The sequence below is a fragment of the Maribacter dokdonensis DSW-8 genome (assembly GCF_001447995.1).
GTDB lineage: Bacteria > Bacteroidota > Bacteroidia > Flavobacteriales > Flavobacteriaceae > Maribacter > Maribacter dokdonensis.
In genome coordinates, this window is record NZ_LDPE01000001.1 from 1672473 (window position 1) to 1730143 (window position 57671).

64 protein-coding genes (2 of these 64 cut by a window edge) are annotated in these 57671 nt (G+C 35.7%); 14 read left to right on the forward strand and 50 right to left on the reverse strand.

The window, feature by feature from the left end; translation table 11 throughout:
- On the reverse strand, window positions 1-945 hold the 5' portion of the coding sequence (locus tag I600_RS07295; protein WP_245188858.1) for a hypothetical protein. Its footprint begins 828 nt before the window's first position; only the first 945 of its 1773 coding nucleotides appear in the window; it begins with the start codon at window positions 943-945; its stop codon lies beyond the left edge, outside the window.
- A 105-nt stretch (window positions 946-1050) separates the two neighbouring features.
- Between I600_RS07295 and I600_RS07300 the strand changes: the two genes are divergently transcribed.
- From I600_RS07300 to I600_RS07310, 3 genes are all read left to right on the forward strand, one after another.
- Entirely contained in the window at window positions 1051-1563 is a 513-nt protein-coding gene (locus I600_RS07300) for an RNA polymerase sigma factor (RefSeq protein WP_058104315.1), read from the forward strand.
- Between the two features lie 181 nt (window positions 1564-1744).
- Window positions 1745-2656: a FecR family protein gene (locus tag I600_RS07305; protein ID WP_058103797.1), complete on the forward strand. Its 912-nt coding sequence runs from the start codon at window positions 1745-1747 to the stop codon at window positions 2654-2656.
- On the forward strand, window positions 2637-5156 hold the full coding sequence (locus I600_RS07310; protein WP_058103798.1) for a TonB-dependent receptor: 2520 nt from the start codon (window positions 2637-2639) through the stop codon (window positions 5154-5156). The genes I600_RS07305 and I600_RS07310 overlap by 20 nt, the downstream gene beginning before the upstream one ends.
- A 2-nt stretch (window positions 5157-5158) precedes the next feature.
- On the opposite strand, the gene argS is transcribed toward I600_RS07310, so the two are convergent.
- Window positions 5159-6940, reverse strand: a complete 1782-nt coding sequence (gene argS, locus I600_RS07315) for an arginine--tRNA ligase (protein ID WP_058103799.1) — start codon at window positions 6938-6940, stop codon at window positions 5159-5161.
- 113 nt (window positions 6941-7053) lie between these two features.
- Between argS and I600_RS07320 the strand changes: the two genes are divergently transcribed.
- From I600_RS07320 to I600_RS07330, 3 genes are all read left to right on the forward strand, one after another.
- Complete coding sequence (locus tag I600_RS07320; RefSeq protein WP_058103800.1) at window positions 7054-7479, forward strand: hypothetical protein; 426 nt, start codon at window positions 7054-7056, stop codon at window positions 7477-7479.
- Window positions 7476-8909 (forward strand): SDR family oxidoreductase, encoded by a 1434-nt coding sequence (locus tag I600_RS07325; protein WP_058103801.1) that lies wholly within the window; start codon window positions 7476-7478, stop codon window positions 8907-8909. The genes I600_RS07320 and I600_RS07325 overlap by 4 nt, the downstream gene beginning before the upstream one ends.
- A gap of 117 nt (window positions 8910-9026) precedes the next feature.
- Entirely contained in the window at window positions 9027-9893 is an 867-nt protein-coding gene (locus I600_RS07330) for a lysophospholipid acyltransferase family protein (protein WP_058103802.1), read from the forward strand.
- Here I600_RS07330 and I600_RS07335 read toward each other — a convergent pair.
- From I600_RS07335 to rpsL, 41 genes are all read right to left on the reverse strand, one after another.
- A complete protein-coding gene (locus I600_RS07335) occupies window positions 9890-12070 on the reverse strand; it encodes a xanthine dehydrogenase family protein molybdopterin-binding subunit (protein WP_058103803.1) in 2181 nt (726 codons plus the stop codon). The genes I600_RS07330 and I600_RS07335 overlap by 4 nt on opposite strands.
- A complete protein-coding gene (locus I600_RS07340) occupies window positions 12071-12565 on the reverse strand; it encodes a (2Fe-2S)-binding protein (protein ID WP_058103804.1) in 495 nt (164 codons plus the stop codon). It abuts the gene before it with no gap.
- Window positions 12566-12574: 9 nt separating this feature from the next.
- Window positions 12575-13183 carry a hypothetical protein gene (locus tag I600_RS07345; RefSeq protein ID WP_058103805.1) on the reverse strand — a complete coding sequence of 203 codons (609 nt, stop codon included), beginning with the start codon at window positions 13181-13183 and terminating at the stop codon, window positions 12575-12577.
- 106 nt (window positions 13184-13289) lie between these two features.
- Window positions 13290-14219, reverse strand: coding sequence for a citrulline utilization hydrolase CtlX (gene ctlX / locus I600_RS07350; RefSeq protein ID WP_058103806.1), 930 nt, complete (start codon window positions 14217-14219; stop codon window positions 13290-13292).
- A gap of 19 nt (window positions 14220-14238) precedes the next feature.
- A complete protein-coding gene (locus I600_RS07355; RefSeq protein WP_058103807.1) occupies window positions 14239-15153 on the reverse strand; it encodes a dimethylarginine dimethylaminohydrolase family protein in 915 nt (304 codons plus the stop codon).
- 92 nt (window positions 15154-15245) lie between these two features.
- Window positions 15246-16532: a citrate synthase gene (locus tag I600_RS07360; RefSeq protein ID WP_058103808.1), complete on the reverse strand. Its 1287-nt coding sequence runs from the start codon at window positions 16530-16532 to the stop codon at window positions 15246-15248.
- A gap of 115 nt (window positions 16533-16647) precedes the next feature.
- Window positions 16648-18183: a glycogen synthase gene (locus tag I600_RS07365; protein WP_058103809.1), complete on the reverse strand. Its 1536-nt coding sequence runs from the start codon at window positions 18181-18183 to the stop codon at window positions 16648-16650.
- Between the two features lie 119 nt (window positions 18184-18302).
- The gene (gene eno / locus I600_RS07370; RefSeq protein WP_058103810.1) at window positions 18303-19595 is read right to left on the reverse strand and encodes a phosphopyruvate hydratase; all 1293 of its coding nucleotides are present in this window, start codon (window positions 19593-19595) and stop codon (window positions 18303-18305) included.
- 104 nt (window positions 19596-19699) lie between these two features.
- Entirely contained in the window at window positions 19700-20827 is a 1128-nt protein-coding gene (gene carA / locus I600_RS07375) for a glutamine-hydrolyzing carbamoyl-phosphate synthase small subunit (RefSeq protein WP_058103811.1), read from the reverse strand.
- 95 nt (window positions 20828-20922) lie between these two features.
- Window positions 20923-21477 carry a 50S ribosomal protein L17 gene (gene rplQ / locus I600_RS07380; protein ID WP_058103812.1) on the reverse strand — a complete coding sequence of 185 codons (555 nt, stop codon included), beginning with the start codon at window positions 21475-21477 and terminating at the stop codon, window positions 20923-20925.
- A 59-nt stretch (window positions 21478-21536) separates the two neighbouring features.
- Window positions 21537-22529 (reverse strand): DNA-directed RNA polymerase subunit alpha, encoded by a 993-nt coding sequence (locus I600_RS07385; RefSeq protein WP_058103813.1) that lies wholly within the window; start codon window positions 22527-22529, stop codon window positions 21537-21539.
- A 17-nt stretch (window positions 22530-22546) separates the two neighbouring features.
- Window positions 22547-23152 carry a 30S ribosomal protein S4 gene (gene rpsD / locus I600_RS07390; protein WP_058103814.1) on the reverse strand — a complete coding sequence of 202 codons (606 nt, stop codon included), beginning with the start codon at window positions 23150-23152 and terminating at the stop codon, window positions 22547-22549.
- A gap of 88 nt (window positions 23153-23240) precedes the next feature.
- Window positions 23241-23633, reverse strand: coding sequence for a 30S ribosomal protein S11 (gene rpsK, locus I600_RS07395; RefSeq protein WP_027064807.1), 393 nt, complete (start codon window positions 23631-23633; stop codon window positions 23241-23243).
- A gap of 9 nt (window positions 23634-23642) precedes the next feature.
- A complete protein-coding gene (gene rpsM / locus I600_RS07400; protein WP_036152167.1) occupies window positions 23643-24017 on the reverse strand; it encodes a 30S ribosomal protein S13 in 375 nt (124 codons plus the stop codon).
- Window positions 24018-24019: 2 nt separating this feature from the next.
- The gene (gene ykgO / locus I600_RS18950; protein WP_013305171.1) at window positions 24020-24136 is read right to left on the reverse strand and encodes a type B 50S ribosomal protein L36; all 117 of its coding nucleotides are present in this window, start codon (window positions 24134-24136) and stop codon (window positions 24020-24022) included.
- Window positions 24137-24144: 8 nt separating this feature from the next.
- Window positions 24145-24360 carry a translation initiation factor IF-1 gene (gene infA, locus I600_RS07405; RefSeq protein WP_013305172.1) on the reverse strand — a complete coding sequence of 72 codons (216 nt, stop codon included), beginning with the start codon at window positions 24358-24360 and terminating at the stop codon, window positions 24145-24147.
- 3 nt (window positions 24361-24363) lie between these two features.
- Window positions 24364-25707 carry a preprotein translocase subunit SecY gene (gene secY, locus I600_RS07410; RefSeq protein ID WP_058103815.1) on the reverse strand — a complete coding sequence of 448 codons (1344 nt, stop codon included), beginning with the start codon at window positions 25705-25707 and terminating at the stop codon, window positions 24364-24366.
- A gap of 14 nt (window positions 25708-25721) precedes the next feature.
- A complete protein-coding gene (rplO, locus tag I600_RS07415; protein WP_058103816.1) occupies window positions 25722-26174 on the reverse strand; it encodes a 50S ribosomal protein L15 in 453 nt (150 codons plus the stop codon).
- A gap of 12 nt (window positions 26175-26186) precedes the next feature.
- Entirely contained in the window at window positions 26187-26366 is a 180-nt protein-coding gene (gene rpmD / locus I600_RS07420; protein ID WP_027064811.1) for a 50S ribosomal protein L30, read from the reverse strand.
- Window positions 26367-26376: 10 nt separating this feature from the next.
- Window positions 26377-26901 (reverse strand): 30S ribosomal protein S5, encoded by a 525-nt coding sequence (gene rpsE / locus I600_RS07425; RefSeq protein WP_058103817.1) that lies wholly within the window; start codon window positions 26899-26901, stop codon window positions 26377-26379.
- A 9-nt stretch (window positions 26902-26910) separates the two neighbouring features.
- Window positions 26911-27267, reverse strand: a complete 357-nt coding sequence (rplR, locus tag I600_RS07430; protein ID WP_058103818.1) for a 50S ribosomal protein L18 — start codon at window positions 27265-27267, stop codon at window positions 26911-26913.
- Between the two features lie 12 nt (window positions 27268-27279).
- Window positions 27280-27822, reverse strand: a complete 543-nt coding sequence (gene rplF / locus I600_RS07435) for a 50S ribosomal protein L6 (protein WP_058103819.1) — start codon at window positions 27820-27822, stop codon at window positions 27280-27282.
- A gap of 19 nt (window positions 27823-27841) precedes the next feature.
- Window positions 27842-28240, reverse strand: coding sequence for a 30S ribosomal protein S8 (gene rpsH / locus I600_RS07440; RefSeq protein WP_058103820.1), 399 nt, complete (start codon window positions 28238-28240; stop codon window positions 27842-27844).
- A 65-nt stretch (window positions 28241-28305) separates the two neighbouring features.
- On the reverse strand, window positions 28306-28575 hold the full coding sequence (rpsN, locus tag I600_RS07445) for a 30S ribosomal protein S14 (protein ID WP_058103821.1): 270 nt from the start codon (window positions 28573-28575) through the stop codon (window positions 28306-28308).
- Window position 28576: 1 nt separating this feature from the next.
- Window positions 28577-29128 (reverse strand): 50S ribosomal protein L5, encoded by a 552-nt coding sequence (gene rplE, locus I600_RS07450; protein ID WP_058103822.1) that lies wholly within the window; start codon window positions 29126-29128, stop codon window positions 28577-28579.
- Between the two features lie 2 nt (window positions 29129-29130).
- Window positions 29131-29445 carry a 50S ribosomal protein L24 gene (gene rplX / locus I600_RS07455; RefSeq protein WP_058103823.1) on the reverse strand — a complete coding sequence of 105 codons (315 nt, stop codon included), beginning with the start codon at window positions 29443-29445 and terminating at the stop codon, window positions 29131-29133.
- A gap of 13 nt (window positions 29446-29458) precedes the next feature.
- Window positions 29459-29827 (reverse strand): 50S ribosomal protein L14, encoded by a 369-nt coding sequence (gene rplN / locus I600_RS07460; RefSeq protein ID WP_027064819.1) that lies wholly within the window; start codon window positions 29825-29827, stop codon window positions 29459-29461.
- 3 nt (window positions 29828-29830) lie between these two features.
- On the reverse strand, window positions 29831-30088 hold the full coding sequence (gene rpsQ, locus I600_RS07465) for a 30S ribosomal protein S17 (protein ID WP_058104316.1): 258 nt from the start codon (window positions 30086-30088) through the stop codon (window positions 29831-29833).
- 12 nt (window positions 30089-30100) lie between these two features.
- Window positions 30101-30292, reverse strand: a complete 192-nt coding sequence (gene rpmC / locus I600_RS07470) for a 50S ribosomal protein L29 (protein ID WP_058103824.1) — start codon at window positions 30290-30292, stop codon at window positions 30101-30103.
- 12 nt (window positions 30293-30304) lie between these two features.
- A complete protein-coding gene (gene rplP / locus I600_RS07475) occupies window positions 30305-30733 on the reverse strand; it encodes a 50S ribosomal protein L16 (protein WP_058103825.1) in 429 nt (142 codons plus the stop codon).
- A gap of 20 nt (window positions 30734-30753) precedes the next feature.
- Window positions 30754-31470, reverse strand: a complete 717-nt coding sequence (gene rpsC / locus I600_RS07480; protein WP_058103826.1) for a 30S ribosomal protein S3 — start codon at window positions 31468-31470, stop codon at window positions 30754-30756.
- 1 nt (window position 31471) lies between these two features.
- Complete coding sequence (gene rplV, locus I600_RS07485; protein WP_058103827.1) at window positions 31472-31879, reverse strand: 50S ribosomal protein L22; 408 nt, start codon at window positions 31877-31879, stop codon at window positions 31472-31474.
- 3 nt (window positions 31880-31882) lie between these two features.
- Window positions 31883-32161 carry a 30S ribosomal protein S19 gene (gene rpsS / locus I600_RS07490; RefSeq protein WP_036152139.1) on the reverse strand — a complete coding sequence of 93 codons (279 nt, stop codon included), beginning with the start codon at window positions 32159-32161 and terminating at the stop codon, window positions 31883-31885.
- 14 nt (window positions 32162-32175) lie between these two features.
- Complete coding sequence (gene rplB / locus I600_RS07495) at window positions 32176-33000, reverse strand: 50S ribosomal protein L2 (RefSeq protein ID WP_058103828.1); 825 nt, start codon at window positions 32998-33000, stop codon at window positions 32176-32178.
- A 9-nt stretch (window positions 33001-33009) separates the two neighbouring features.
- On the reverse strand, window positions 33010-33300 hold the full coding sequence (gene rplW, locus I600_RS07500; RefSeq protein ID WP_036152136.1) for a 50S ribosomal protein L23: 291 nt from the start codon (window positions 33298-33300) through the stop codon (window positions 33010-33012).
- 4 nt (window positions 33301-33304) lie between these two features.
- Window positions 33305-33937, reverse strand: coding sequence for a 50S ribosomal protein L4 (gene rplD, locus I600_RS07505; protein ID WP_058103829.1), 633 nt, complete (start codon window positions 33935-33937; stop codon window positions 33305-33307).
- Between the two features lie 5 nt (window positions 33938-33942).
- On the reverse strand, window positions 33943-34560 hold the full coding sequence (gene rplC, locus I600_RS07510) for a 50S ribosomal protein L3 (protein ID WP_058103830.1): 618 nt from the start codon (window positions 34558-34560) through the stop codon (window positions 33943-33945).
- Between the two features lie 145 nt (window positions 34561-34705).
- Window positions 34706-35011: a 30S ribosomal protein S10 gene (gene rpsJ / locus I600_RS07515; RefSeq protein ID WP_007094989.1), complete on the reverse strand. Its 306-nt coding sequence runs from the start codon at window positions 35009-35011 to the stop codon at window positions 34706-34708.
- Between the two features lie 9 nt (window positions 35012-35020).
- Window positions 35021-37153 carry an elongation factor G gene (gene fusA / locus I600_RS07520; protein WP_058103831.1) on the reverse strand — a complete coding sequence of 711 codons (2133 nt, stop codon included), beginning with the start codon at window positions 37151-37153 and terminating at the stop codon, window positions 35021-35023.
- Window positions 37154-37159: 6 nt separating this feature from the next.
- Window positions 37160-37636, reverse strand: coding sequence for a 30S ribosomal protein S7 (gene rpsG / locus I600_RS07525; RefSeq protein ID WP_027064831.1), 477 nt, complete (start codon window positions 37634-37636; stop codon window positions 37160-37162).
- Window positions 37637-37659: 23 nt separating this feature from the next.
- Entirely contained in the window at window positions 37660-38034 is a 375-nt protein-coding gene (rpsL, locus tag I600_RS07530) for a 30S ribosomal protein S12 (protein WP_036152127.1), read from the reverse strand.
- Window positions 38035-38434: 400 nt separating this feature from the next.
- Here rpsL and I600_RS07535 point away from each other — a divergent pair, with 400 nt between their 5' ends.
- From I600_RS07535 to rlmB, 6 genes are all read left to right on the forward strand, one after another.
- Entirely contained in the window at window positions 38435-41668 is a 3234-nt protein-coding gene (locus I600_RS07535) for a SusC/RagA family TonB-linked outer membrane protein (RefSeq protein ID WP_058103832.1), read from the forward strand.
- Between the two features lie 30 nt (window positions 41669-41698).
- On the forward strand, window positions 41699-43375 hold the full coding sequence (locus I600_RS07540; RefSeq protein ID WP_058103833.1) for a SusD/RagB family nutrient-binding outer membrane lipoprotein: 1677 nt from the start codon (window positions 41699-41701) through the stop codon (window positions 43373-43375).
- Window positions 43376-43386: 11 nt separating this feature from the next.
- Window positions 43387-44253: a hypothetical protein gene (locus I600_RS07545; RefSeq protein WP_058103834.1), complete on the forward strand. Its 867-nt coding sequence runs from the start codon at window positions 43387-43389 to the stop codon at window positions 44251-44253.
- Between the two features lie 89 nt (window positions 44254-44342).
- On the forward strand, window positions 44343-47714 hold the full coding sequence (locus I600_RS07550) for a VCBS repeat-containing protein (protein ID WP_082642909.1): 3372 nt from the start codon (window positions 44343-44345) through the stop codon (window positions 47712-47714).
- Between the two features lie 62 nt (window positions 47715-47776).
- The gene (locus tag I600_RS07555; RefSeq protein ID WP_058103836.1) at window positions 47777-48523 is read left to right on the forward strand and encodes a hypothetical protein; all 747 of its coding nucleotides are present in this window, start codon (window positions 47777-47779) and stop codon (window positions 48521-48523) included.
- Window positions 48524-48588: 65 nt separating this feature from the next.
- Window positions 48589-49323, forward strand: a complete 735-nt coding sequence (gene rlmB, locus I600_RS07560; RefSeq protein ID WP_058103837.1) for a 23S rRNA (guanosine(2251)-2'-O)-methyltransferase RlmB — start codon at window positions 48589-48591, stop codon at window positions 49321-49323.
- Between the two features lie 3 nt (window positions 49324-49326).
- On the opposite strand, the gene I600_RS07565 is transcribed toward rlmB, so the two are convergent.
- A complete protein-coding gene (locus I600_RS07565; protein ID WP_058103838.1) occupies window positions 49327-50076 on the reverse strand; it encodes a rhomboid family intramembrane serine protease in 750 nt (249 codons plus the stop codon).
- Between the two features lie 138 nt (window positions 50077-50214).
- Here I600_RS07565 and I600_RS07570 point away from each other — a divergent pair, with 138 nt between their 5' ends.
- The gene (locus I600_RS07570; RefSeq protein WP_058103839.1) at window positions 50215-51492 is read left to right on the forward strand and encodes a replication-associated recombination protein A; all 1278 of its coding nucleotides are present in this window, start codon (window positions 50215-50217) and stop codon (window positions 51490-51492) included.
- Here the strand turns inward: I600_RS07570 and I600_RS07575 are convergent.
- From I600_RS07575 to radC, 6 genes are all read right to left on the reverse strand, one after another.
- Window positions 51489-52391, reverse strand: a complete 903-nt coding sequence (locus I600_RS07575; protein ID WP_058103840.1) for a hypothetical protein — start codon at window positions 52389-52391, stop codon at window positions 51489-51491. The genes I600_RS07570 and I600_RS07575 overlap by 4 nt on opposite strands.
- Before the next feature lie 77 nt (window positions 52392-52468).
- Window positions 52469-53911 carry a DUF5723 family protein gene (locus tag I600_RS07580; RefSeq protein WP_058103841.1) on the reverse strand — a complete coding sequence of 481 codons (1443 nt, stop codon included), beginning with the start codon at window positions 53909-53911 and terminating at the stop codon, window positions 52469-52471.
- Window positions 53908-54453: a hypothetical protein gene (locus I600_RS07585; RefSeq protein WP_058103842.1), complete on the reverse strand. Its 546-nt coding sequence runs from the start codon at window positions 54451-54453 to the stop codon at window positions 53908-53910. The genes I600_RS07580 and I600_RS07585 overlap by 4 nt, the downstream gene beginning before the upstream one ends.
- 49 nt (window positions 54454-54502) lie before the next feature.
- On the reverse strand, window positions 54503-55192 hold the full coding sequence (locus tag I600_RS07590) for a YjjG family noncanonical pyrimidine nucleotidase (protein WP_058103843.1): 690 nt from the start codon (window positions 55190-55192) through the stop codon (window positions 54503-54505).
- Window positions 55179-56480, reverse strand: coding sequence for a polysaccharide deacetylase family protein (locus I600_RS07595; protein WP_058103844.1), 1302 nt, complete (start codon window positions 56478-56480; stop codon window positions 55179-55181). The genes I600_RS07590 and I600_RS07595 overlap by 14 nt, the downstream gene beginning before the upstream one ends.
- On the reverse strand, window positions 56481-57179 hold the full coding sequence (gene radC / locus I600_RS07600; RefSeq protein ID WP_058103845.1) for a RadC family protein: 699 nt from the start codon (window positions 57177-57179) through the stop codon (window positions 56481-56483).
- Window positions 57180-57236: 57 nt separating this feature from the next.
- On the opposite strand from radC, the gene I600_RS07605 reads away from it, so the two are divergent.
- Window positions 57237-57671: the 5' portion of a DUF1569 domain-containing protein gene (locus I600_RS07605; protein WP_058103846.1), read on the forward strand. The gene runs 9 nt beyond the window's last position; only the first 435 of its 444 coding nucleotides appear in the window; it begins with the start codon at window positions 57237-57239; its stop codon lies off the right edge, out of view.

Below are 57671 nucleotides of genomic sequence, written 5' to 3' on the forward strand. Positions count from 1 at the left end.
CTCAAAATCAATGGTTAATTTAGCGCCATCATCGCCCACCGTACTGCTCCAAGTACCTTCTACCGTTGTAGCTCCTCTAAAACCGGTTACTACGGTACCATCTTCTTTAAAGTTTAATATATAATTTACATATTGAGGCGTCTGATCTACATCGTTTCGTATAAAATCTGTTACGAACCAAACACATTCAACAAGTTCTTCTTTAAACTCATCTTCATCAAAGTCATCGTCATTGTAATCATCATCGTCGTCTTCATCACAATCGTCTTTTGCATTTTCAATAGCAATAGCCAATTCTTGATTGCTTTCAACAACAATGGTTGTTTCATCATGTAACTTAAGTGTCACAGGAAAATCAAAACTTACCAAACTATCGTCATCCAAATCTTTAAAGAACAAACGTAACTCACGATCACTAGATACTTCTACGGTATTTGTTTGTTCTAAGTTGACATTAAAAGTGAACATGGTCATTGGATACACAAAATCTATACATTCTATATCATCATCGTCGCCACCTTCTTTACAGTCGGCCGCTAAATCACGTAGATCTTCTAAACCATTAATTGTGATCTCGGTAAAATCACCTGATGTTACCGTAATAGGAAAAATGATGTCCAATAGATTTTCATCATCGTCTATACTATCGAATATATCTTCTATTTGTTCTATATCTTCCTCAGAATCAATAGTCAATTGAATTCCGTTTACCTCAACAGCGTACGGAAAATTGATTTCAAAGCAACTGGTACCATCTACAATATTATCACCAGAACCATCATTAGAACTGGTACGTTGTATTAAATCTGCAGTGGAAGAACTTGCGGTTATTGCTTGTGGCTCTTCACCCGTATTGATTTCTTCAAATTCATCTTGACATGCAGTAAAACTAAGTGCAATAGTTAGTAGGCTAACATACATTGCATAATTAAAAATCTTTTTCATAATGACTTGGTATTGTTTGTTATTATGTTTCTAAAACAACCGACTTAAAAAATACCCTACCTTCTTTTTTGTTTTTTTCGGATATCTTTGATAAAAAGTTATGAATTGAACACTGAAAAACATTTGAACGTTTGCGAAGAGTTAGTGTATAAGAGCGTTTTTAATGAAACGTCTAAAACCATCTTCAATTATATTTATTACAAATTTGGCAATGAAGAAAAAGCTCATGATGCCGTTCAAGAGGCATTTGTGAAACTTTGGGAAAATTGTGCTAAAGTTGCCCCAGAAAAAGCAAAATCTTACCTATACACGGTAGCCAATAATTTATACTTGAATGTTATTAAAGCCGAAAAAGTACGATTAAAGTACGCAGACCAAACCTTAAAGACTACTAATGAATCTCCGGAGTTCATCATGGAGGAGAATCAATTTAAGGAAAAATTGGACAACGCGTTGAACAGCTTACCAGACAATCAACGCACTACTTTTTTATTGAATAGAATAGACGGTAAAAAATATGCGGAAATTGCCGAAATGGAAAAAGTGAGCGTAAAGGCAATCGAAAAAAGAATGCACTTGGCTCTAAAAAGTTTAAGGGAGCAGATAGATGGGATATAAGTTAGGAGTTAGGAAAAAAAATAGTATTAAGTAAGGAGTATAAAGTATTAAGTGAAAATTTAAAATAATAGACAAAGTACTTCGTACTTATTACTTATTACTTAGTACTTAGTACTTGATACGTAACATAAAAGTAGGGTTTTCAAAAACTTAGTTGTTATACTAAAACAAAGCTAAAAATATGCAAGACAATTACTTAGCAAAATGGCTTAATGATGAACTGACCGATGCCGAGTTGGCAGAGTTCAAGAAATCTGAAGCATACGAAACATATAGAAAAATAAAGGAGTCCGCATCAAAATTAGAATCACCTGAATTTGATAAAGAAAAAGCATGGAATACTATTGAACAACGTAAAACTACAGAAACACCTAAAGTTTTTGTTTTAACTCCGTTCAAGACATTTCTACGTGTTGCTGCGGTCATTGCGGTATTATTGGCCGGGTCTTTCTTTTACCTTAGTACTTTGAACAAGTCTTTTACGACAACATATGCAGAAAACAAATTCATAACCCTACCAGATAATTCTGAGGTTATTTTGAATGCAGCCTCTGAACTATCTTTTAACGAAAAAAAATGGGACTCTAACAGAAACGTAGACCTTGATGGCGAAGCGTATTTTAAAGTTGCCAAGGGAGAAAAATTTACTGTTCATACCTCCCAAGGTCTGGTTACCGTTTTAGGCACCCAGTTCAATGTAGAAAATAGAAAAGATTATTTTGAAGTAACCTGTTTTGAGGGTTTGGTTAGCGTTACCATTAATGGCAATGAAACAAAATTACCTGCAGGCAATTCGATTTTGACAATTGCCGGTAATAGCAGAAAATCTAAAGCTACCGTAAATGGCGAACCTTCATGGTTGTCAAAGGAGAGTTCTTTTCAAAGTATACCGTTACATTATGTTTTAGATGAACTTCAAAGACAATATGATATTGAGATTAGCACAGAACATATTGATACCACTCAACTTTTTACGGGTACTTTTAGCAACAAAAATCTAGAACTTGCCCTTCAAAGTATAAGTGTTCCTTTACAAATTAAGTTTAACTTAGATGGGAACAAAGTGCTGTTCTATGCAGAAGAAGCACCTTAAAACTCTTTCTTATTTATTTTTTGTGCTGATATTCGGCTTAAATAGCTATGCACAGAATTTACCAAAAAAATTGGTGCAATTGCGCAATGTGCTTACTGAACTAGAAAAGACCTATGATGTAAAATTCTCTTTTGCCGACAGTGATGTTGATACCGTACAAATACCGCCACCTGATTCTAATTCACTTGAAGCCATCATAAAAGAAATTAACAATACAACTGGGATCACCATTAATAAGCTTAATGATCGCTATTATACCTTAACCAAAGCCACCACTGTTTCTATATGCGGTTTTGTTTTCGATAATTTCGAAGAGAATACCATACCTGGTGCCACTATTGAAATTTATGGGACCAACTTATCTGGTATCACAAAAGAAAATGGCTCGTTCAGTTTTGATAATGTTCCTATTAATGCAATAATTCAGATCAAACATTTAGGTTACAAACCTACTTTCTTAAAAGCAAAAGAATTCATTAACCCTGTAGAATGCAACATTGTTGCCTTGCCGCTGAGTTACCAAGAGTTAGATGAAGTCATTGTGACACAATTTTTGACTACAGGTTTACAGAAGCTTGACAACTCCAGTATTGAACTTAATCCATCAAAATTTGGCATTCTACCAGGTGTTAGTGAACCAGATATTTTACAAACGGTACAGGCTTTACCAGGTATTAAAAGTGTTGATGAAACTGTTTCAGATATTAATATAAGAGGAGGCACCAATGACCAGAACCTTATTCTGTGGGACGGGATAAAAATGTATCAAACCGGACATTTCTTTGGCTTAATATCTGCATTCAACCCTTATGTTACAGAAAATGTAACGATCATAAAAAATGGAACCTCAGCCATATTTAGTGATGGCGTAAGTGGCACCTTGAGTATGACATCTATGGGAAAATTACCTTTAAATTTCAATGGCGGAGCTGGTATAAATTTAATCTCGGGTGATGCTTTTGGTGAATTTCCAATTAGTAAAAAATCAGCATTACAAGTTTCTGCCCGTAGATCATATACCGATTTTCTCAACACTCCAACCTACACTATCTTCTCAGAAAAAGCCTTTCAAGATTCAGAAGTAAATCAAGAGAGTGAATTTTATTTTTATGATTTCACCACCAAATTCATCTATGAAATAAACCCATACCACAAGGTGAGCACCAGTATGATTACCATGAGTAATAATCTAAACTATTTTGAATCGGTTGAAAACAGCACTGCACCAAACCGAAGTAATCTAAATCAAGATAATTTTTCAATTGGTAGTGAATTACAAAGCGAATGGACAGGTAATCTTACATCACAATTAAGTGCCTATTACACTCAATATGATCTGGATGCCCTATCTATATCAAACAATGACGCACAACGACTAATCCAAAATAATTTAGTAAAAGAATCTAACATAAAACTTGTAACCAATTACCTATTAAGACAAAATCTCAAATGGACAAACGGTTATGAATTTACCGAAACGGGAATTGAAAACACTACAAATGTTAATCAGCCTCCATTTGCAAGTAACATAAAAGGGGTTATCCGTAAACATGGTATATTCACTGAAATAAACTATAGTTCAAAAGATGAGAGACTTAACGGATTCATTGGTGGTCGTTTGAACTATATAGAAAACCTAGATACGTTTCAAGAATTCATTTTTGAACCTCGCATAAATATCAGTTATAAGCTACTACCGAATTTTAAAACGGAAATATTAGGGGAATACAAAAGTCAGGTTACCAATCAGATCATAGATTTAGAACAAAACTTTTTAGGTATTGAAAAAAGAAGGTGGATTTTATCTGATGGCGATGCGCTGCCCATTACAAGAAGTAAACAGGGGTCTATTGGTTTCAATTATGATATCAATAAATTATATGTGGGCATAGATGCTTTTTACAAGGAAGTAAATGGTATCAACGTATACACACAAGGTTTTCAAAATCAGAATCAATTTAATGGTGAAATTGGATCTTATACAGTTAAAGGAGCTGAATTTCTGATCAACACCAAGAATAACGATTATAGTGCTTGGCTTAGTTACACCTTCAACAAAAACGACTACACCTTCAATGTTTTAGATCCTGCAACATTTCCCAACAATTTAGATGTTAGACACGCTATTACACTTGCAGGAAACTACACCGTTGGTAATTTAAAAATAGGAATGGGCATTAATTACAAATCGGGAAAACCTTTTACCCGACCAGACGAAAACGACCCAATAAATCAAACCGTTTTTCCTGCCGAAATAAATTACGAAGAACCAAATAGCAGTAGATTATCAGAATACTTTAGGACAGATGCATCAGCAAATTACACCCTAAAACTTGATGATAAAATGAATATAGTCTTTGGAGTATCCGTATTAAATTTCACCAATAGACGCAATACATTAAACACCTATTACAGACTACAAGACGATAATACCATTGAAACTATTGAGCGTATCTCATTAGGTATAACCCCTAATGCCAGCGTACGAATCAATTTTTAAAATTACATACGCTCAGGAACCTCTATACCTAATAATTTGAATGCATCTTGTATAACCTGGGCAACCTTTTTAGATAATTGAACTCGTAATACTTTCTTAGCTTCATCTACCTCTCCCAATATGGAAACCTGTTGATAGAAAGAATTAAATTCCTTTACCAGATCATAGGTGAAATTAGCAATCAATGCCGGACTAAAATTATCTGCAGCCAATTGAATGGTCTCTGGAAATAGTTGAAGCTGTTTGATCAATTCCTTTTCTTTTGAATGTAACTCAGAAACTTTGGCATCTTCAGAAATATTGATACCCATACTTTCTGCCTTTCTCAAAATAGATTGAATACGAGCATAGGTATACTGAATAAAAGGTCCTGTATTACCTTGAAAATCTACCGACTCTTCTGGGTCGAACAAGATTCTCTTTTTAGGATCTACTTTAAGAATATAGTACTTTAAAGCGCCCAAACCTATCATTTGGTAAAGCGTCTGCTTTTCTTCTTCGTTATAGTCCTCTAGCTTACCAAGTTCCTCAGAAATATTAGCAGCGGTCTGGGTCATATCGGCCATAAGATCATCGGCATCTACAACGGTGCCTTCCCTACTCTTCATTTTTCCACTAGGCAAATCTACCATACCATAACTTAAGTGATGCAGTTTTTTTGACCAAGAAAAACCAAGTTTTTGCAGAATTAAAAACAAAACCTTAAAGTGATAATCTTGCTCATTACCAACAGTATAAACCATACCATTAACATCTGGATGATCTTTAACACGTTGTATGGCGGTACCAATATCCTGGGTCATATAAACCGCAGTGCCATCTGAACGAAGAACAATTTTCTCATCCAATCCATCTTCGGTCAAATCAATCCAAACACTACCATCTTCTTTCTTAAAGAATATTCCTTTCTTTAATCCTTCCGCAACAACATCCTTACCTAAAAGGTAGGTATCACTTTCATAATATAGCGTATCAAAATCTACTCCTAAATTCTTATAGGTAACTTCAAAACCTTTATATACCCAACCGTTCATGGTTTTCCATAAGGTTACGGTTTCAGGATCACCAGCTTCCCATTTTAAAAGCATTTCTTGAGCTTCTAACAAAATAGGAGCTTCTTTTTCAGCAACCTTTTTATCAATTCCCTTAGCAACTAAATCCGCTATTTGTTCTTTATAAGCTTTATCAAAAGCCACATAGTAATTACCAACCAGCTTATCGCCTTTTAGTCCGGTTGATACGGGTGTCTCCCCATTTCCGAACTTTTGCCAAGCCACCATACTTTTACAGATATGAATACCACGGTCATTGATAATTTGAGTTTTATATACTTTTTTACCCGATGCCTTTAAAATTTCCGCAACGGAATATCCTAATAAGTTATTTCTAATATGCCCCAAGTGTAACGGCTTATTAGTGTTTGGCGAAGAGTACTCTACCATAACGGCATCATCCGACTCTTCCACATAACCATAATTGGGTATGGTTGAGATCGAGTTGAAAAAATTCAAGTAGAAAGAATCGTTTATAACAATGTTCAAGAATCCTTTAATCACATTAAAGCCGGCAACTTCATCTATGTGTTCTTCTAAATATGCACCAATTTGCTCCCCAATTTGCACTGGGTTTCCTTTCACTACACGTAACATTGGAAAAACCACAATAGTAATATCTCCCTCAAAATCCTTGCGGGTAGGTTGAAATTCCACATTTGGCAAATCCTTATCAAAAATAGATTTTACCGCTTCTTTTACTTTAACTGATAGTACCTCTTGAATATTCATCAAAACGTTTAATTAAGCCTGCAAAATTAATGATTTTTTATGCTTTAAGGGTAAACAGATGTGGCATTCATGCGGTATTTCGTTAACTTTAGTAAAACTGTACAAAAAATTGCATGCTGTTAAACGTATCATACAATAATAAAGCCGTCACTAAAAAAATTGAGGAAGAAGTAGGCAAGCCTTTTACCTTAAAAGAAAGATGGGCCATGAACGGCATTGGGTCGCCAAAACTGATCATTACGGAGACAAGCATTAAAATTAGAAATCTTCTCATATTAGACAGCAATAGGGATGTTTGTAATATAGAGATGAGGCCAAATGGAATTATTATAGGGTTTAGATCACTTTTAGAAACATATGCATTGATCATACCCTACTATAAACTATCTATATACAAAGGTCAAGCTTCGGTTTACTCCATTTACCGCGATCAATATTTTATAAAAGTGGCCTCTGATACCAAGGCGGTACAGAAATTCTTTAAAAAAATCATGGACTACAAAGCGGATAACGCGCCTACATCAATTGAAGATTTATGAAAATACTGCTCACAGGTGCCAATGGTTATATAGGCATGCGCTTACTACCGCAGCTCTTAGAAATGGGACATGAAATTGTTTGTGCGGTTCGTGATGAAAGCAGACTATCTGTAGACAAAGAAATTAGAAGTAATATTCAAATCATAGAGATTGATTTTTTAGAAGAACCTAAAGAAAATATTGTACCAAAGGATATAGACGCCGCGTACTTCCTTATACACTCCATGAGCTCATCTACCCAAGATTTTGATGACATGGAAGCAAAAACCGCCATTAACTTCAATAAGTACGTAAACAACACAAATATTAAGCAAGTTATTTATTTAAGCGGTATTGTCAATGATGAAAAACTCTCAAAACATTTACAATCACGCAAAAATGTGGAGGACATTCTGTATCAAGGAAAATATAATTTAACGGTTTTAAGGGCAGGTATCATTGTAGGATCAGGAAGTTCTTCTTTTGAAATTATACGTGACCTATGTGAAAAACTGCCCGTTATGATTACGCCAAAATGGGTGTTGACAAAAACGCAACCCATTGCCATAAGAGATGTTATAGCCTTTTTAACCGGAGTACTAGGACATGAAAAAACCTATAACGACTCATTTGATATAGCGGGTCCAAATGTACTTACCTATAAAGATATGTTGCATAAATATGCCGAAGTACGAGGATTCAAAAACTGGATTTGGACAGTACCTGTGATGACTCCAAAATTGTCATCCTATTGGCTCTATTTTGTAACCTCAACTTCATATAAATTAGCGTTGAACCTAGTGGACAGCATGAAAATTGAAGTCATAGCAAAAGACACAAGATTGCAAGAAATACTTGGTATTGAACCACATACCTACAAAGAGGCCATTGACCTTGCCTTTAAAAAGATAGAACAAAATTTAGTGATCAGCAGTTGGAAAGACAGTATGATCAGTGGTCGTTTTTTAGAAAACCTTGAAAAACATATTCAAGTTCCAAAATATGGCGTACTCAAAGATTACAAACAGATTAAGGTAAAAAATCCAGAAGAAGTCTTAGAACGTATTTGGAGAATTGGTGGCGAAACCGGTTGGTATTACGGAAATTGGCTATGGAAAATCAGGGGTTTTTTAGATAAGCTTTGGGGCGGCGTAGGATTACGAAGAGGAAGAACACACCCAGACAAAATATTCGCTGGAGACGCATTGGATTTCTGGAGAGTTCTATTGGCCGATAAAAACGCAAAAAGACTACTTTTGTTTGCAGAAATGAAGCTGCCCGGAGAGGCTTGGCTAGAGTTTAAGATTGACGAGAACAACATATTGCACCAAACCGCAACCTTTAGACCTAGAGGATTACGAGGCAGGTTATACTGGTACAGCATTGTACCCTTTCATTATTTTATTTTTGGCGGCATGATCAGTAATATTGCAAAAACGGACCACAACTAAATTCCACATGCTAAAGCGTTATTTTTTTATTTTTTAAGGTAATATTCATTTCAATTTTACGACTAGTATTGTACACCTATTTAAGCTGTATTGATCAATGCTTTTAATATTTTGAAGATGAAATATTTACGTTTTTTCCCTTTTTATGTATTGTCCATTCTACCTTTTTGGATATTATATATGATATCTGACATTACTTACTTTTTAACGTATTATATACTTGGCTACAGAAAAAAAGTAGTGTGTAAAAACTTGCATCTTGCTTTTCCCCACAAATCAGAGAAAGAAATAAACAGCATTGCAAAAAAATTCTACAAGCATTTTTGTGATATGTTCTTTGAATCAATAAAATTATTAACGATAAAACCAAGTGAGATTGAAAACAGATTTAAGATCAATAACCTATCCCAATTGACCGATCATCTTAAAAATAATGAAAATATAATGCTGTACACTGCACATCAAGGCAATTGGGAATGGCTTACTACGGTTCCTTTATTTCTAGAAGTAAACTGCAATACTTTATACAAACCCTTATCAAACACATATTTCAACGACTTATTCATTTTAATGCGAGAACGATTTAATGTGCATTGTATTCCAAGCAATAAAGGATACCGACACTTATTACACTTAAAAAACAATAACGTAGTCTCTATGAATTGTGTAATTGGAGATCAAAGTCCTTTAGGAAAATCCGGTAAATCCCAAACCCAATTTTTTAATCAGCAAACTTCTTTTTTTACTGGAGCCGCAAAAATTGCCAAAAAGACAGATTCCATAATATTCCTCCCTTATTTGAAGAAAATAAAGCGTGGCACGTATGAACTATTCTTTGAGACAATCGTTAATTCCGCATCTAATTTAGACGAACAAAATATTATAGAAACCTATGCCCATAAATTAGAAGAGGTCATACAAAAGTATCCAGAACTATATTTGTGGACCCACAAAAGGTGGAAAAGAGATGGTATTACCTATTAGCTCAGGTTATTTTTAGAAATTTTAAGGGGCAATTCGGTCAGCCTTTCTCCGGTCAATCTTCTAACCGCATTTGCTATAGCTGCACCAATTGGTCCTAATGGAGGTTCGCCCACTGCCCCCGGCGTATCTTTTCCTTGCAACAAAACTACATCTATTTCTTTTGGAGCATTTTTCATTAAAGCCATTTGATAAGGACCATAGATCGTAGGTGTTAATTCGCCATTTTCCACTTCCATTTTCTCGTACAAAACAGCACTCATACCCATAATTACAGAACCTTCACACTGAGCACGAATCTGATCAGGATTAACCGCTAACCCAGGGTCCATGGCCACAGTGACTTTATGCACAATTATTTCATTGCCAACCACTGAAACCTCAGCAACCTGTGCACAAGGCGTATTTGCATCTATAGAAGCTGCAAAACCCATAGCCCTACCATCAATAATATCTTCTGTATAATTCGCTTTTTCAGCTGCCGCCCGAATAACGTTTTTTAAACGAACATCAATGGCATCATCCCCAATTAGTGCCAACCTAAAATCTACTGCATTTTTCTTTGCCTTAATAGCCATTTCATCCATAAAACTCTCCATGGCAAAGGTATTCGCCAATAACCCAAGACTGCGCCACCAACTGGTCGCAAATGGTAAGGTAACATGCCAATGAACCGCCTTAAAATTTGGAACAGCCGTATATTGTATAAAACCACCACGTATAGCACCTACATCGGCACCTAAAAAATTAGTTAGTGCATTAGGAATTAAAGCAGAATCAGTTGCAACATCACCACTTACGAAATCATGTTCAAGAGCTTCTAAAAACCCTTCCGCATTCAGCTTACCCTTAATCACATGGTGCGTGGGAGGGCGGAACATATCATGCTGAAACTCTTCTTTTCTACTAAAAAAATATTTTACAGGTTTACCTACTGCTTTTGACATCAAAGCAGCTTGCACCGCATGTGGAGTATGTAATCTTCTACCAAAACCACCTCCTAAATAAGTAGGTATGATATTGACGTTTTCAACATCTATATCTAAACGTTTGGCAACCTCTTTTCTGGTAATACTTACCACTTGGGTTGAAATTTTAACGGTAGCCTTATCTCCTTCTACATAGGCAACAACTCCGTTTGGTTCAATTTGTGCGTGAGCACCGATCGGACTTCTAAACTCCAAAGTTTCAAAATCATCATCTTCGACCAGTGATTGACCGTTCTTTTGTATGACCATGGAATTACCATTACCAACGGTCATCATTCCTATAATATCTGCCGTGCTTAAATCCTCATAACTTTCCCAAACAACCTTAATAGCCTCTTTCGCATGTTCAGCTTCAATGATAGAATTTGCAATTACACCTACAAAATCATTTTCAACAATAATCTTAACGACACCGGGCATACCCTCTGCCTCTTTAATGTCCGCACTTACAAATGTTGCTCCTATTTTAGTTGGTCTTACCACCGCTCCATAGAGCATTCCCTGCATTTCTGCATCCATTCCAAAAATAGGATCTCCGTATACCTTAGCATCTAAATCCACTCTAGAAATAGGCTTACCAATATACTTGTAATCCTTAGCATCCTTTAAAACGGGAACATCTGGAATCTCCCAATCTACAACCCCCTCCGCAACTTGGGCGTAGGTCATTTTATCACCTCCACCAGAAATGATTCCTTTATCTATGGTAAGTTCTTCAACAATTATATTCATTTTGCGAGCAGCTTCATTTAAAAGCATTACCCGTAACATTGCAGCCAACTCTCTAAGCGGTTGCCACAATCCAGATATGGAAGTACTTCCGCCAGTAGCAAAGCTATCTACATTACCTGTCGCCGAAGCAGCGTGAACCACATGTATTTGCTCAATACCAACCATAAGTTCTTCCGCTGCCATTTGAGCAATACCCGTAAAAGTTCCTTGACCCATTTCCATTTTAGGAGAGTGTAATACTATTGTATTATCTGAATTTACCTCAAACCAAACCATAGGCTGGTCTGTATTGTCGGTATAAGGTGCTTCCAATGAATTTACCACACCTAAAATTTGTCGCCTTATCGGGTTTCTAAAGATGTAGGCACCAATGGCAACCACACCAATAGCACCTAGACCGCCCTTGATTAAAAATTTACGTCTAGATACTTTTTTTGAACCATTTTTTTTGTCAGACATTTACTTCTCCTCTTTAACTGATTCAATATCCATGTTTGCTTGCAACTTAGCTGCCTTATGTATTGCTTTTCGCATTCTATAATACGTACCGCAACGGCATACGTTAATAATATTATTATCGATATCTTCATCTGACGGATTGGGAACCTTATTTAAAAGTGCCGCCGTTGCCATCATAAAACCGGGTTGACAATAGCCACATTGAGGTACAATTTCTTCAATCCAAGCTTGCTGTACGGGGTGTGGACGATCTCTATTTCCTAAACCCTCTATGGTAGTTACATTTTTACCATTTGCAAATTTCACCGGATACGAACAAGAACGCACTGCCTCTCCATCTACATGTAATGTACATGCACCGCAAGCCGCTTTTCCACAGCCAAATTTTGTTCCTTTCAAATTTAACGTATCTCTTATGACCCAAAGCAATGGCGTATTATCATCTGCAATATCAATTGATCTTACAGCTCCGTTAACAGTTAAGGAAATTTTCATATAGATATATTATTTTACAGGAATAACCGCCCCGTTGGCAAACCAATTTTCTACCGCTTTTTTAAAATCTTCTTTTGAAACCGGTGGCAAAGTACGTGGATCACCATCCGCATCTACCCCGGGTTCCCAAGCCCACAGTACCAACTCATCTTCTGTCATATGCTTTACAAGCGCTGCGTGACTTCTATTGCCATTGGTGGTTTTATCTAACAAACGCTCAGCTAGTTCAGTTCTAGTGAGTCCTTCCCAAGCCATTGATGCAGGAGCCAACGCCCAATGTGGTGCACCTGGCACACCTGAATTCACATTATTTTCTGACTGATGACAAGTATTGCAATTGGTAGCCTCAAAACCATGATCGTCTTCACCTCTTGCCATATCAAAATAATGTGGATGACTATCGTCTCCTTGTTTGGGAATATGATCATTTGGGTGACAGTTTACACAACGTTGATGGGTAAGTACATCCATCATTGTATTGAAGTCATGATCATTTTGATTAGAAAGAGCCTTTTCTTCTATAATTTCATAATCAGTAATTATAGGTGAACTTGCCCACACAAAAATAAATCCTGCAGAAGAGAATGCCAATAAAATATAAATTGCTTTTAACCTCATATAGACTTTGAATTCCAAATAGCTTCAATCTCTATGAAGATAGTTAATACAGTTTAAAAATGTTACCCCATTAAGTTTAATTATTTTAATAGGGTAACAAGTATCATTATTCTTTTGGAAGAAAAACTTCAGCCATCATACAACGGGCACTACCACCACCACAGGTTTCAATAGTATGTAAAGAACTATGTAAAATTGAACAATGGTTTTCTATTTTAGTAATCTGCTCTTTGGTCAAACTATGAAATGCAGCTGAGCTCATCACCATATATCTTTTATCTTCGCTACCTAAAACCTGCAACATATTACCAGCAAAATGATGCATTTGCTGCTCGGTAATCGTAATAATCTCTTTACCATCTTTTTTTAGATGATCTAATACGTTCTTTTTTTCCTTCTTATCATCAATAGAATCTGCACAGATAATTACAAAATTTTCTGCCAATGCCATCATTACGTTAGTATGGTAAATTGGTAATCTTTTACCGTCTACAGACTGGTTTGCGGTAAATATTACCGGAAAAAAATCGAAATCTTCACAAAACTCAATAAACAATTCTTCATCTGCACGTTCAGACAATGCGCAATAAGCTTTTTTGTTTACACGATCTATAAGAATACTACCTGTGCCTTCAAGAAACAACTCTTCCTCTTCAGCAGAAGTATAATCAACAACATCATTGATCTTAAAACCGTTAGATTCTAGAATATCAAAAATATCATCGCGCCTTTCATTTCTTCTGTTCTCTGCGAACATTGGGTAGACACCAACGGTACCATTTGCGTGAAATGATATCCAATTATTTGGAAAAATACTGTCTGGAGTATCAGGCTCTTTAGTATCTTGAACAACGATTACGTTTACTCCTTTATTTCTTAATTCTACCACAAAAGCATCAAACTCCTCTTGGGCCTTCTTGTTAATTTCTTGGTTCTTCAAGTCAATATCCTCCATAAAGTAGTTATTGACAGCCGTTTGCTCATTCATTCTAAATGACACAGGACGAATCATTAGTATTGTGTTAGTAATTTGCATAGGGGTACATTTATTTAAATTATACTCTAATTAAGGGTAAAGTACTACAGCGCAATAAACCCTCTTGTTTTGATATTTCGCCATACGGAATCTCCTCTACCGTAAAGCCTTGTTCTCTTAACCAATTATTCAAACGGGTGAAGTTGCCTTCAGATACTACAACATCTGGTGATATAGAAAATACATTGCTATACATATGGTACATTTCTAAGGCATCTATTTCAAAAACATTTTCTTTTCCAAAAAAATCAACTAACCATTGGTATTCTTCCTCAACCAAAAATCCGTTTTTATGAATAATAGCTTTCCCTTTACCCAAAGGCTGAAAACAACAATCTAAATGCAAAGCGTTGTCTTTAGCTACTGTATTGGACTTGCGAAGCTCAAACGACTTTATAGTTTTATGCGGAAACTGTTTAGCTAAATATTCTACCGCGGCCTTATTTGTTCTTGCAGTAATATATGATGGATAATCATACGCTGTATAGGTACCAACAAATATATAATCGTTCCATGGCATTACGTCACCACCTTCAACATGCACGTCCTCAGGCGGTGTAAGAATGTTGTCATCCTCTATTTTATCAAGTACATGTAAAATAGCCTCAACCTCTTGTTCACGATCAGGTAAGATGTTGGCTTTTATCAACTTATTTTCTATTACAAAAGCGATATCTCTAGTAAAAATCTGATTACAATCTTCTAGAACCTCTGGTCTAAAAACCTTTACACCATATTTTTCAAAGACTTCTCTAAAAGCTTCCATTTCTTTAATCATGTCAGCTTCTAACGGATAAGTCCCAGCCTTTATATGCTCCTTGGATTTTGGATCATAAGCTTCCTCTAAAGTGGGTGTAGGTCCTGAGCTTTTAGCAATACCTAATACCACTGCCTTTAAAGGTGAAATCTCATCATTGATATTTAATTGTAACATATGTGTTTATTTAAATAAAAATTAAAATTTGGCACAAAAAAAAGCTCCTTTAAAAATAAAAGAGCTTTTGTTTTTTTATTAACGGTAGCAATCTACCTTTTGTCAAGTTCGACAAAAGATCTTAAATTTTCACCAGTATATACTTGTCTTGGTCTACCAATTGGCTCACCATTTAATCTCATTTCTCTCCATTGTGCAATCCACCCTGGCAATCTACCTAATGCGAACATAACTGTAAACATTTCTGTTGGTATACCCAAAGCTCTATAAATAATACCTGAGTAGAAATCTACATTAGGGTATAATTTTCTATCCACAAAGTACTGATCTTCCAAAGCCTCTTTTTCTAAGCCTTTGGCTATATCAAGAATAGGGTCATTAATACCTAAATCTGCCAACACCTCGTCAGCTGCAACTTTAATGATTTTTGCACGAGGGTCAAAGTTCTTATATACTCTATGTCCAAAGCCCATTAATCTGAAAGGATCAGATTTATCTTTAGCCTTGGCCATATATTTTTTGGTGTCACCACCATCCGCTTCAATTGCTTCAAGCATTTCTAAAACAGCTTGGTTCGCACCACCGTGTAGTGGCCCCCAAAGAGCTGAAATACCAGCAGATAATGATGCAAATAATCCAGCATGTGAAGAACCTACGATACGAACAGTACTTGTAGAACAGTTTTGTTCATGGTCTGCATGTAATATCAACAACTTATCTAAGGCTTCAATGACAACTTTATTCTTTTTATAATCTTGGTTAGGACGCTTGAACATCATTTTATGAATGTTCTCAACATACCCTAAACTATCATCTCCATAATCTAATGGAAGACCTTTCTTTTTACGTAAAGTCCAAGCTACAAGAACTGGAAATTTTGCAAGTATACGTACAATTGCGTGGTACATATCCTCATCTGAACTTACATCAACAGTAGAAGGATTAAATGCAATTAGTGCACTTGTTAAAGATGATAGAACACCCATTGGATGTGCGGACTTTGGAAAACCATCCAATATCTTCTTCATCTCTTCATCTACGTGAGATTCATCTTTAATATCCTTGTGGAACTTTGCCAGTTCCTCCTTGTTAGGTAAGTCTCCAAATATTAAAGCATAGGCAACTTCTAAGAAATCAGCTTTCTCGGCTAATTCTTCAATTGAATACCCTCTATAACGTAAAATACCTTTTTCGCCATCTAAAAAAGTAATAGCACTTTCACATGATCCTGTATTTTTAAAACCCGGATCAATGGTTATCATTCCTTTGGTTGCTGAACGCAATGATTTGATATCTATTGCAAGTTCATCTTCGGTTCCCTTAATTACCGGAAACTCATATTTTTCACCATTATATTCTAAAATAGCTTTGTCTGACATTTTTAATTTTTACGTTTTAAATACTCCTCGTAAAGTTAACAAAACAGGATTGGTCTACCAATTTCATAAATCTGTTTTGGGTAAAATTAACAATAAGTACTATGAATAGCTTTCATTACAACAGATATAGTTTATCATAATACTCATTTAAGGATTTCTCCCAAGTAAATCTCACTTTTTTAGCATTGGATTTAATTTTTTTCCAAGTGTCTTTATCATGCTCCCAAATAGTCAATGCTTCATCAAAGCTCTTCACCATATTACTAATCTGTTCATCATAGGTATTTCCGCTAAAAGCAAAACCAGTTTTTAAATGCTCTACCGTATCTTTTAGACCGCCTGTATGATGAACTAGGCAAGGATTTCCATTTCTCATTGCTAACATTTGACTTATACCACAAGGCTCAAACAAACTTGGCATAAAATAAAGATCGGTTTCCAAGTACATAGAATCTATTAAATCTTCTGATTGACCGTTCGTAAAAACAAAATTCTTATGATGATAGCTCATATGACGAAAGAATTCCTCATAATCAGGATCACCAGTCCCCAAAAGCATAAAAATACCATCCACTTCACTTAGCCTAACCAGCATCTTTTCAAACGCCTCTGGTGAACGTTTTAAAAAATAAAATTTCTGCTCTGTAAGCCTTGCCACACTAGACACAATAAATTTAGGTCTATTGCCTACATACTGCATTATTTTTTCACCAGTATGGGCTAAAAAATCAGCTTTGTATTTCTTGGAGTTTTCTTGCAACCATCTAAAAAGTGCTTTTACCGTATTCCTGTACAAAAGACCTTTTTCCGCAACTCTAATATTACCGTAATTACTCGCATTCAAAATTCCAAATAAACGACCTTCATTATCTGCCTTCAACAAATCATTTTCCAAACTTTCACCGCCAATAAACTCTGGTCTTCTACTAGGTAGTAGAACATCTTCTTTATAAGAAGGCGATACTGTATGAACGGCATCTGCCAAGCGTATGCCCACAGCCATTAAATTTATACAGTCTTGATATCTTAAATCCTTTAAGGCATTATGATCCAATTGTATTTCTGGAAACCAATTGTTAACCGAAGCATAATTATTATAAAAGGGACGAATACCCTGTATAGCCAAATTATGAATGGTATAGACATATCTCATCTTTTTTAGATCATTATAACTTGGATGATAGGTCTTTATAAACAAAAGTGCCGCTGAATGCCAATCATGCATATGCACAATATCTAGATCACCAAAAGCTCCAATTTTAATAGCCTCTGCGGTAGCAGTGCAAAAAATAATGAATTTTACAAAATCATTAAAAAATGGCTCGGTAGGATCATCATGATAAATATGAGCAATTCCACCTTCTAAAATTTCTGGATGATGAATTACATAATGTGTAATATTTTTATCTACTCTTTTTGGAATTACCTCATATAATTCTGCCGTATACGGAACTCCACGTAAGCTAAATTCTAGTTTGGTCTTAAAAATTCCGTTTTTATGTAATCTAGAATAAGCTGGTACGACAACGTGAACTTTATCTTCTCGTTTCGAAATTTCCCTAGGCACATCTCTAACAACATCACCCATTCCACCAGCTTTACAATCTGGAATAGCATCGTTTTCTGCTGAAACAAAAAGAAAATTATTCATACGCCAATAAAATGGTATTAAATGTGGTTTATTCTCAAAAGGTAGTTAAAGTTTTGAAGTACGCCAAAAAAAAAAGCCTTTCTAATAAGAAAGGCTTAATTATAATTTTAGCACAGAAATTAACCTAATTTAAAGGCTTTTTCTTGAGGGTAGTAAGCTGTACTCCCCAATTCTTCTTCTATTCTAAGTAGTTGGTTATATTTAGCCATACGATCAGACCTTGATGCTGATCCTGTTTTAATTTGACCTGTATTCAATGCAACCGCTAAATCAGCGATAGTATTATCTTCAGTCTCTCCAGAACGGTGAGACATTACTGAAGTATAACCTGCATTTTTAGCCATATTAACCGCCGCTATAGTTTCTGTCAATGTACCAATCTGGTTTACTTTGATCAAGATGGAATTTGCGATTCCTTTTTCTATACCTGTAGACAAACGCTCAACATTGGTTACAAACAAATCATCACCAACTAATTGAACTTTATCTCCAATTTTGTCAGTTAAAGATTTCCAACCATCCCAATCGTTTTCATCCATACCGTCCTCAATAGAGATAATAGGATACTTTGCACTTAGATCAGCTAAATACTGAGCCTGTTCTTCTGAAGTTCTAACAACACCAGATTCACCTTCAAATTTAGTGTAGTCATATTTTCCATCTAAAAAGAATTCCGCTGCAGCACAATCCAATGCAATCATTACATCATCACCTAAGGTATAACCTGCGTTTTTAACCGCTTTTGCAATGGTATCCAAAGCATCTTCAGTACCACCTGCTAGGTTTGGCGCAAAACCACCTTCATCACCTACTGCAGTACTAAGTCCACGGTCATGTAACACCTTTTTAAGATTATGGAATATCTCCGTACCCATCTGCATAGCGTGTGAAAAGCTTTTTGCTTTAACAGGCATTACCATAAATTCCTGAAATGCGATTGGTGCATCTGAGTGAGAACCACCATTAATAATATTCATCATTGGAACCGGTAATGTGTTAGCGCTAACACCACCAATATATCTAAAGAGTGAAAGACCTAATTCATTGGCAGCAGCTTTAGCAGCAGCAAGAGAAACACCCAAAATAGCATTAGCTCCTAATTTAGATTTATTTGGAGTACCATCTAAATCTATCATTGTTTGATCTAATAAATTTTGATCAAACACATTCATACCTAAAATTTCTTCAGCAATAACACTATTTACGTTATCAACAGCTTTCATTACACCTTTACCCATGAAAGTCTCCCCTCCATCACGCAACTCAACAGCTTCATGCTCACCTGTAGAAGCACCAGAAGGAACCGCTGCTCTACCCATTACACCATTTTCTGTAACTACATCTACTTCAACAGTTGGATTTCCTCTAGAATCTAATATCTGCCTTGCGTGAACATTTAATATAATACTCATTTTTAATCTTTTTATTTGTTGTTTGTATTAAAAAGTAAAGATACGAAACAGGGAAATCAATGAGTTTGTTTACACCCCTGATTTCCCAATAATTTAATGTTTATTTAAACTATTTCGTTATGTTTTGAACTTTTCTCAATTAATTTGAAAAAATCATCAAAAAGGTAATCTGCATCATGTGGTCCTGGACTTGCTTCAGGATGATATTGTACAGAAAATACATCCTTATCCTTCATTTTTATACCAGCTACTGTTTTATCATTTAGATGCGTATGGGTGATTTCCAAATTAGAATTTGCTTCCGTCTCTTCCCTATTAATTGCAAAACCATGGTTTTGAGAGGTTATTTCACCTTTACCTGTAACCAAGTTCAATATTGGATGATTAATTCCTCTATGGCCATTGTGCATTTTGTATGTAGAAACACCATTTGCCAATGCCAAAACTTGATGACCTAAACAAATCCCAAAAAGAGGCTTGTCCGTTTCAATCATCTTTTTTACAGCTGCTATAGCATCTACTAATGGTTCTGGATCTCCAGGTCCATTAGATATAAAGAAAGCATCAGGATTCCACGAAGACATTTCCTCAAAACTACTGTTGTATGGAAAGACTTTTATATACGCCCCTCTTTTAACAAGATTTCTTAAAATATTCTTCTTTATCCCAATATCTAAAGCTGCAATTTTAAAAGTTGCATTTTCATCACCAACAAAATATGCTTCTTTTGTAGATACTTTAGATGCAAGTTCAAGACCCTCCATACTTGGGACCTCACTTAAACGTTTCTTAAGATCTTCAATATTATCAACATCTGTAGATATAACCGCATTCATAGCTCCGTTATCACGTATATAACTTACCAATGCACGAGTATCGACATCTGAAATTGCAAAAAGATCATTCTGTTCTAGAAATCCTTGAAGGCTATCATCTGCTAAAGGTCTAGAATATTCATAACTGAAATTTCTACAAACTAATCCAGAGATTTTTATTGATTCAGATTCTATTTCGTCTTTATTAACACCATAGTTACCAATATGGGCATTAGTAGTTACCATTATTTGCCCAAAATATGAAGGATCTGTGAATATTTCTTGATATCCGGTCATGCCCGTATTAAAACATACCTCACCAAAAGCAGTACCCTCTTTATCACCAACAGATTTACCGTAAAAAATAGTTCCGTCTGCAAGTAGTATTAATGCTTTTCTTTTTGCTTGATATTTCATCTTGTACTTATAATTTATTCGTTAACAAAAAAACATAAAAAAAAGGATAAGCTAGATAGCTTATCCTTTTTCATTATTAATATTTATTGACAATGTTATTCCTTTGAATCATCTGTCTTAGCTTCTGTATCGGTTTGTGCTTCAGCTTCAGGCTTAGTCTCTTCAACTACCTTAGCTTCCTTTTCAGCTGCAGGAGCTTCAGTAGCAGCAGAGCCAGATCTTCTACTTCTTCTAGTAGATTTTTTCTTAGGCTTACCAGCATTGTATAATTCGTTGAAATCAACCAATTCTATCATTGCCATATCAGCATTATCACCTAAACGATTACCAAGTTTAATGATCCTTGTATAACCACCTGGTCTATCGGCTACCTTCTCAGAAACCACACTGAATAATTCAGTTACAGCATTCTTATCACGTAAGTTTTTGAAAACTATACGTCTATTATGGGTACCCTTTTCAGCACTTACATTGTTCTCAGCTTTTGATTTAGTAATCAAAGGCTCAACAAACTGTTTTAAAGCTTTCGCTTTCGCTACAGTAGTATTGATTCTTTTGTGTTCAATCAATGAACAAGCCATGTTTGCCAACATAGCTTTTCTATGCGCTGTTTTTCTACCTAAGTGATTAACTTTTTTACCGTGTCTCATGTTTTTGTTTTATCATCTTGCTACCAAACTCGATAGAACGAGGAGCAAAATATGATTATTTAATCTTTGTCTAATTTATATTTTGATAAATCCATACCAAAACTTAATCCCTTGTTGATCACAAGTTCTTCAAGTTCTGTTAAAGATTTTTTACCGAAGTTTCTAAACTTCATTAAATCGTTCTTATTGAAAGAAACTAAATCTCCTAAAGTATCAACTTCAGCTGCTTTTAAACAGTTTAGAGCACGAACAGAAAGATCCATGTCTACTAATTTAGTTTTTAACAATTGTCTCATGTGTAGAGACTCTTCATCATAAGTCTCCGTTTGAGCAATTTCATCCGCTTCTAAAGTGATACGCTCATCAGAGAATAACATGAAGTGATGAATAAGAACTTTTGCGGCTTCTGTTAAAGCATCCTTAGGATGAATAGAACCATCCGAAGAAATTTCAAAAACTAATTTTTCGTAATCGGTTTTTTGCTCTACACGAAAGTTTTCAATACTATATTTTACATTTTTAATAGGTGTAAAAATAGAATCAACAGCAATAGTACCTAATGGAGCACCAGACTTTCTATTTTCTTCCGCAGGAACATATCCTCTACCCTTTTCAATAGTAATCTCCATATTGATGCTAACTTTTGCATCCATATTACAGATAACCAAATCTGGATTTAATACTTGATAACCAGAAATAAATTTTTGAAAATCACCGGCAGTCAATTGATTCTTTCCACTTACAGAAATTGAAACAACTTCAGCTTCAGAATCTTCTATTTGCTTCTTGAAACGAACTTGTTTCAAGTTTAATATAATCTCTGTTACATCTTCAACAACGCCAGGAATCATAGAGAACTCATGCTCTACTTTATCTATCCTAACCGAAGTAATTGCATGACCTTCTAACGAAGACAGCAATACTCGTCTTAATGCATTCCCAACAGTTAATCCATAACCAGGTTCCAAAGGGCGAAATTCAAACTTCCCTTCGAAATCAGAGGAATCGATCATTATTACTTTATCGGGTTTCTGAAAATTAAATAATGCCATAATTGGATCGTTGTTGTTTATTTAGAGTATAACTCCACGATTAATTGTTCTTTGATATTTTCTGGAATTTGCATTCTTTCAGGAATAGAAACGTAAGTCCCTTCCTTCTTTTCGCTATTCCAAGAAATCCACTCATATACTGCACTACTAGCAGCTAATGAATCTTGAATACTTTGTAATGATTTAGATTTCTCTCTAACACCAACAACATCTCCCGCTTTTAATGAATAAGAAGGTATGTTTACCAACTCACCATTAACCGTAATGTGTCTATGAGATACTAATTGTCTTGCACCGCTTCTAGTTGGAGATATACCCATTCTATAAACTACGTTATCTAAACGTGACTCACATAATTGAAGTAAAATCTCACCAGCAACACCTTCTTTTCTCTTAGCAGTCTGGAATAAGTTTCTAAATTGTTTCTCTAAAATACCGTAAGTATATTTAGCTTTTTGTTTCTCCATCAATTGAACAGAGTACTCAGATTTTTTACCTCTTCTTCTGTTATTACCGTGTTGTCCTGGAGGGTAATTTTTCTTTTCGAAAGATTTGTCGTCTCCGAAAATTGCTTCGCCGAATTTACGAGCGATCTTTGATTTTGGTCCTGTATATCTTGCCATTTTCTAAAAATTTGAAAGTGAGATTATGAATTAAGGCTTATCCTTCGATAATCGTAATTACACTTTCGGTGAAATTATTTGTAATTAATTAAACTCTTCTTCTTTTTGGAGGTCTACACCCGTTGTGAGGCATTGGTGTAACATCAATGATTTCAGTTACTTCGATACCTGCATTATGTAAAGACCTAATAGCAGATTCTCTACCATTACCTGGACCTTTTACATAAACCTTAACTTTTCTCAAACCTGCTTCATGAGCAACTTTTGAACAATCCTCAGCAGCTACTTGAGCAGCATAAGGAGTATTTTTCTTAGACCCTCTAAAACCTAACTTACCAGCAGATGACCAAGAAATAACATCTCCTTTTTTATTTGTCAAAGAGATAATGATATTATTGAAAGAAGCGCTAATGTGTGCTTCACCAACAGAATCAACTATAACTTTACGTTTCTTGGTAACTTTAGTACTTGCCTTTGCCATACCTAATTATTATTTAGTTGCTTTCTTCTTGTTAGCAACTGTTTTACGCTTTCCTTTTCTAGTTCTAGAGTTGTTCTTAGTTCGCTGACCTCTTAAAGGTAAACCTGATCTATGACGAATTCCTCTATAACACCCAATATCCATTAAACGCTTAATGTTCAATTGAGTTTCAGAACGTAATTCACCTTCAATTGTAAATTCAGAAACAGCTTCCCTGATACGTCCTATTTCATCATCATTCCAATCAGAAACCTTAGTATCTTCGCTAACTTGGGCTTTACTCAATATTTCTTGTGACCTACTTCTTCCAATTCCAAAAATGTAGGTTAAGGCGATAACACCTCTCTTTTGTTTTGGTATATCTATACCTGCGATTCTTGCCATAATTACCCTTGTCTTTGTTTAAATCTAGGATTCTTTTTGTTGATTACGTACAACCTGCCTTTTCTGCGAACAATCTTGCAGTCGGCACTTCTCTTTTTAACTGATGCTCTTACTTTCATCTTGTATCTTAGTATCTATATGTAATTCTTGCTTTTGTAAGGTCATACGGACTCATCTCCAATTTAACCTTATCTCCAGGTAATAGTTTAATATAGTGCATACGCATCTTACCTGATATATGCGCTGTTACCACATGTCCGTTCTCCAATTCTACACGAAACATTGCATTTGATAATGCTTCAATGATAGATCCATCTTGTTCTATTGCTGCCTGTTTAGCCATAAATTATGCTACTTTTCTATTTTTACCGGTTTTCATTAAACCATCATAATGTCTGTTCAACAAATATGAATTTACCTGTTGTACCGTATCGATAGCAACACCAACCATAATTAACAGGGAGGTACCACCATAAAATAACGCCCATCCAGCTTGAACATCCATCAACTTTACCACAACCGCTGGTAAAATAGCCAGCAAAGCTAAGAAAATAGATCCAGGTAACGTTATTAAAGACATAATCTTATCTAAATAATCTCCAGTTTCTTTCCCAGGACGAATTCCAGGTATAAAACCACCACTTCTTTTTAAGTCATCTGCCATCTTATTGGTAGGAACCGTAATAGCAGTATAAAAATATGTGAAGATTATAATCAATATTGCAAAAAGTAAATTATAAGCCCAACCGAATATATCACTGAACTGAACTTGCATCCACTGTCCAAAAGATGTATCATCAAAAGCACCACCTATCATACCAGGTACGAACATGATTGCCTGAGCAAATATTATAGGCATTACACCAGAAGCATTTAACTTCAATGGTATATATTGTCTAGACCCCATGATGTTCTTCTCATAACCACCAGAAGCAGTTCGTCTTGCATATTGTACAGGAATCTGTCTTGTAGCCATTACTAAAAGAATACAAGCCAAAATAACCAAGAACCAAATAATAACTTCAATTAAAATGAACATTAGTCCACCATTATTATTTGTTGTCCTTGAAATAAATTCTTGAACAAAAGACTGTGGCATAGTAGCTATAATACCAATCATTATCAATAACGAAATACCGTTACCAATACCTTTATCGGTAATTTTCTCACCTAACCACATTGCAAAAACAGTACCTGTTACCAATATAATAACAGCTGGCACCATAAAATCAAGTCCCTTTCCTAATAAGAAAGCACTATCCCTAACACCAAAGGCTTCTAAACCATACAAATAAGCAGGAGCTTGAACAATACAAATACCGATAGTCAACCATCTAGTGATTTGATTGATGGTCTTACGACCACTTTCTCCTTCTTTTTGCAATTTTTGAAGATAAGGAATTGCAATACCCATTAACTGAACTACAATAGAAGCAGAGATATATGGCATAATACCTAATGCAAAAACAGAAGCATTAGCAAACGCCCCTCCTGTAAATGCATTTAAAAGACCAAAAATTCCTTGGTCAGTACCATCTGTCAACCCACCTAATTGCGTTGAATCTATACCTGGAAGTACGATTTGACAACCAAAACGATAAACCAACAAAAGACCTAGTGTAATAAGAATTCTATTTCTTAGCTCTTCTATTTTCCAAATATTGGATATTGTATCAATAAAATTCTTCATGCTCTCGTCTATGCTTACAAACTTATTGCTTCACCACCTGCTGCTTCAATTGCTGCTTTGGCAGATGCTGTAAATTTATGTACTGAAACTTTAAGAGTAGCTTTTAACTCGCCATTTCCTAAAATTTTCACTAAATCATTTTTACCAACTAAACCATTCTCAATTAAAATGTCTAAAGACACCTCATTGGTAATAACTTTATTATCTACAAGTTCTTGTAACTTTTCTAAGTTGATACCTTGGTAATTCTTACGGTTAATATTCGTAAAACCAAATTTAGGTACACGACGTTGCAAAGGCATTTGACCACCTTCAAAACCAATTTTCTTAGAATAACCAGATCTTGATTTCGCTCCTTTATGCCCTCTTGCAGCAGTTCCTCCCTTACCAGAACCCTGACCTCTACCAAGGCGTTTTCCGTCTCTATTTACTGAACCTTCTGCAGGCTGTAGACTATGTAAACCCATTTTATTCTAAATTTAAGCTTCCTCAGTGGAAACTAAATGTTTAACTTTATTTATCATTCCAAGAATGTTAGGAGTATCATCATGCTCAACTACCTGACCAATTCTCTTTAAACCAAGAGCCTCTAAAGTTCTTTTTTGATTTTGAGGTTTCTTAATTCCACTTTTTACCTGTGTAACTTTAATCTTTGCCATAATTTTCCTCTTAGCCTTTAAATACTTTTTCTAAAGAAACACCTCTTTGTGTTGCAATGGTTTTTGCATCTCTAAGTTGCAATAAAGCATCAAAAGTAGCTTTTACAACATTATGTGGGTTTGAAGAACCTTGAGACTTAGACAATACATCATGTACACCAACTGATTCAAGTACTGATCTTACAGCACCACCAGCAATAACACCGGTACCATGAGATGCAGGCTGAATATATACTCTAGCCCCACCGAATTTACCTTTTTGCTCATGTGGTAAAGTACCTTTGTTCAAAGGTATACGCACTAAATTCTTTTTACCATCTTCAATTGCTTTGGCAATTGCAGTAGCAACTTCTTTAGATTTACCTAAACCGTGACCTACAACACCATTTTCATCACCTACAACAACAATTGCAGAAAAACCGAATGCTCTACCACCTTTTGTTACCTTAGTTACACGCTGAATACCAACTAATTTATCTTTTAAATCTAAACCACCTGGCTTAACAGTTTCTACGTTTTTATATTTTTGGAACATACTAGTATATTAGAATTTTAGACCTGCTTCTCTTGCACCTTCAGCTAGAGACTTAACTCTACCATGATACAAATTACCCCCTCTATCAAAAGCTACTTTATCTAAACCAGCTTTTACAGATTTCTCAGCGATTGTTTTACCAACCAAAGCAGCAATCTCGGTTTTATTTCCTTTTACTTTTGCAATATCCTTATCTCTTGAAGAAGCAGATACTAAAGTGACTCCTTTAACGTCGTCTATAACTTGAGCGTAAATTTCGCTATTACTTCTAAATACAGATAACCTTGGTCTAGCTGCAGTCCCAGAAGAAACCTTACGAATTCTACGACGGATTCTTAATTTTCTTTGTGTTTTTGATAATCCCATAATATCCTATTATTAAGCTGACTTACCAGCTTTTCTTCTTAATATTTCACCTACAAACTTGATACCTTTCCCTTTGTATGGCTCTGGCTTACGGAAAGATCTGATTTTCGCTGCTATATGACCAACTAGTTGTTTGTCATGTGAAGTCAGCTTTACGATAGGATTCTTACCCTTTTCTGATATAGTTTCAACTTTTACCTCTGGGGCCAAGTCAAAAACAATGTTGTGTGAAAAACCTAAAGCCAAATCAAGTTTTTGCCCTTGATTACTTGCTCTATATCCTACACCAACTAATTCCAATTCTTTAGTCCAACCTTTAGAAACACCTTCAACCATATTAGTGATAAGTGATCTATACAAACCGTGCTTAGCTTTATGCTCTTTAGAATCTGAAGGTCTTGTTACCCAAGCCTGACCATCTTCTACTTTAATCGCTACACCAGAGAATTCTTGAGTCAATTCACCTAATTTTCCTTTTACAGAAATTATATTGTCATTGATTTCAATTGTAACTCCTTCTGGAATTGCGACTGGATTATTACCTATTCTAGACATTTTCTAAATCTTTAATCAATTAATAAACGTAGCACAAAACTTCACCACCAACTTTCTCTGCCTTGGCCTGCTTGCTAGTCATTACACCATGAGATGTAGAAACAATTGCAATACCTAAACCATTCAATACACGTGGCAATTCTTCACTGCCGGCATATTTTCTAAGACCAGGCTTACTTATACGCTGTATTTTCTTGATAACAGGCTCTTTTGTAAGCTTATCATATTTCAAAGCTATTTTAATAGAACCTTGAACCTTGTCTTCTTCAAACTTATAACTTAAAATATATCCTTGATCGAACAATATTTTAGTTATCTCTTTCTTTAGATTTGACGCAGGGATTTCAACAACCCTATGTCCCGCTCTACTAGCGTTTCTAACTCTCGTTAGGTAATCTGCAATAGTATCTGTTACCATGTATATATAATTCGGGAACGGTTTTCAGCAATAGGCTAAACCTGAACCCATTAATAATCTTTTATTTACCAGCTAGCTTTCTTAACCCCTGGAATTAATCCAGCGTTAGCCATCTCTCTGAACATTACCCTTGAAATACCAAAAGTTCTCATGTAACCTTTTGGTCTACCAGTTAATTTACATCTGTTATGCAAACGTACCGGAGATGCATTTTTAGGTAATCTCTGCAACGCTTCATAATCACCAGCTTCTTTCAAAGCTTTGCGCTTTTCAGCATAATTTGCTACAGTTCTTTCCCTTTTTCTCTCACGGGCTTTCATTGATTCCTTAGCCATACTAATTCTTTTTAAAAGGTAATCCTAATTCTGTTAATAATGATTTTGCTTCCTTATCCGTATTGGCAGAAGTTACAAATGTAATATCCATACCGTTAATTCTATTGATTTTATCAATATTAACTTCAGGAAATATAATTTGTTCCGTAATACCTAAGTTGTAATTTCCACGACCATCAAAACCTGTTGCTTTAATACCTTGAAAATCTCTAACACGTGGTAAAGCAGAAGTAACCAAACGATCCAAAAATTCGTACATACGCTCACCTCTTAAGGTAACTTTTGCACCTATCGGCATACCTTTTCTTAATTTAAAGGCAGCAACATCCTTTTTAGACATTGTAGCAACAGCTTTCTGACCAGTAATCATAGTCATTTCATCTATTGCATGGTCTATAAGTTTCTTGTCAGCAACGGCAGCACCTACACCTCTACTCATTACTATCTTCTCTAACTTAGGAACCTGCATTACATTACTGTAACCAAACTCTTCGGTAAGGGCAGCTATAATTCGCTCCTTATACTCTTTCTTTAATCTTGCAACGTATGCCATAACTAAATTACTTCATTGGATTTTTTGGAAACCCTAACTTTTTTACCATCCCTTACTTCGTAACCTACTCTAGTTACATCTCCAGTTTTACTGTCGATTAACCCTAAGTTAGAAATATGGATTAAAGCTTCTTTTTTTACAATACCACCTTGAGGATTCTTAGCACTAGGCTTCTCATGTTTAGATACCATATTGGCACCTTCAACGATGGCTTTATTTTTCTCAAGATCAACACGCATAACCTTACCTTCAGTCCCTTTATGGTCTCCAGCAATGATTCTTACCGTGTCTCCTGTTTTGATTTTTAACTTTTTCATCTTGTCCGTTATATTATAATACCTCTGGGGCCAATGATACAATCTTCATGAACTGCTTATCCCTAAGCTCTCTTGCAACAGGTCCGAAAACACGTGTTCCTCTCATTTCTCCGGCAGGATTCAATAACACACAAGCGTTATCATCAAATCTGATATAAGACCCATCAGGTCTTCTAACCTCTTTCTTTGTACGAACTACAACAGCTGTTGACACCGCACCTTTCTTGATACCTCCATTTGGAGTTGCTTCTTTAACGGTAACAACAATTTTGTCACCTATAGAAGCATATCTTCTTTTGGTACCACCAAGAACACGAATAGTTAAAACTTCCTTTGCTCCGGTGTTATCCGCTACTTTTAGTCTAGATTCTTGCTGTAACATAACTTATTTAGCTCTTTCTAAGATTTCTACTAATCTCCAACATTTGGTTTTACTCATAGGACGAGTTTCCATGATCTTTACAGTATCACCAATGTTACAATCGTTCTTTTCGTCATGCGCAACATACTTCTTTGTCTTCAAAACGAATTTACCGTACATAGGATGTTTTACTCTTTTCACCTCAGAAATAACTATGGATTTCTCCATCTTATTACTAGTGACAACTCCTACTCTCTCTTTTCTTAAGTTTCTTTTTTCCATAAAGCCCACCAATTATTGGTTTTCCCTATTAGTTAATTCAGTTGCTATTCTTGCCACCGTTCTCCTTACTTTTCTAATCTGAAGTGGATTTTCTAACGGAGTTACAAAATGCGCAATTTTCAAATCTGAATGTTGCTTCTTGTACTCGGCCAGTTTCTCCGTAAGTCCTTCCACAGACATTTCTTTAATCTCTTGTTTTTTCATTATTCCTTACGTTTAATTTCCAGCCTCGTAATCACGAGCTACAATAAATTTAGTTTTAACAGGAAGTTTTTGAGCCGCCAATCTTAAAGCTTCTTTTGCTACTTCCATAGGAACTCCGGCCACTTCGAACATAATTCTACCTGGTTTTACCACGGCTACGAAATATTCTGGAGCACCTTTACCTTTACCCATACGTACTTCTAATGGTTTTTTGGTAATCGGCTTATCCGGAAATATTTTAATCCACAATTGCCCTTCCCTTTTCATATATCTAGTAGCAGCAATACGTGCAGCTTCTATTTGACGTGAAGTTAAAAATGCAGCATCATCAACATTCTTTATACCGAACATACCATTTGAAAGTTGGTGTCCTCTTCCAGCAAGACCTTTCATACGGCCTTTCTGCATCTTACGGAACTTTGTTCTTTTCGGTTGTAACATTACTTTAGTTCTTTAAAAAATTACTTTCTACGACGTTGTTTTCTTCCACCTTCTTGTTTACCACCTTTAGAAGAATCCTTTTGCATTCCAACTAACGGAGATAATTCTCTTTTACCGTAAACCTCACCCTTCATAATCCAAACTTTAATACCAAGTTTACCATATGTTGTTTGAGCTTCCTGTAAAGCATAATCAATATCAGCTCTAAAGGTCGATAATGGAATTCTACCATCTTTATATGATTCAGAACGTGCCATTTCAGCACCGTTTAATCTACCTGAGATCTGAATCTTAATACCTTCGGCATTCATACGCATTGCTGCAGCGATTGCCATCTTTATCGCTCTTCTAAAAGAAATTCTACTTTCTATTTGACGAGCTACACTTGCTGCAACTAAATTAGCATCAAGTTCTGGTCTTTTTATTTCAAAAATGTTGATTTGAACCTCCTTATTGGTGATTTTTTTCAACTCTTCTTTTAACTTATCAACTTCTTGACCACCTTTACCAATTATGATACCAGGTCTTGCAGTTGTTACTGTTACAGTTATAAGTTTTAAGGTACGTTCAATTATAACTCTTGAAACACTAGCTTTAGAAAGTCTCGCATGAATATACTTACGTATTTTATCATCCTCAGCCAATTTATCTCCGTAATCGTTTCCACCGTACCAGTTAGACTCCCAACCTCTGATGATTCCTAGACGATTTCCTATTGGATTTGTTTTCTGTCCCATTCTAGTTTTCTGTTATATTTTTTGACCCCAAAACCAATGTAACATGGTTTGAACGTTTTCTAATTCTATGCGCTCTACCTTGTGGAGCAGGACGCAATCTCTTAAGCATAGCACCACTATCAACTCTAATCTCAGCAACTACCAAATCAGCATCCTCTAAATTTGCATCTTCGTTTTTTGCTTGCCAATTAGCCAAAGCAGAAAGTAATAATTTCTCTAACTTTCTTGAAGCTTCTTTTGGATTGAATCTTAATATAGCTAATGCCTGCTCTACCTTTACACCACGAATTAAATCAGCAACTAAGCGCATTTTTCTAGGTGAAGTAGGACAATTGTTCAACTTAGCGAAAGCTACTTTTTTCTTCTCGGCCTTAATTCTTTCGGCCATCTGTTTTTTACGAACTCCCATAGCTTACTTTTTTCCTTTGTTTTTTGCACCAGCATGACCTCTAAAAGATCTAGTTGGCGAAAATTCCCCAAGTTTATGTCCTACCATGTTTTCTGTTACAAAAACAGGTACAAATTGTTTTCCATTATGAACCGCTATAGTCATTCCAACAAAATCAGGAGTAATCATAGAAGCTCTTGACCAAGTTTTTATTACCGATTTCTTACCGGATGATACACTTTGCTGGATTTTCTTCTCCAAGCTATAATGTACGTATGGTCCTTTTTTTAGTGAACGTGCCATTTCTTTCTACTTTTTTATTTCTTTCTACGTTCTATTATATACTTATTGGTGCTCTTGGTCTTCGTACGAGTTCTGAAACCTTTAGCAGGTATTCCGTTTCTCGATCTTGGATGACCACCTGAAGCCCTACCTTCACCACCACCCATTGGATGATCAACAGGGTTCATAGCTACTGGTCTTGTTCTTGGCCTTCTACCCAACCATCTACTTCTACCTGCTTTACCAGATACCAGTAATTGATGATCAGAGTTTGAAATAGCCCCAATGGTCGCAACACAACCAGAAAGAATTAATCTTGTTTCACCAGATGGCATTTTTACAGTAACAAACTTACCATCCTTTGCCATTAATTGAGCAAAAGTACCAGCACTACGCGCCATAACAGCACCTTGACCAGGTCTTAACTCAATACATGAAATTATAGTTCCCAAAGGAATCTCGCTTAATGGAAGAGCATTTCCGATCTCAGGAGCTACAGTAGCACCCGCAGAAACCTGCTGACCTACTTGTAAACCATTTTGAGCGATAACATAACGCTTTTCTCCATCTGCATATTCCAAAAGAGCAATAAATGCAGTTCTGTTTGGATCGTACTCAATAGTTTTAACAGTGGCAGCAACATCCTGCTTATCTCTCTTAAAATCTATTACACGATACCTTCTTTTATGACCGCCACCTTTTTGGCGCATGGTCATTTTTCCTTGACTGTTTCTACCTCCGGACTTTTTTAACGGAGCAAGCAAGCTTTTTTCCGGCTTATCAGCAGTAATGGCGTCAAATCCGTTTACTACTCTAAAACGCTGCCCTGGAGTGATTGGTTTTAATTTTCTAACTGACATTTCTTGTCTTTATAGATTACTGTAAAAATCGATAATATCACCTTCTACAACATCAACGATCGCTTTTTTAATTGCATTCGTCTTACCATGTTGCACACCAGTTTTTGTATATCTGGATTTTCTTGAAGGACCGTAATTCATAGTACGAACCTTCTTCACAGAAACACCATAAGTAGCTTCAACCGCATCTTTAATCTGCAATTTGTTAGCCTTAGGGTCAACTACGAATCCATAACGGTTGTTCAACTCGCTATCAGCAGTCATTTTTTCCGTTATAATTGGTTTTATCAACACACTCATGATATTATTGTTTATTTAAATTCGATTCAATTCCCTCTAAAGAGCTCTCTAACAATACCACACTATTAGCGTGAAGAATTTTGTAAGTACTTAATTCTGAGTTAGTTATAACTTCCGACCCTTTAAAATTACGCGAAGACAAATATACACCTTTATTTGAATCACCCAACACTATTAAAGACTTTTTATTCTCAAGACCTAAGGTCTTTAAAACACCAACAAAATCTTTAGTTTTTGGAGTATCAAAATCGAAGTCTTCGACTACTAAAATTGCATTTTCTTTAGACTTTAAAGTCAATGCAGATTTTCTTGCCAAACGCTTTAAGTTTTTATTCAACTTTTGGCTATAATCCTTAGGTCTAGGACCAAATATTCTACCACCACCTCTAAATACCGGCGATTTAATACTACCTGCTCTTGCAGTACCTGTACCTTTTTGTTTTTTAATCTTTCTTGTACTACCAGCTATCTCTGCTCTTTCCTTAGCTTTATGCGTACCTTGTCTTTGATGTGCCAAATACTGCTTAACATCAAGGTATACTGCATGCTCGTTAGGCTCTATAGCGAAAACATCATCAGAAAGGTTTGCCTTTCTACCTGTGTCTTTTCCTTTAATATCTAAAACTGCTACTTTCATTACATCTACCTTTGTATAGTTACATAAGCATTCTTATGGCCCGGAACACAACCTTTAACTACTAAAAGATTCTTTTCTGGAACTACTTTTAAAACTCTAAGGTTTTGAACCGTAACACGATCCGTACCCATTCTACCGGCCATTTTCATACCCTTGAATACTCTTGCGGGATATGATGCAGCACCAATAGAACCTGGAGCTCTAAGTCTGTTATGCTGACCGTGCGTTGCTTGACCAACACCACCAAAACCGTGACGTTTTACAACACCCTGAAAACCCTTACCTTTAGATGTACCTATAACATCTACGAACTGTCCTTCAGCAAAAACATCAACACCAACGGTGTCACCTAATTTAAAATCACCTTCAAAATCTTGAAACTCAACGACTTTTTTCTTAGGAGAAGCACCTGCTTTTTTAAAATGGCCTAATTCAGCCTTATTAGCACGATTTTCTGCCTTGTCATCGAAACCAAGTTGAAGGGCACTATACCCGTCTACCTCTTCGGTTCTGACTTGGGTAACTACACATGGTCCAGCCTCAATAACGGTACAAGGAATGTTCTTTCCGTTCTCGTCAAAAATACTAGTCATGCCTACTTTCTTTCCTATTAACCCAGACATACTTATTTATATTAATTATTACTTATTAAATTCTTTTCAAAAAAATAGGGTCAAAATAATTTAACCCTAAATTATTTTTATCCGTTTTTCCCTCGCACGCAGCTTAGGACATGTAGCCCAACTCTATAAAAGAGATGGACGGTGATTATACCTTAATCTCAACCTCAACACCACTTGGAAGCTCTAACTTCATAAGTGCATCAATAGTCTTAGATGAAGAGCTATAAATATCCAACAATCTCTTGTAAGAACTTAATTGGAATTGCTCTCTAGATTTTTTGTTCACGTGAGGTGAACGTAAAACCGTAAATATCTTTTTATGCGTTGGTAAAGGAATTGGTCCTGTTACAACAGCACCGGTAGTCTTTACCGTTTTTACAATCTTCTCAGCAGATTTGTCCACCAAATTATGATCGTAAGATTTTAGTTTTATTCTAATTTTCTGACTCATGTCCTAAATTTATGCTGTTATACCTTTTGCTGCTTTAATAACTTCCTCCGAGATATTAGAAGGAGTTTCCGCATAATGTGAAAATTCCATTGTTGAAGTTGCACGACCTGAAGATAAAGTTCTCAATGAAGTAACATAACCGAACATTTCAGATAAAGGAACAGTTCCTTTAACCACTTTTGCTCCAGCTCTATCACTCATATCGCCAATAGTACCTCTACGTCTATTCAAATCTCCAACGATATCACCCATATTTTCTTCAGGAGTAATAACTTCCAATTTCATTATAGGCTCCATAATTACAGCACCGGCAGCTTTACCAGCAGCTTTGTAACCCATTTTAGCAGCCAATTCAAACGAAAGTGCATCTGAATCCACAGGGTGGAAAGAACCATCCTTAAGTACAACTTTCATTGAATCCATTTCATATCCAGCTAAAGGACCATTTTGCATAGCAATCTGGAAACCTTTCTCTACAGATGGTATGAATTCTTTAGGAATACGACCACCTTTAATTTCATCAACAAACTGTAAACCATCACCTTCGAAATCATCATCAGCAGGTCCCATTTCAAATACAATATCACCAAACTTACCACGACCACCAGATTGCTTTTTATAAGTTTCTCTATGTGCAGCGGTTTTTGTTAACGCTTCTTTATATTCAACTTGAGGCTCACCTTGACTAACCTCTACCTTAAACTCTCTTCTTAAACGGTCAACAATAATATCCAAGTGAAGCTCACCCATACCAGATATAATAGTTTGACCTGAAGCTTCGTCCGTCTTAACCTGGAAAGTTGGATCCTCTTCAGCCAATTTAGCCAAAGCCATGCCTAACTTATCAACATCCGCCTTAGTTTTAGGCTCCACAGCAATACCGATTACAGGCTCTGGGAAGTCCATACTCTCCAAAACAATAGGATGCTTCTCATCTGACATTGTATCACCGGTTTTAATATCCTTAAAACCTACAGCCGCTCCAATATCTCCCGCTTCGATAAAATCGATAGCATTTTGCTTATTGGAATGCATCTGGTAAATACGAGAGATACGCTCTTTCTTACCTGATCTATTATTCAATATATACGAACCAGCATCTAGACGACCTGAATATGTTCTAAAAAACGCCAATCTACCCACAAAAGGATCGGTAGCAATTTTAAATGCAAGTGCAGAAAAAGGCTCCTTTACACTTGGCTTACGCTTTTCAACAACCCCAGTATCCGGATTAGTACCAGCAATATCATCCTTATCTACAGGAGAAGGCAAATATCTACATACCGCATCCAACAAAAACTGAACACCTTTATTCTTAAATGAAGAACCACAGATCATAGGTATAATTGCACGATCCATAACAGCAGCTCTTAAAGCAGCATGTACTTCTTCTTCAGTAATAGAATCTTCATCCTCGAAGAATTTCTCCATTAACTCCTCATCATACTCAGCAACAGCTTCAATCAAGGCAGCTCTATACTCCTTAACCTCTGCTTTCATATCTTCAGGAATATCAATAACATCGAAAGTAGAACCAAAGTTGTCATCATGCCAAACAATAGCCCTATTCTTTGCTAAATCTACAATTCCTTTAAAATCAGCCTCTTCTCCAATTGGCAAAACAATAGGAACTGCATTTGAACCCAACATTTCCTTAACTTGCTTACAAACCATAAGGAAGTTAGAACCCTGACGGTCCATTTTGTTTACAAAACCAATTCTTGGAACTTTGTAATTATCTGCCAATCTCCAGTTAGTCTCTGATTGAGGCTCAACACCATCAACAGCACTAAAAAGGAAAACCAAACCATCCAACACACGTAAAGAACGATTTACCTCAACGGTAAAATCAACGTGTCCTGGAGTATCAATAATATTAAAGTGATAATCTTTGGTATCAGCCAATTCCTTGGCATTTTCCAATGGAAACTTCCATGTACAGGTTGTTGCAGCAGAAGTAATTGTAATACCTCTTTCTTGTTCCTGCTCCATCCAGTCCATAGTTGCAGCACCATCATGTACCTCACCTATCTTATGACTAACACCCGTATAAAAAAGAATACGTTCTGTAGTAGTAGTTTTTCCAGCATCAATATGAGCTGCAATACCAATATTTCTTGTAAATTTTAAATCTCTTGCCATGTCTATTTAGAATCTAAAGTGCGAAAATGCTTTGTTTGCCTCAGCCATCTTGTGCGTATCGACTCTTTTCTTAACAGCAGCACCTTCTTCTTTTGCCGCCGCTAAAATTTCTCCAGCTAGCTTTTGCGCCATACCTTTCTCATTACGCTTTCTTGCATAACTAATCAACCATTTCATAGCAGTTGATATCTTACGGTCCGGTCTAATCTGCATTGGAATTTGAAATGTTGCACCACCAACTCTTCTACTTCTCACCTCAACATGGGGCATAACATTACTTAATGCATCCTTCCAAAGCTCTAAAGCTGTTTTTTCTTCATCGGTCTTTTTAGCATCTACGATATCTATTGCATCGTAAAAAACACCAAAAGCAACTGATTTCTTACCATCCCACATCATCATATTGACGAAACGCGTCACCAACTGATCATTAAATCTTGGATCTGGTAAAAGTGGTCTTTTCTTTGCCTGTCTTTTTCTCATTACTTCGTTTTAAACAAGTTTAATTACTTCTTAGGGCGTTTTGCACCATATTTAGATCTACGTTGTGTTCTACCGGCCACACCTGCTGTGTCCAATGCACCACGTACAATATGATACCTAACTCCTGGTAAATCCTTAACTCTTCCGCCTCTTACTAATACTATCGAGTGCTCTTGCAAATTGTGACCCTCACCAGGTATGTAAGCATTTACTTCCTTACCATTGGTCAACCTAACCCTTGCTACTTTTCTCATAGCTGAATTTGGTTTCTTTGGCGTGGTAGTATAAACACGCGTACAAACACCTCTTCTCTGAGGACACGAATCCAAAGCAGCCGATTTACTCTTCTTAGTAATCGTCTCTCTTCCTATTCGTACTAATTGTGATATTGTTGGCATACTATAATAATATATAAAAATTACCCCTACTTTAAGGGTCGGCAAATGTAGTCATATTTCGGTAAAATTCAAATCATTATGAATTTATTTTTATTTTTTTTCAATTCAACAGAAATCAACACAAAATTCATTGGTTAAAACTGTCTTAATATTTTAAAAACTTCAAGTAAAAACCCATACAATTTTCACTTTAAATTAAATGCAGGTTTTTTAGACTTTTTCTGAAGAATTATGAATATGATAAAAAAAACGGTGTTGAATTATATAACTTTAAATATGGATCGTGTTTAATATGTAACTCCGAATTTTATAACAAGTTCTTAAAGTTTTATTAAAATTATCTTGCATTATTAACACATTATTGTGAAGTTTGTCGCTAGCTAATTCAAATAATTTAAAAATGAGAACAAAACTAAATGGATTGTTAACGCTACTATTGGCGTTAGTTGTGCATATTTCTTTTGCACAGCAAAAAACAGTATCCGGTACGGTTACTGATCAGGGAGGGCTTCCTTTGCCCGGGGTTAACATTGTAGTTGAAGGCACCACAACAGGTACTCAAACAGATTTCGATGGTAACTATTCCATTATGGCCTCACAAGGCGAAACATTATTATTTACTTACATTGGTCAGAAAGCCGTTAGAAAATCGGTTGGTGCTGGCAGTACAGTAAATGTGCAAATGGAAGAAGATGCACAAGCGCTGGAAGAAGTAGTTGTAACCGCTCAAGGTATTAAGCGTGAGAAGAAAGCTTTAGGTTTCGCAGTATCATCTGTAGACGAAGAAGATTTGGAATCACGTGCTGAAGGTGATGTTGCCCGTGTATTATCAGGTAAAGCATCTGGTGTACAGATTACTTCCGCTGGTGGTATGTCTGGTTCTGCAACGAATGTTGTTGTTAGGGGATTAAGCTCCTTTAGTGGAAGTAACCAGGCCCTTTTTGTTGTTGATGGTGTACCATTTAGTAGTGATACTAATGCACAAGACACAAATGGTGGTGGTTCTAACTTCTTAACCGGTAACACTGGTTCTTCAAGATTTTTAGATTTAGACCCAAACAACATTGCAAAAATTGAGGTATTAAAAGGTCTTGCGGCAGCAACACTTTATGGTTCACAAGGTAAAAATGGTGTTATTTTGATTACCACTAAGGCAGGTTCTTCTGTAGGTGGTAAAAAGAAAACTGAAATCACAGTAAACCAATCTTACTTTGTTAATGAGTTTGCTTCTTTACCTGACTATCAAGATGAATATGGTAATGGTTTTGATCAAGCATTTGGATGGTTCTTCAGTAACTGGGGGCCAAGTTTTGAAGAAAGCGGCCTTTCAGGTTGGGGAAGACAATCTGCGATTGACGAAAATGGTACTTTAGAGCACCCTTATAGTAGTACTGCAGTTGCTGCTACTCGTGAAGCTTTTCCTGAATTACAAGGAACAAGATATGACTGGAAACCTTACGATTCTGTAGAAGATTACTTCAAACCAGGTTCTGTAAGCTCTACTTCTGTAAACATTAACGGTGCATCAGAAGATGGAAATACAACCTTTAATGCAAACTTTGGTTACTTAGATGATGAATCTTTTGTACCTGGAAACGGTTTAACAAGAGCTAACATTTCTTTAGGTGGTAGATCTAAATTATCGAATAAATTCACAGTTTCAGGAGCTATGAACTACTCTAGAACAGATTACAGTTCACCTCCAATTGCAGCGAGTGAAGGTAATGGTACTACAGGTCTTTCAATTTTTGGAAACATTTACTTCACACCTCGTAGTGTTGATTTATTAGGATTACCTTACCAAAACCCAATTGATGGTTCTAGTGTATACTATAGAAATGGTAACGATATCATTAACCCACGTTGGACTGAAAATAACGTAAAATACTCTCAGTTAACAACACGTGTTTTCTGGAATGCTTCTGTACAATATGACATCAATGATAACCTAAACATGACCTATAGAGCAGGTTTAGATTATTATAACGAAAGAAATGAACAATACTCTAATAAGGGTGGTGTTGCATTTACAAGTGCAATATTTGGTTTCTTGAATACCTATGATAACAATAATACGATTTGGGATCACTACTTAGCCCTTAACGGTAATTATGATTTATCTGAAAAATTAGGTTTGTCATTCAACGCAGGTGCTACAACAAGATCTACAACTTTTGATCAGCAGGGTGTTGCTAGTACAGGTCAAATTGTATTTGACATACAGAGACATTTTAACTACTCTAACCAATCCCCTATTCAATATTCTGAAAAAAGAAATATTGCTGGTTTATTAGGACAGGTTACTTTGGACTACGACAACATGTTATTCCTTACAGCATCTACTAGAACTGACTGGGTTTCTAACTTAACTACAGAAAACAACAGTCAAACATATCCAAGTGCTAGTGCATCTTTCTTGCCTACTGCTGCTTGGCCTGGTATTAAATCTGAAAAAGGTCTTAACTTCTTGAAATTAAGAGCTGGTTTAGGACAGTCTGCGACTTTCCCAACTGCTTATCCAACGGTAAGTGTTGTTGAGCAAAATACGCAAGTATATGGTGAAGGCGGTGAAGTTACAACCAACCAAGTTGCAGCTTTTAAAGCTAATCCAGACTTAAAACCTGAGCTATTATCAGAATTTGAAGTAGGATTTGAATCTAAATTCTTTAACAATAGAGTTTCTTTAGATTTCACATATTTTGACAGAACTACAAAAGACTTGATCGTAAGAGAGCCTCTTTCTCCTTCAACCGGTTTTACTTTCACGCAAAGTAACGTTGGTAAAATAGAAGGTGATGGTATTGAAATAGATTTAGGTGTTGACTGGGTAAGAAGTGACAACTTCAACTGGAACACAAGAGCTAACTTCACTAAAAACAAATTTATAGTAACTGAGCAAGAGCAAGACATTATTATCTATGCTGGTAGTTCAACTTTATCAGTTGGTGGTAACGCCGCAATTAAAGGTGAGCAGTTAGGTGTTATTGTAGGTGATGCAATTGCAAGAGATGCGGATGGCAACTTCTTAATTGATGATGGTGGTGATTACGTAACTACAGAGGTAGATGCTAATGGTAATGTTCCAATTATTGGTAATCCTAACCCAGACTATATTATGAACATCATAAACTCTCTTTCTTACAAGAATTGGAATTTAGGTTTTCAATTTAGTCATACTAAAGGTGGTGACATAGTTTCTAACACTATTGGTACATTATTAGGTAGAGGTTTAATTACTGAAACTTTAGATAGAGAGAACACTTATATTTTACCTGGTGTATCTCAGAGCACTGGAGAAGTAAACAATAAGCAGATCAATAACTCTACTTACTACTTCAACAACATCTTATTCGGACCTACAGAATTAAAAGTTTATGATGCTTCTGTAGTACGTTTACAAGAACTTTCTTTAGGATACACTTTCCCTGCAAAAGCATTAGAAAGAACTCCTTTCGGTTCATTGACAATCACTGCCCAAGGATTTAACCTTTGGTATGATGCTTACAACACACCAGATGGAGCTAACTTCGATCCAAACATTCAAGGTGCTGGTGTTGGTAACTCTCAAGGTTTTGACTTTATCAACGGTCCAAGTTCTAGAAGATATGGAGTTAGTATTAAAGCAACCTTTTAAAAATTGCTAATCTTAATTAATAGAAATATTATGAAAAAAATAATTAAATATATAACCGTTGTTTTTGCAGCTGGAGTGTTATTCAACTCTTGTGAAACAACAGATCTAGATCTTAGGACTAGCCCTAATGATCTTGCTGCTGATCAAGCAGATCCTAACCTATTATTGAATTCAATTCAATTAGCGTATGTTGCTAACATGTATACAATAAATGATATTGGTTCTGAATTAACTAGAATTGATTACATGCTTGGTCGTAACTACTTTAATACATACCCTGGTGATACGTTTGATGACATCTGGGAACGTTTGTACAGTAGTACAGATGGTAATGGCGCTGTTTATAGCTCAACTGTAGATTTAGGTATATTCCCTAACGTTGACAACTTGCAAACTATAGATGCTGAAAGTGATATTGATTACTCTTTCCATATTGCCGTAGGTCAAACATTAAAAGCTCACATGCTTTTATTGTTAGTTGATTATCTTGGAAAAGCGACGTTGAGCGAAGCTGGCAATCCAGTTGATTTCCCTGCTCCTATGTTAGATGACGGTCAAGATGTTTATACTGGAGCGTTAGCCCTTTTAAGCGAAGCAGAAGCATTATTTGCAGCTGACCCAGCTACTCAAGGTGGAGAAGATTTCTTTTACGGTGGTGATACTGAAAATTGGATTAAATTAATTAACACCATTAGATTAAAAGCGGCTGTTACTACCGGTGACACAAGTACATTTAATTCTATAATTGCTGGAGGTGAATATATTGCTGATTCTGCAGATGATTTTCAATGGCAATATGGCACTAGAGAATTACAACCAGATACACGTCACCCAGATTATCAGAATGATTATACTACAAGTGGTGCAAACATTTACCAAAATAATTGGTTAATGAACAACATGATGGTACGAAACGATCCTAGAATCAGATATTATTTCTATCGTCAAGAAAGCGCTACTCCTGGTGCAGCGGGTGAACCAGCCAATGAAGAGCTATTAGCTTGTTCTTTAGCTACACCACCGGCACATTATGACGGTTTCATCTATTGTTCCGTACCTAACGGATACTGGGGTAGATCTCATGGTAACAATGAAGGTACTCCTCCAGATGGTTTCCAAAGAACGGCTGTAGGTGTTTACCCTGCAGGAGGTCGTTTTGACGATAGCAGCTTTGATGTTGTAGGTCTTGGCCTTGGTGGCGGAGGTGGCGGTATAGAGCCGATCATCTTAGCATCTTATGTTGATTTCTGGCAAGCTGAAATGGCTTCATCTGCAGCTGAAAAAGCAACTTTCTTAGAGTCTGCAATGACCAAGTCTATAGCTAAAGTTCAAAGTTTTGGATCATTGGATTCTGGTGCAGATTTATCTGTAGCCCCTTCTGATGATGAAGTAACTACTTACATTGAAGATACAGTTGCTGATTACCTAGCGGCAACAGGAGATGATCAAATGAATATTTTATCTGAACAATACTGGATAGCACTTTACGGTGGTGGTGTTGAAGCATATAACTATTATAGAAGAACTGGCTTCCCTACTACATTGGCTCCAAACTGGGAGTTAAATCCAGGTGCTTTCCCAAGATCATTTTTGTATCCTCAGACAGAGGTTATTACAAACTCAAATGTATCGCAGAAATCAGATTTATCAACTCAAGTATTTTGGGATACAAATCCAGCCGGACCAGCATTCCCATCTGCTAACTAAAAAATAAGAAAATGAAAATAAACAATAAAATATTAGGCGCTATTCTAGGTGTTTCTACGCTACTAATATCATCATGTGATGATGGTGACAAAGTTATTGACACTGTTTTTGACGAAACAACTAGAGGTGCAATTCTTAGAACAATTGAAGCAGACGGTATTTTTGATCGTTTTGATACTTCAACTACCTATGGGTTTACATTTGAAGAGCAAGATTACGAAGATGGTGATCTTTTAGAGAAAGTAGATCTATATATTAGCTTTGAAGATAATACTGAAGCTAATGGTGATTCCACTGTAGACGAAATTCTAATTGAAACTTTCTTACCTGCAGATTTTACAGATGGTGAATTTGGTTTACCTAGAGCTAGTTATGAAACCACTTTAGCTAACGCACTTTCTCAACTAGGTTTAGTTGAAGGTGATTTTGACGGTGGAGATGCTATTCAATTCCGTTTAATTTTAACTTTAACTGACGGAAGAACCTTTACCAATGATGATAGTACAGGTACAATCACAGGTTCTTTCTTTAATGCACCTTATTTCTATGCACCTATCATAAAATGTATTCCTCCAGCACCAGTTGCAGGTGAGTACACTATTGAAATGGAAGATAGTTATGGTGATGGATGGAACGGAGCTTCTATTGATGTTGTTATTGATGGTGTTGAAACATCTTACACTCTTGATAGTGGTGCTGCCGGTTCTCAAACATTTACAGTACCAGAGGGAACAGCTGAATTTACTTTAGCATTTTCTTCGGGGGACTGGGATGGTGAAATTACTTATGAAATTATTGCGCCAACTGGAGAATTAGCCCTTTCTGACGGCCCAACGCCAGCTGTAGGTGTTCAAACATTGAATATCTGTGGAGGGTAGTCTTAAATAATATTTCATTCATTAATATAGCTGCCTTATTTAAAAATTAAGGCAGCTATTTTGTTTACAACAACATATAACTTCCCCTTATGAAATTTGTATTAGAGTTCAATAGAATAAAGAAAATGACGAAAATTCTAATTTTGTCATTACTCCCAATAATGCACTCGTGCTCTGAACAAACAAGTAGCAACTCAAAAGAAATTGCTGTTAATAAAAAAGAAACAACAAAAATTTTTGAAAAAATTACCAGTGAACATAGTGCTATAGACTTTAGCAATAACTTAATTGAGAATGTTGAAACTTATGAAAACGTTTTTAATTTTGATTATTTCTACAATGGGGCTGGAGTAGGCGTGGAAGATATTAATAATGACGGTTTATTAGATATTTTCTTTTCCGGCAATCAAGTTGACAATAAATTATATCTAAATAAAGGGAATTTTAAGTTTGAAGACATCTCCTCTACCGCAGGTATCAACATTAATAAAAAATGGTGCAACGGTGTTACTTTCGTAGACATTAACAATGATGGGTGGCAAGATATATATGTATCACAGGGCGGCCCTAACAATAGAAGTAATAGAAACAACCTCTTATATATTAATAACCAAGACTTAACATTTACAGAAAGTGCCACAGAGTATGGTTTAAACGATCCTGGAATTTCTACACAAACTGCATTTTTCGATTTTGACAACGACGGTGACTTAGATTGCATAGTCATGAACGAAAATGAATTATATGGTTTAGACCCAATATCCTTATTAAAAACAGTAAATACCACCAAAGAATCTAAGTATTTCAATAGCAGCCATTTTTACAAAAATGTCAATGGCAAATATGTGGATGTCACAAAAGAAATAGGACTAGAAAACCCGATATTCGGTCTAGGTCTTTGTGTATCCGATATAAATTCCGATGGCTATTTAGACATTTACCTTTCAAGTGACTACTACCTGCCCGATGCTATATACATCAATAATCAAAAAGGCAAATTCACAAACCAAGTCAATCAATTAACACAACAAATTTCATTTTACGGTATGGGCTTGGACATTGGCGATATCAACAATGACAACTTACAAGATATATTTGTATTAGATATGGCTTCGAACGACCATTTTAGGGCTAAAACCCTTATGGCATCTATGAGTACAGAGAGATTCGACTTCTTAACAAAAACAGCCGGATTTCAACATCAATACATGTTTAACTCCTTACAGCTTAATCAAGGTAAAAACCATTATTCCAACATCTCACAATTAACCGGTATGGCGAGCTCTGATTGGAGCTGGTCTGTTTTAATGTCAGACTATAATAACGATGGCACAAAAGATGTATTCATTACCAACGGTTACCGCAAGTATGCATTAGATAATGATTTTCAGAACAAAGTATATAACGCCAAAATAAAATATAGAGGAAACATACCCATTAATTTAAAGCAACAACTTTACAATGAAATGCCTTCTGAAAGTCTTAGCAATTTAATGTATCAAAATAACGGAAACTTAGAATTTCAAGAAGTAAGTACTGAGTGGGGATTAAATGAACTTACCTTTAGCAATGGTGCCGCACAAGCTGATTTTGACAACGACGGTGATTTAGACCTAGTGATCAACAATATTGACCAAGAAGCGTTGGTATACAAAAATAACACGGTTGAAAACCAATTAGGCAATTTCTTGAAAGTTACCACTTCGGCTTCTACACCCGAATCTTTTGCCAAAGTAACCATTTCATATGCTGAAAAACAGCAGTTTAATGAGATAAAAAGAGTTAGAGGGTACATGTCCTCACAAGAAAACGCTGCCCATTTTGGTATTGGTACAACAACCGTCATTGACACAGTTAAGGTAGAATGGCTTAGTGGAAAAATATCATACAAATACAATATAAAAGCCAACTCATTTTTAACGTTCTCTGAAGATAAAGCAGTAGTACCAAACGTGAAATCTTCACTAGCGTTTAACTCATTTTTTTCTCAAAAAAACGCTACTGATTTTAACTTGAATTACAGTCACCAAGAAACAACATACGACGATTTTGAGCAAGAAATTCTACTACCCTACAAACAGTCTAACACTGGTCCATTTATAGCTAAAGCGGATGTCAATGGTGATGGTAAAGAAGATATTTATGTTGGTGGAGGCTCTAGGCAAACAGGTACCTTATTTTTACAAACTGAAAATGGTTTTGTCAAGAACCCACAGCAATCTTTTGAATTAGACAAGGAAAAAGAGGATGCCGAATCCGTATTTTTTGATTTTGATAATGATGACGATCTGGACCTATATGTAGTTAGTGGTGGTAACGAATATGGAGAAAGCTCCTCATATTATGCAGATAGACTATATATAAACGACGGAAAAGGAAATTTTGAAAAACGTGACACACCAATTTTACAATCTTTTCCAAAAAGTGGTAAATCTGTAACCATATTGGATTTTGATAAAGATGGCGATAACGATATTTTAGTAGGTAATAGAATCATACCACACAACTATCCAAAATTCAGTGCATCCATATTATATGAAAACGATAACGGTGTTTTAAAAAATGTTACAAATACTATTGCCCCGGAATTAGAGAATTTTGGACTGATCAATAGTATTATCACAACAGACTTCAACAATGACGGATGGCAGGATTTTATTGCCGTGGGGGAATGGACGCCAATTGGTATTTTTGAGAACAAAAATGGAAAATTTCAACGTCTAGCATCAGAAAACTCAGTGCTAAATACTAAAGGATGGTGGTTTAAAATAAAAGAAACCGATATTAACAATGACGGTAACAAAGATTATATAGTAGGTAATGTAGGTAGAAATATAAAGTTTACTGCCAGTGAAGAAAAACCATTTAAAATATTTGCAACCGATTTTGATAATAACGGAATAAACGACGTTGTGTTAAGTAAGAAATACCATGAAACTTATGTTCCTGTTAGAGGTAGAGAATGTTCATCTCAGCAAATGCCTTTTATCAAAGAAAAATTTTCAACCTATAATGATTTCGCACATGCAACTATGGAGGATATTTATGGAGAAAAACTTAAAGATGCGTACACAAGCGAAGCTACAGACTTTAACTCCATAATATTGGTGAACCAAGGAAATAATACTTTTGAAAAAGTTACCTTACCTAATGAATCTCAATTATTTCCCACTTTAGCAATTTTATTGTTTGACCTGAACAACGATGGTTTTGAAGATTGCGTACTATCTGGTAACATCTATGAAACAGAGGTTGAAACTCCAAGGCTTGATGCCATAACCGGTTTGGCATTAATTTCCAACGGAAAAGATGGATATACTACCACCTCCATAGGAAAAACAGGTATGTATCTTAGAGGAAATGTAAAAAGTATGGAATCATTAAAATTCAACGAAAAGACGATAGTTGTTGCAGGTTTAAACAACGATAAATTGAGAACTTTCGAATTAACAAAAAATTAAACATACTGACTATAAGATGTTTAAAAAAAATATCTAAATTAAACATCTTAAACAACCATACCATGAGAAAAATTTTAATGTTAGCTATTACAGCAATAGTTAGTACAACTTTACAAGCTCAATATTCTGGCCAAGTACCAACAAATATGGGAGGAGCTAGTCAAAATGCGGCCGCTGGTGCTGCTATAGCCAACTTCTTAGGGCCAGTTAATGAAGCCTACCAAAAAAGAAGAGAAATAGACTTGGATAAATTTCAAGGCTCACCCTACACATCCAATACGTTTGCCCCAACCATCTTAAAATATAATGACGAAGTTGTTGGTAATATTTATTACAGGTACAATGCTTTGAACGAAGAAATAGAAATTAAAAAAACCTCTTCTGAAGACGAACCGTACAAAGCCTTAGTTAAGGACAAGGAAGTTAGTTTACTTATCAATGCAAAACCTTTAAGTTTCAAAACTTTTGTTACTGAAAAAAATGAAACTATAAATGGCTATTTAACCTTGCTACAAAAAGGAAATACATACGATTTGTACCAAAGAACACTTGTTAAATTTACCGAAGGTCAACCTGCACAAAATTCATTTGTAGCAGCAGTTCCTAGTAGGTTTACTAAATTTACAGAATATTATTTTCAAAAAGATGGGGTAAATAGAATTGATCAGATACCTCAAAAAAATAAAAAGCTTTTAAAATTAATAGATGCCTCTAAAAGAGAAGATTTAAAAATCTTTTTAAAGGAGAACAATCTAAATATTAAGAACGAGCAAGATTTAGCAAAAGTTTTTGACTATTTAAACAGTTAAAATTTAAATCTTAAGATTAATGACCGCCCAACAATAGTTGGGCGGTTTTTATTTACCTTTGCTCCATGCAAAAAACCACTCAAATTTATGGCTTAAGAGCCATCATAGAAGCCGTTAACTCCAATGAGGAAATAGATAAGGTATTTCTACAAAAAGGTCTTAAAGGAGATCTTATGAAAGAATTGGAAGGTTTATTGCGACGTAATGAAATCAATATGGTATACGTACCTGTTGAAAAATTAAATAGACTTACCAAAAACAATCACCAAGGTGCCGTTGCCAATATCTCCCCTATTTCATTTCATACCCTTGAAGATTTAGTAGAAAAAGCAAGCGAAAAAGAAGGGCCTGCCCTATTTCTATTGTTAGACCAACTTTCTGATGTTCGCAATTTTGGTGCTATTATTAGAACAGCGGAATGTACCGGTGTTGATGGTATTATCGTTCAAAAGAAAGGTGCTGCTCCTGTTACGGCAGATACTATAAAGACCAGTGCCGGGGCTGCCTATAAAGTTCCCATTGCAAAGGTTGACCACTTAAAAGATGCTGTGTTTTATTTACAAGCATCGGGAATAAAAGTTGTATCGGCTACAGAAAAAACAGATGACTCCGTATATGATGTACCCTTCAAAGATTCTATTGCCATAGTAATGGGAGCGGAAGACCGTGGTATTACACCATCAATTTTAAAAGCTTCAGATTACAGAGCCAAACTTCCCTTATTAGGGGAAATTGAATCACTAAATGTATCCGTGGCATGTGCAGTATTTTTATATGAAGCTGTTCGCCAGCGTCTATAATTTTCATACTTCACTACTTTTATTATCACCGTTATCTTTATAGATGTAGTTGATTTTCAATGTTTCTTCATTGACTTCAGCATCGTCTTTTGGCAATTCCCTAAAATTTCCATTTTCATCAAAATGTTGTAAAAAAAGGTCGTCATCTTCATTGTAATCATCTTTTTCCCAATCAAACTTAGTTGTTTTAGGAATATGTGCTTTAACTACTTTCGCTAAAAACAAACCGGTTATAAAACCGGCTAAATGCCCTTCCCATGACATACCTTCTTTAACCGGGAATATATACCAAAGCATACTACCATAAATAAAGACTACAATTAAAGAAAGTGCTACAAGTCTAAAGTATGAGCTAAAAATTCCTTTAAAGAATATAAAACTGGCTATAACATAAATTAGTCCGCTTGCACCAATATGATAAGATGTTCTACCTATGACCCAGGTCATAAAGCCAGATAAAAGAATTCCATAAAATATGACTTTCCAAGCCACACTTCTATAAAAATACATTAATGCCGAGAGCAATATTGCCAAGGGTATAGTATTGTTGTACAAGTGTTCTAGAGACCCGTGAATGAACGGACTAAATACTATGCCACGTAAACCGGTTAATGTTCTTGGCATTACCCCAAGTTCATTAAAATTAACACCTAAGGAAAGTTCTACCCAGTATACCGCCCATATCATAATCATTGCCAAAAGTGGTACGGCAACAACATTATTGGAAAACTTAAAATGTGCCATTTCTGACATAAGCTACTTTTTATTATATAAATTACAATTATACTACCAATCTATACTAATTGGTCATATTGTCATTTCAATACTTACTTAATGATCAATTGGCTATTAACTTTATAATCTCTTTTAAGATTATCATATTTTTGTAATATGAACGAACCTTTAGCTGAACGTGTACGCCCTAAAACATTAGACGAATATATTAGTCAACACCATTTGGTGGGTGAGAAAGGCTCGCTTACGCATCAAATTAAGAAGGGTATTATTCCCTCTTTAATTTTATGGGGACCTCCTGGCACAGGAAAAACAACTTTGGCCAATATTATAGCGGAAGAAAGCAAAAGACCTTTTTATGTTCTTAGTGCTATTAATAGCGGAGTTAAGGACATACGCGAAGTTATAGATAAAGCTAAACAAGCCGGTGGTCTATTCACTGCAAAAAATCCGATTTTGTTTATTGATGAGATACACCGTTTTAGTAAGTCTCAACAGGATTCACTTTTAGCGGCCGTAGAAAAAGGTTGGGTCACATTAATTGGTGCCACTACCGAAAATCCTAGTTTTGAAGTAATACCGGCTTTACTCTCTCGTTGCCAAGTATATATTTTAAATGCCTTTGGAAAAACCGACTTGGAAAACCTCATCAAAAGGGCAATGGAGAAGGATTCGATATTAAAGTCTAAAAAAATAGACCTTAAGGAAACCGAAGCTTTATTGCGAATATCTGGAGGCGATGGCAGAAAACTATTAAATGTTTTTGAATTGGTAGTTAATTCTGAAGAAAGCGACACCGTTGTTATCACTGATGAATTGGTACTTTCCAAGGTTCAGAAAAACACCGTATTATACGATAAGACAGGAGAGCAGCATTATGATATTGTTTCTGCATTTATTAAATCTATACGCGGTAGTGACCCTAATGGAGCAGTATATTGGTTGGCTCGTATGATAGAAGGTGGTGAAGATATTAAATTCATTGCGCGTAGAATGCTCATCTCTGCCTCTGAGGATATTGGTTTGGCAAACCCTACGGCTTTGGTCATGGCGAACACCACTTTTCAGGCGGTTACAACTATAGGTTATCCAGAAGCACGTATAATACTTAGCCAATGTGCTATCTATTTAGCTACGTCGGCAAAGAGTAATGCCAGTTATATGGCAATAGGCAAAGCTCAACAGGCAGTTAAGCAAACAGGTAACCTATCTGTTCCTCTACCTTTAAGAAATGCACCTACAAAGCTAATGAAAGATCTTGGTTATGGTCAAGAATATAAATATGCCCATGATTACCAGAACAACTTTGTGAATGCAGAATTTTTACCGGATGAAATTACCGGTACTACATTTTACAAACCTGGTAACAATGCGAGAGAAAAAAACCTTAGCGATTTTCTAAAGAACAGATGGAAAGACAAGTATGATTTTTAGAACTTAATATTCAGTTCTTCTTTAACCAAAGTATCGTTTTCATAATATTCAAAAACCCAAGTACCATCTTTTTGGTAAACCATACCATTCTTAGAATCGGTCTTTGCCATAAATACATTTTCCGTAGAACTGTTCATTAAATTCATTCTCACTTTAGGCGAACTATCTACCAATTGATATCCGGTTTCAGTAGCTTGTGCATACCAAATATCTTTAATTGCAGACTTATTAACCTCTAAACCGTTAAGAGCCGGCTTATCCATTTCCGCCTTTTTAATATTAGATGCTACGGGAGTACTATCTTTATAATACTGTGTTTTCTCAGTTTCTTCTGAAACAACGGTAGCTTCTTTTTTAACCGGCATATCTGCCATTTCTTTTTCTGCATCTATTACCTTTTTGGCAGAAGATGGGTCCAACTTCTTAACATCATTTTTATAACTAACCGTAATAGCCTCATTCTTTTCATTTTTACCACTGTATGAATAATTCATTCCATTAAATGAACGCATAGATTCCCTAATAGCTTCATTGTAGGCTACTTTATATTGCTTTTCTTTACTAATGCCCTGCATACTACTGTACACAATGTTATCATTACAATCAATCAAATTGATGATCGTTTTGGTAGAAAACATAGTGCTGTCATCTTGCAGATCAGCAATAACACCTAAACATCTGTTGAATTTTAAATCTTCCGGTAATTGATCGTCATATACCGTAGTAAAGCCTTTACCCGAAAAAAGATATTTTATCAATGTACTTGTTTGATGCTCGTTCATGTTCTTGAAAGCATCAAACTTTTTTGGAACAATAATATACTTGTAATCGTCCAAGTTTGCTTGGGCAAAAGTTGCATACCCAATGAATGTAAGAAGAATTGTAATAACTGTTTTCAAAACGACATAAAATTTAAATTCAATGTAATATATGAAAAAAGCATGCCAAAAAAATAAAATAGAGCTAAGAAGATGTACTATTTTCCACTACCCCATGAAATTATATTTAAACCGAACTGAAAAGAGGCATAGTTACTATCGGCTATATTATTATAAGATAATAAGTTGTCTGCCATTATGTAAAAATTAACGGGTCCGGCCTGTAGATTCATCCCTAAGCCTAAATTGGTATAACTAAATTTATCTACAGTATAAGTACCCTTAAATGCCAAAATATTACCTATTCTACGTGTATAAAACCCAGTTAAAGCCATTTGTGGTCCCCTTGGCCTATTGATCATATAGAATTGTCCCCCAAAAGAATTTCTATACTTTGTTCTCAATTCTCCTCCACCAGAAGATCCCGCCGTACAATCACAATTCTGCAGTCCACTATTGCCAACAGGTTCTCCAAAATCATTTCTAATAGAAGCATATAGCTTTGTTGGTCTAAAATTGATATAGTTTTTAGTATTTGTATCAAATGGCACAGCAGCTTCAACTTCATCTACCAAATCTTGCCAAAAATCCCTATCCAGACTGGCAAAATTTTCTAAAATATCTATCTCTATACCTTCAACAGTGGTATTTCCTTCTAAACTGTAACTTTTAGGATCACTAGAATGGTATATAAAACCTAAATCCAACAAACTGCCTGTTACCGTAGTTCTTTCACTCAAATGGTAAGTAAACCCAACATCAATTCCTACACCTAAGTCTCCACCAAAAAGCGCCCTATTTATAATTTCATTGGTAAGTAAATCATCATCGCTTGCATTATCCAAATCTTGAAAACCAGAGGTCTGTAAAAGCAGATCGGCATTTAAGGTTGATGATATAATATTATTCTGACCTTCTATGTTTCTTAAGGACCCACTGTTATGCGTTGAACTGTAATCCACAATACCAGAATAAATTTTTCCCCTAGCACCTATGGTTAAATAACGGTCTACCTTTTTGTTTATCCCAAAATGTAAAACGTTTACCAAAGACCCACGGGTTTTTAGGTCTCCTAAATTATAACGTCTCCCTAGCTGCCCTGCATTGCCGTCAAAAACTAAAAAAGCGTAGTCTTGGGGCCAGTAAGTAATATTATCCATTTCCAAATACCCTCCAAAAGAATAGAAGTAATTAGGATTTCTACCTCTAAAACCGCCCGTAAGATATTCTAATTGAACTGTTGTGCTAAACTCATCTCTTGGACCAAGACTATTTAAGGCACGCTCCCTAAATTTTACATTAATGTCCAAACCATCATCTGCAAAGAGGTCATGAACAGAAATACCGTTAGACCCAAAATTACCGGAAATACCGGATAGCAAGGGTACACCTGCAAACCATTTAAAATCTGATTCAACACCAGGGTTTAAGGAAAGTGATTGAGGTATTTCGTTAAAATCATAGAGCAGTTGTTTATTTTGAGCTCTGACACCCACTACAAAACAAATAGCAATAACAAAAAGGCAATGGTTGAATCTCATTGCAGTTCTAATGTAAATTGTGCACTAGAACGAAGCTCTATTGCCGAGTCCGGAATATCGGATTCACTGTTATTATCCCCTAAATTAACAGCGGTCAATCTTATTTTAGATGTTGTTCTAATGATATCCAAACTTTTACCTGTTGGGCCGTATGCCACATCTCTGCTTAAAACAGAAGTTGGTGCCGGATCCATACTAAACACTTCGGTATCTATAACATTTTCATTTACATCTAAAAATTCGAGTCTTATTTCAATAGGTTTACTTGTTGTATTTTCCAGCTCATAGGTTAACACACCGGATATTACCCTCTCAGTAAAAAAAGGTTCTTCAAATGCATCAAAATTAAAATCTTGGGTAAAAAAATTGAGTCCGGATACTCTATTGATCAAAGTCTCTTGAGCCTTAACGTAAAAAATACTAGCTTCATAACTAGGAACAATGGCCAGCTCATCTATTTGATCAAAGTCTTGATTTTCAGAACAAGAGGTTAATATCAGGAAACCTAATAATAGCATATAAATAGTGCGTAACCCTTTCATCGACCCTACGAAGTTTAAAATAAGACAGAAATCTGTACTATTAGTAACTCTATAAAAACGATTTTATTTCTTCCAAATCATAAATAATAGGTGACAGATCATGCTTTTTTTCTTTATGCGCATTAAAATGAATGGTATAAAAACCTAAAGTTTTTGCCCCCATGATATCCGCCTCTAGACTATCTCCGATCATAATTGAACATTCAGGTGTGGCACCTGCCTTTTTTAAAGCTAAATTGAAAATGATAGGATTTGGTTTTTTGACTCCCGCCATCTCAGAATCTATAATTTGATCAAAAAAATCATAAATCCCAGAATTTCTTAGTTTCCTTTCTTGTACCTCTTGAAAGCCATTGGTAATGATATGTAGCTTATACTTAGGTCGTAAATAGTTCAATACCTCAATAGTATTAGGAAACAAAGCATTAAATGAAGACAGGTGATTAATGTATTCTTCGGATAATAAATGAATGACCTCATCAGAAGCCGGGTAATCCAATTCATCGAAAACAGATTTTAATCTTTGGTAGCGTAATTCTGCTTTGGTTATCTTCTCTTCACGGAAAAGTCTCCAAAACTTGAGATTAGCAGGTACATAAACTGCTAAAAAATCATGCAGTTCTATATCGATATTTTGCTCGTTAAAAATTTTCTGAAATGTATTTGCAGAGTTCTTGTCAAAATCCCAAAGGGTATGATCTAGATCAAAGAAAACATTGGTAACCTTATTGTGGAACATATTGTTGTTTGATTATTTCGGCATATAAAGACATCCAATCCCTATCTTCTTTATTGCCTAAGACCTCATTAGAGAACATTGTTATAAGCGTACCATTTACTTTACGTACCTCATTAGTCAAAGCTTTTACCTGACTTAAAATATCGTTGTCCTTTTTAATTTTTGATAATGAAATATCATGTATAGCAAACGGATGTATTTTTATTGGCTGCTTTACCTCTAATGGTATATCGTAAAACTGAAATGCCGTGCACGTTCCGGCCCTAAACCCAAGTTCAAAGGTATATCCCATGGTATAATCATTTGTAAACTCGGCTGCAATTAAATTACGATAGGTTTGTGGCACATCTACCCTATTATATCTCATTTTAGAATTGTTAACTGGTCTATTTATGACCTCTTCCAAATTTGCCTTTTCTTTCTTCAACAGCTCTAAATCCGAAAATGAACTATAACTCGCCGCCATGGAAACGGGCACATAATCTGCCACATACTTTATAAGCGACTTAAATTTCATACTATTGGTAGAAACATTTTTATCGTACTTGGAATAATCTGCAAATTGAAAAAAGAAATTACATTTTACCTTATATCTTTTATGTAAATCTATGAGCTCTGCATAATTGTCATAAGGATCTTTTTGTCTGTTCAATCCTACCGCAATACGCTCGTAAACACGTTTAAATTTCAACGTCCCCAAATCCATCAACATACCCACCAAACCACGTACAACGCCCCGGTTTGCATAACAATGCGATGTAGCTACATCTATAACGGATATAAAGTCATAAGATTTGTGTTTAAATTCCAAATCTTCAAAACGTTCCTTTAGTGCTTCTAATAATTTATAAGCCCAAATATCAACAACTGGTTTTAAAAGAAAACCATTCTGGTAGGCTACACTATCTTTTGGAGAAAATCTGCCATGAATATCCTTTACGTGTGGCAAATACTCTTCATACCTAGAAAGCATAAAAAAACTGGCAGCAAAAATATCGAAAGGTAAAGTACTTTTATCACCCGTCTGAAAAAAGCAAGGTGTACCTTCCCAATCACCAATGTTCAATTGAACATCGTTAATGCCTTGCTCAAACAACAGTTCATTACTACGAACAAAAAATTCATTCTGTAAGGGCTGTTTTGTATACGTGATTTTTGCCCCCGTATGTTTAATAAAATCTTCGACTTTGGTGGTGAAATCAATCTCAATACCCAAAATACCCACAAAGATATGCCTCATAACATAGGTAAGGCGCGGTGTTATTTTATGTGTGTAGATCAATAACATTTATAGCATATTTTCATCTGCAAAGCTATAGTAACTTTTTTGGGTAATGATCAAATGGTCCAACACTTTAATATCTAAAGTTTCACTGGCCGTTTTAATCTTTTGGGTAATCTGTTTATCTGCTGCGCTAGGTCTCAAAGTGCCCGATGGGTGGTTATGCGCTAATATTATAGCAACCGCACCTAACTCTAACGCCTGTTTCATTACAATTCTCACATCTACTAGGGTACCTGTTATACCACCTTTACTCAATTGAGCCTTATGTAACACTTTATTGGAATTGTTGAGAAAAAGAATCCAGAATTCTTCATGTTCCAATTCTCCCAACATGGGATGTAAAATATGGTAAGCGTCTTTACTACTACCTATTTTCTCAATTTTAGGAGCATCTTCACCCCTTCTTCTTCTACCTACCTCTAAAGCTGCCGCAATGCTTACTGCTTTGGCTTCGCCAATACCTTTGAAAGCCATTAACTGCTTTATGGACAATCTACCCAATTCATTTAAATTGTTATCCACCGATGCCAAAATACGTTTTGAAAGCTCAACTGCGCTTTCTGATCTACTACCCGAACCTATCAAAATAGCGATCAATTCTGCATCGGACAAAACAGCACGGCCTTTGTTGACCAGCTTTTCTCTTGGCTTATCATCATCTGACCAATTTTTTATGGAGAACGAAACGGATTTATCCTGCATTGGCTAAAGATACAGAACAAATTATTTTATGCTAAATTTATACATCAAATTAAAATCATGAAATCCTTATTAACAAAAGAAGCTTACGAAGAAATTAATCAAAGAATTGATCTTCTAACCCAAAACTCAGAAAAAGGATGGGGTAAAATGAGCGTTGGTCAAATGTGTTGGCACTGTCAATACCCACTGCAACTGGCTATAAAAAACAAACCTAACAATTCAAAAGGAAATTGGTTCATAAAGACTTTCTTCAAAAAATCATTGTACAATGACAAACCGTGGAGAAAAAATATGCCTACAGCTCCACAATTAAAAGCTAAGGAAGATAAAGACTTTGAAACGGAGCATAAACTATTAAAAAAATTAGTGAGCGATTTTTATGCCGTAAGAGACAGAGAAGAATGGCACCCACACCCAGCTTTTGGTACTTTTACAAAAGAACAGTGGGGTCAAGTTCAATACAAACACCTTGACCATCATTTAAAGCAGTTT

What these genes read in the sequence shown, in the direction of transcription:
- I600_RS07580 (WP_058103841.1), bottom strand. Translation starts at nt 53,911, where the DNA reads ATGAGATTCAACCATTGCCTTTTTGTTATTGCTATTTGTTTTGTAGTG.
- I600_RS07325 (WP_058103801.1), top strand. Translation starts at nt 7,476, where the DNA reads ATGAAAATACTGCTCACAGGTGCCAATGGTTATATAGGCATGCGCTTA.
- rplB (WP_058103828.1), bottom strand. Translation starts at nt 33,000, where the DNA reads ATGTCAGTTAGAAAATTAAAACCAATCACTCCAGGGCAGCGTTTTAGA.
- rplP (WP_058103825.1), bottom strand. Translation starts at nt 30,733, where the DNA reads ATGTTACAACCGAAAAGAACAAAGTTCCGTAAGATGCAGAAAGGCCGT.
- rplX (WP_058103823.1), bottom strand. Translation starts at nt 29,445, where the DNA reads ATGAAAAAGTTAAAAATCAAAACAGGAGACACGGTAAGAATCATTGCT.
- I600_RS07535 (WP_058103832.1), top strand. Translation starts at nt 38,435, where the DNA reads ATGAGAACAAAACTAAATGGATTGTTAACGCTACTATTGGCGTTAGTT.
- carA (WP_058103811.1), bottom strand. Translation starts at nt 20,827, where the DNA reads ATGAAATATCAAGCAAAAAGAAAAGCATTAATACTACTTGCAGACGGA.
- I600_RS07345 (WP_058103805.1), bottom strand. Translation starts at nt 13,183, where the DNA reads ATGAGGTTAAAAGCAATTTATATTTTATTGGCATTCTCTTCTGCAGGA.
- rpsD (WP_058103814.1), bottom strand. Translation starts at nt 23,152, where the DNA reads ATGGCAAGATATACAGGACCAAAATCAAAGATCGCTCGTAAATTCGGC.
- rpsK (WP_027064807.1), bottom strand. Translation starts at nt 23,633, where the DNA reads ATGGCAAAGGCAAGTACTAAAGTTACCAAGAAACGTAAAGTTATAGTT.
- I600_RS07385 (WP_058103813.1), bottom strand. Translation starts at nt 22,529, where the DNA reads ATGGCATTATTTAATTTTCAGAAACCCGATAAAGTAATAATGATCGAT.
- rpsS (WP_036152139.1), bottom strand. Translation starts at nt 32,161, where the DNA reads ATGGCACGTTCACTAAAAAAAGGACCATACGTACATTATAGCTTGGAG.
- rplV (WP_058103827.1), bottom strand. Translation starts at nt 31,879, where the DNA reads ATGGGAGTTCGTAAAAAACAGATGGCCGAAAGAATTAAGGCCGAGAAG.
- I600_RS07330 (WP_058103802.1), top strand. Translation starts at nt 9,027, where the DNA reads ATGAAATATTTACGTTTTTTCCCTTTTTATGTATTGTCCATTCTACCT.
- I600_RS07540 (WP_058103833.1), top strand. Translation starts at nt 41,699, where the DNA reads ATGAAAAAAATAATTAAATATATAACCGTTGTTTTTGCAGCTGGAGTG.
- I600_RS07365 (WP_058103809.1), bottom strand. Translation starts at nt 18,183, where the DNA reads ATGAATAATTTTCTTTTTGTTTCAGCAGAAAACGATGCTATTCCAGAT.
- rpsQ (WP_058104316.1), bottom strand. Translation starts at nt 30,088, where the DNA reads ATGGAAAAAAGAAACTTAAGAAAAGAGAGAGTAGGAGTTGTCACTAGT.
- argS (WP_058103799.1), bottom strand. Translation starts at nt 6,940, where the DNA reads ATGAATATTCAAGAGGTACTATCAGTTAAAGTAAAAGAAGCGGTAAAA.
- rpsG (WP_027064831.1), bottom strand. Translation starts at nt 37,636, where the DNA reads ATGAGAAAAAGACAGGCAAAGAAAAGACCACTTTTACCAGATCCAAGA.
- rpmC (WP_058103824.1), bottom strand. Translation starts at nt 30,292, where the DNA reads ATGAAAAAACAAGAGATTAAAGAAATGTCTGTGGAAGGACTTACGGAG.
- rplC (WP_058103830.1), bottom strand. Translation starts at nt 34,560, where the DNA reads ATGTCTGGGTTAATAGGAAAGAAAGTAGGCATGACTAGTATTTTTGAC.
- rplE (WP_058103822.1), bottom strand. Translation starts at nt 29,128, where the DNA reads ATGGCATACGTTGCAAGATTAAAGAAAGAGTATAAGGAGCGAATTATA.
- eno (WP_058103810.1), bottom strand. Translation starts at nt 19,595, where the DNA reads ATGAGTATTATATTAAATGTTCACGCAAGGCAGATATTAGATTCTAGA.
- rpsL (WP_036152127.1), bottom strand. Translation starts at nt 38,034, where the DNA reads ATGCCAACAATATCACAATTAGTACGAATAGGAAGAGAGACGATTACT.
- I600_RS07340 (WP_058103804.1), bottom strand. Translation starts at nt 12,565, where the DNA reads ATGAAAATTTCCTTAACTGTTAACGGAGCTGTAAGATCAATTGATATT.
- I600_RS07555 (WP_058103836.1), top strand. Translation starts at nt 47,777, where the DNA reads ATGAGAAAAATTTTAATGTTAGCTATTACAGCAATAGTTAGTACAACT.
- I600_RS07595 (WP_058103844.1), bottom strand. Translation starts at nt 56,480, where the DNA reads ATGTTATTGATCTACACACATAAAATAACACCGCGCCTTACCTATGTT.
- rplF (WP_058103819.1), bottom strand. Translation starts at nt 27,822, where the DNA reads ATGTCTAGAATAGGTAATAATCCAGTCGCAATTCCAGAAGGAGTTACA.
- I600_RS07320 (WP_058103800.1), top strand. Translation starts at nt 7,054, where the DNA reads ATGCTGTTAAACGTATCATACAATAATAAAGCCGTCACTAAAAAAATT.
- rlmB (WP_058103837.1), top strand. Translation starts at nt 48,589, where the DNA reads ATGCAAAAAACCACTCAAATTTATGGCTTAAGAGCCATCATAGAAGCC.
- I600_RS07585 (WP_058103842.1), bottom strand. Translation starts at nt 54,453, where the DNA reads ATGAAAGGGTTACGCACTATTTATATGCTATTATTAGGTTTCCTGATA.
- I600_RS07545 (WP_058103834.1), top strand. Translation starts at nt 43,387, where the DNA reads ATGAAAATAAACAATAAAATATTAGGCGCTATTCTAGGTGTTTCTACG.
- I600_RS07360 (WP_058103808.1), bottom strand. Translation starts at nt 16,532, where the DNA reads ATGTCAGACAAAGCTATTTTAGAATATAATGGTGAAAAATATGAGTTT.
- I600_RS07550 (WP_082642909.1), top strand. Translation starts at nt 44,343, where the DNA reads ATGAAATTTGTATTAGAGTTCAATAGAATAAAGAAAATGACGAAAATT.
- I600_RS07310 (WP_058103798.1), top strand. Translation starts at nt 2,637, where the DNA reads ATGCAGAAGAAGCACCTTAAAACTCTTTCTTATTTATTTTTTGTGCTG.
- rpsC (WP_058103826.1), bottom strand. Translation starts at nt 31,470, where the DNA reads ATGGGACAGAAAACAAATCCAATAGGAAATCGTCTAGGAATCATCAGA.
- fusA (WP_058103831.1), bottom strand. Translation starts at nt 37,153, where the DNA reads ATGGCAAGAGATTTAAAATTTACAAGAAATATTGGTATTGCAGCTCAT.
- rpsE (WP_058103817.1), bottom strand. Translation starts at nt 26,901, where the DNA reads ATGTTCCAAAAATATAAAAACGTAGAAACTGTTAAGCCAGGTGGTTTA.
- I600_RS07570 (WP_058103839.1), top strand. Translation starts at nt 50,215, where the DNA reads ATGAACGAACCTTTAGCTGAACGTGTACGCCCTAAAACATTAGACGAA.
- radC (WP_058103845.1), bottom strand. Translation starts at nt 57,179, where the DNA reads ATGCAGGATAAATCCGTTTCGTTCTCCATAAAAAATTGGTCAGATGAT.
- ctlX (WP_058103806.1), bottom strand. Translation starts at nt 14,219, where the DNA reads ATGCAAATTACTAACACAATACTAATGATTCGTCCTGTGTCATTTAGA.
- secY (WP_058103815.1), bottom strand. Translation starts at nt 25,707, where the DNA reads ATGAAGAATTTTATTGATACAATATCCAATATTTGGAAAATAGAAGAG.
- rpsJ (WP_007094989.1), bottom strand. Translation starts at nt 35,011, where the DNA reads ATGAGTCAGAAAATTAGAATAAAACTAAAATCTTACGATCATAATTTG.
- rplW (WP_036152136.1), bottom strand. Translation starts at nt 33,300, where the DNA reads ATGAGTGTGTTGATAAAACCAATTATAACGGAAAAAATGACTGCTGAT.
- I600_RS07590 (WP_058103843.1), bottom strand. Translation starts at nt 55,192, where the DNA reads ATGTTCCACAATAAGGTTACCAATGTTTTCTTTGATCTAGATCATACC.
- rplN (WP_027064819.1), bottom strand. Translation starts at nt 29,827, where the DNA reads ATGTTACAGCAAGAATCTAGACTAAAAGTAGCGGATAACACCGGAGCA.
- rplR (WP_058103818.1), bottom strand. Translation starts at nt 27,267, where the DNA reads ATGGGATTATCAAAAACACAAAGAAAATTAAGAATCCGTCGTAGAATT.
- rpsH (WP_058103820.1), bottom strand. Translation starts at nt 28,240, where the DNA reads ATGGTAACAGATACTATTGCAGATTACCTAACGAGAGTTAGAAACGCT.
- I600_RS07305 (WP_058103797.1), top strand. Translation starts at nt 1,745, where the DNA reads ATGCAAGACAATTACTTAGCAAAATGGCTTAATGATGAACTGACCGAT.
- rplD (WP_058103829.1), bottom strand. Translation starts at nt 33,937, where the DNA reads ATGAAAGTAGCAGTTTTAGATATTAAAGGAAAAGACACAGGTAGAAAG.
- infA (WP_013305172.1), bottom strand. Translation starts at nt 24,360, where the DNA reads ATGGCTAAACAGGCAGCAATAGAACAAGATGGATCTATCATTGAAGCA.
- rplO (WP_058103816.1), bottom strand. Translation starts at nt 26,174, where the DNA reads ATGGGTTTACATAGTCTACAGCCTGCAGAAGGTTCAGTAAATAGAGAC.
- rplQ (WP_058103812.1), bottom strand. Translation starts at nt 21,477, where the DNA reads ATGAGACACGGTAAAAAAGTTAATCACTTAGGTAGAAAAACAGCGCAT.
- I600_RS07565 (WP_058103838.1), bottom strand. Translation starts at nt 50,076, where the DNA reads ATGTCAGAAATGGCACATTTTAAGTTTTCCAATAATGTTGTTGCCGTA.
- I600_RS07355 (WP_058103807.1), bottom strand. Translation starts at nt 15,153, where the DNA reads ATGTTACAATTAAATATCAATGATGAGATTTCACCTTTAAAGGCAGTG.
- rpsN (WP_058103821.1), bottom strand. Translation starts at nt 28,575, where the DNA reads ATGGCTAAGGAATCAATGAAAGCCCGTGAGAGAAAAAGGGAAAGAACT.
- ykgO (WP_013305171.1), bottom strand. Translation starts at nt 24,136, where the DNA reads ATGAAAGTAAGAGCATCAGTTAAAAAGAGAAGTGCCGACTGCAAGATT.
- I600_RS07335 (WP_058103803.1), bottom strand. Translation starts at nt 12,070, where the DNA reads ATGTCTGACAAAAAAAATGGTTCAAAAAAAGTATCTAGACGTAAATTT.
- rpmD (WP_027064811.1), bottom strand. Translation starts at nt 26,366, where the DNA reads ATGGCAAAGATTAAAGTTACACAGGTAAAAAGTGGAATTAAGAAACCT.
- rpsM (WP_036152167.1), bottom strand. Translation starts at nt 24,017, where the DNA reads ATGGCAAGAATCGCAGGTATAGATATACCAAAACAAAAGAGAGGTGTT.